This window comes from Oryzomicrobium sp. (assembly GCF_036820405.1).
Lineage (GTDB): Bacteria > Pseudomonadota > Gammaproteobacteria > Burkholderiales > Rhodocyclaceae > Oryzomicrobium.
Genome location: NZ_DAISLS010000002.1, coordinates 113,541 through 170,529 on the forward strand (window position 1 = coordinate 113,541; position 56,989 = coordinate 170,529).

The following is a 56,989-nucleotide window of genomic DNA, read 5'->3' on the forward strand; positions in this document are numbered from 1 at the left end:
GCGGTGCTCGCCGCTCTTGGGGTCCACGAAGGTCCCTTCCAGGCCGAAGCGGCAGGCCTGGAAGCGGTTGAAGGTGTAGACCAAATAGTCGTCCTCGGCGGGGCGGAAGGGCTTTTCGATCATCAGGTAGCGCGCCACGCACTGAATGTAGGCGGCCAACATGGCGGCCCGCTCGATGGACAGGGGCGTGTCCATCACCCGGACTTCGATGGTGCCGTACTCGGGCTTGGGGCGGATGTCCCAGTAGAAGTCCTTCATGCTCGTCACCACCCTGGTCCGGGCCATCTTGGCGAAGAAGGCCGAGAACTCTTCCCAGGTCAGCACGAAGGGCGCCCGGCCGCTCAAGGGGAAGGCGAACACCGAGTTGAGCCGTGCCGACTGGAAGCCCGTGTCGTGCCCCTGGACGAAGGGGGACGAGGCCGACAGGGCGATGAAGTGGGGAATGTAGCGGGACAGTCCGTGGAGCAACACCAGGGCTTCGTCCGGCCCCGGACAGCCGATATGGACGTGCTGGCCGAAGACGGTGAACTGCTTGGCCAGGTAGCCATACAGCTCGGAAATCTGGTGGAAACGCGGCGTGTCGAAGATGCGCCGCTCGCTCCAGTGCTGGTAGGCATGGGTGCCGCCGCCGCACAGGCCCACGTTGAGCTTGCGCGCCGCCGCCTGGAGGGCGTCGCGCAGCCCCCCCAACTCGGCCAGGACCTGGCCGTGGCCGGTGCAGATGCCGGTGGCGATCTCGATCATGCTGGCGGTGATCTCGGGCTTGATGTCGCCCTCAACCCCCTGCTGCTTGAGCACCCGCAACAGGTCGCCGGCGCAGGGCGCCAGGTCGTAGTCGTGGGTGTTCACAATCTGCAATTCCAGCTCCACCCCCAAGGTCAGGGGACGGGACTGGGCGAAGTCGCCCAGGGCGGGTACGGCTTCCGGAATGACGGTCATGGGATTCTCCTTGGCGGCCGCGGCCTAGCGCCGCTCTTCGCCGGCCAGGCGCAGGGACCACTGGGTGGCGATGGGGCCCACCAGCTCCATCACCGCCATGGCGGTGAGCAGGATGGGCGCCAGGTGTGCCCCCAGGTCGGGGTGGCTGACGCGAAAATCCAGGGCCAGGGCCAGGGCCACCGCCGAGAAGGGACTCAGCGCCACTCCCAAGGCCAGGCACTGGCGCAGCCCCAGGCCGCTCGGCCGGGCGAACAGGGCCACACCGATCAGCTTGGCCGCCAGCCGCACCAGGACCACCCCCAGAGCGGCCAGGCCGCCGGCGAAAAAGTCCTGCCAGCGCAGGCTGGCGCCCCCCAGGACGAACAGCAGCAGCACCAGCACGCCCCCGGCGGTGCCGAAGTGGCGGGGCCACAGGCGCGGCCGGGGATCGGCGTTCTTGAGCAGGATGCCGGCCAGCAGCGGCGCCAGCACCGCCGGCAGGCCGAACAGGTGGAGCATGGCGAAGACCAGCAGCAAGAGGCCGAAGAGGATGGCAGCGCCGGGCTCCTCGCTCAGGTCCAGGGCCCGGGTCAGGCGGTGCACGGCCCAGGCCAGCAAGGCGGCCATCAGCACCGAGCCGGAAATCAGGTAGAGGGTGGTGAGCAGGGCCCGCGTGCTTTCCTGGGGCGTGTCCAGGGCCCACCAGCCGGACAGGAACTGCATCGCCAGCACCGCGTAGATGGCGTTCAGCGCCGTCAGCACGTAGAGGCGCTCGGTCACCTGGCCCTGGGAGCGGATCTCGGCGGTGACCTGCATCACCACCGCCGGCGAGGTGGACATGGCGATCAGCCCGGCGGCCACCGCCGCCTGGGGCGGCACCCCGAGCCAGACCAGGCCGGCCTGCACCGCCAGGGCGGTCAGCCCGGCCTCGGCCAGGCTGGTGGCGAGCAGCCAAGGGTTGGCCCACAGCCAGCCCAGGCGCACCCGGTTGCCCAGTTCGAAGAGCAGGATGCCCAGAGCGATGTCGGTGACGATGCGCTGGGCGGAGCTGTCCAGGGGATTGTCCTCGGCCAGTCCGGAGGTGCCCATCAGGATGCCCACCAGGGCATAGCCGGTGATGCGCGGCAGGCGCAGCCAACGAAAGACGAATTCTCCGGCCAGGCCGGCGAAGACCAGGGTCAGGGCGAACAGGATGACCGGGTCGGGCACTTCGGTCCAGGCCAAGGCATCGGCCAGCAGTGGGGGCAGGAACGCGCCGTTCATGGATTCTCCTCCGTGAGCGGTTGCGGAAGCGAACGCTTCCGGCCCCGGGCGGGGCGGTGTTCAGGCGGAAGCCGGCGGGCAGCAGGGTGCTGCGAAGGTACGGGGATTCGCCCCGCGAAGGAACCCGCCGGCAGGCCGGTGGCGGACGGACGGGCCGCCCGCGCCGGCGGCGGGAAAGGCGGTGGCAGCATGACCACCGTAACTACAGAATACACGCCCGGAGGCGCTTTGCCCGCCGCGGCACACGGGCCGGGAAGGCAGCCAGCAACCGGCCGGGGCCGGGTGGGGATCAGGATCCGCGCCGGGACAGGCCGTTAGCCGGCCCCGGCGCGAGGGTGTTGCGGATCAGCGCCGCAGCAGGCGCCAGGCGGCCAGGACGTAACCCGACAGGGCGTAGACCACGAACAGGCCGAACAGCACCCCCGGCGGATAGCTGGAGACCAGGACAAAACCCAGGGCGATGGCGGCGATGACGATGAACGGCACGCTCTTGCGCAGGTTGATGTCCTTGAAGCTGTAGTAGCGGAAGTTGGAAATCATCGTCAGGCCGGCAAAGGCGGTGACCACCAAGGCCACCCAGCGCAGGTCGGCCGCGTCCACGCCGATGTCGATCATCAGCCAGACGAAGCCCGCCACCAGGGCCGCCGCCGCCGGCGAGGGCAGGCCCTGGAAGTAGCGCTTGTCGATCACTTCCAGGGTGGTGTTGAAGCGGGCCAGGCGCAGGGCGGCGCCGACGCAGTAGACGAAGGCGGCGATCCAGCCCCACTTGCCCAGGGGCCGCAGCGCCCACTCGTAGGCCACCAGGGCCGGGGCGACGCCGAACGAGACCATGTCCGAGAGGGAGTCGTACTCGGCGCCGAAGGCGCTCTGGGTACGGGTCAGGCGTGCCACCCGGCCATCCAGGCCGTCGAGCACCATGGCGATGAAGATGGCCATGGACGCCTGCTCGAACTGGCCGTTCATGGCCTGGACGATGGCGTAGAAGCCGGCGAACAGCGCGGCAGTGGTGAAGAGGTTGGGAAGGACGTAAATGCCGCGGCGCTTCAGTTCGGGGTTGAACAGCGTCTTGCGCGGTTTGATTTCAGGCATGGATCTTATTCGGCGGCGGCGACCGGACGGTCAGGCCAGCTCTGCAAGAACGGTGGTGGAAGCATACACTTTTTCGCCGATGACCGCCTTCACCCGGGCATCCAGGGGCAGGTACACGTCCACCCGGGAGCCGAAGCGGATGAAGCCGTAGCGCTCGCCGCGGACCAGGGCCTTGCCGCTGTCCACGTAGTTGAGGATGCGCCGGGCCACCAGGCCGGCCACCTGCACGCAGGTCACGTCCTGGCCGGTCTTGGTGCGGATGTGCAGGGCGCAGCGTTCGTTTTCCACCGAGGCCTTGTCCAGAGCGGCATTGACGAAGGCGCCCGGGTTGTACCACTTGCGCTGCACGTCGCCATCCACCGGGCTGCGGTTGGAATGGACGTTGAAGACGTTCATGAACACGGAAACCTTGAGGGCCTCCCGGTTCAGGTAGGGGTCCTGGACCCGTTCCACCGCCACGATGCGGCCGTCGGCCGGCGCCACCACGGTCTTGCTGTTGTCGCCGCCGGCGATGACGCGGGCGGGATCGCGGAAGAACTGGAGGACGAAGAGCGACAGGATCCACAGCGGGATCGCCCAGGCAAACCCGGCGTAGGCCGTGGCCACCGCGGAGATGACGACGATGCCGGCAAGGAAGGGCCAGCCTTCGCGGGCGATGATGGGGTGGGGGTAGTTGTTCATTGCAATATCCACAAAAACGAATTGGGCGGGTCGCTGCCGACGCCGCCCAAGGCAAGGGCGCCGCCGGGGATGTCCCTGGCGGCGCGATGCCCATCGATCAGTTCTTGGACTGGTCGACGAGCTTGTTCTTCTTGATCCAGGGCATCATGTCGCGCAGCTTTTCGCCGACCTGCTCGATGGGATGCTCGGCGGTCAGGCGGCGGCGGGCGGTCATGCTCGGGTAGCCGGTCTTGCCTTCCAGGATGAACATCTTGGCATATTCGCCAGTCTGGATGCGCTTGAGGGCTTCGCGCATGGCGTAGCGGGACTCTTCGTTGATGACCTCGGGGCCGGTCACGTACTCGCCATACTCCGCGTTGTTGGAGATGGAGTAGTTCATGTTGGCGATGCCGCCTTCGTACATCAGGTCCACGATCAGCTTCAGCTCGTGCAGGCACTCGAAGTAGGCCATTTCGGGAGCGTAGCCGGCTTCGGTCAGGGTCTCGAAGCCCATCTTGACCAGTTCCACGGCGCCGCCACAGAGCACGGCCTGCTCACCGAACAGGTCGGTTTCGGTTTCTTCGCGGAAGTTGGTCTCGATCACGCCACCCTTGGTGCCGCCGTTGGCAGCGGCGTAGGACAGGGCGATGTCCTTGGCCTTCTTGGAGACGTCCTGGTAGACGGCGATCAGGGACGGCACGCCGCCGCCCTTGAGGTACTCGGAGCGCACGGTATGGCCCGGGCCCTTGGGGGCGATCATGATCACGTCCAGGTCGGCGCGGGGCACGACCTGGTTGTAGTGCACGTTGAAGCCGTGGGCGAAGGCCAGGGCGGCGCCCTTCTTGATGTTCGGCTCGACTTCGCCGTAATACACGGCGGGGATGTTCTCGTCCGGCAGGAGGATCATGACCACGTCGGCGCCCTTGACGGCCTTGGCGATCTCTTCGACCTTGAGGCCAGCCTTCTCGGCCTTGGCCCAGGAGGCGCCGCCCTTGCGCAGGCCGACGGTGACCTTGACGCCAGAATCCTTCAGGTTCTGGGCGTGGGCGTGGCCCTGGGAACCGTAACCCACGATGGTGACCTTCTTGCCCTTGATCAGGGAAAGGTCGGCGTCCTTGTCGTAATAGACTTTCATATCAACCCCTTGGCGAGATGAAGGCCAGCCTTGCGGCTGGCGGGAGATTAGCTGGAAAAAACAGAAACAGCGAAATCAGACCTTCAGAATCCGGTCGCCGCGGCCGATGCCGCAGACGCCGGTGCGTACCGTCTCGAGAATGAGGCCGTGGTCGAGGGCCTCGATGAAGGCGTCGAGCTTGGAGCTCGCCCCCGTCAGTTCGATGACGTAGGTGGATTCGGTGACGTCGATGATACGGCCGCGGAAAATGTCCGCCATCCGCTTCATTTCCTCGCGGTCCTTGCCGGTGGCCCGGACCTTGATGAGCATCAGCTCGCGCTCGATATGCGCGGCCTCGGACAGATCCACCACTTTCACCACGTCCACCAGCTTGTTGAGCTGCTTGGTGATCTGTTCGAGCACGTCGTCCGAACCGGACGTGACGATGGTCATGCGCGACAGGGACGGATCTTCCGTCGGCGCCACCGTCAGGGATTCGATGTTGTAGGCCCGGGCAGAGAACAGCCCGGCCACCCGGGACAGGGCCCCGGCTTCGTTTTCCAGCAGAATGGAAATGATGTGTCGCATGGGGTTCCCCTTACAGGTCCTCGGCCAGGATCATTTCCGACAGGCCCTTGCCCGCGGCGATCATGGGGAACACGTTGGCGGTCTGGTCGGTAAGCACGTCGAGGAAGACGAAGTCGTTCTTGTGCTTGTCGGAGAAAGCCAGCTCCATGGCCGGCATCAGGTCTTCCGGCCGCTCGACACGCAGGCCGACGTGGCCATAGGCCTCAGCCAGCTTGACGAAGTCGGGCAGAGAATCCATGTAGGACTCAGAGTAGCGGCTGCCGTGGAACATCTCCTGCCACTGGCGGACCATGCCCAGGTAGCGGTTGTTGAGGTTCACCACCTTGATCGGCAGGCGGAACTGCTTGCAGGTGGACAGCTCCTGGATATTCATCTGGATCGAGGCTTCGCCGGTGACGCAGGCAACCGTGGCGCCTGGGTGGGCGAAGGAGACGCCCATGGCGTAGGGCAGGCCCACACCCATGGTGCCCAGGCCGCCGGAGTTGATCCAGCGCCGCGGCTTGTCGAATTTGTAGTACTGGGCCGCCCACATCTGGTGCTGGCCCACGTCGGAGGTGACAAAGGCGTCGCCGCCGGTGACCTGGTGCAGGGCCTGGATCACCGACTGGGGCATGATCGCCGGGCCGTTGGCCTTGTAGCTCATGCAATCCCGGGCGCGCCACTCGGCGATGGTCTTCCACCACTCGGCCACGGCGGGATCGGCCTTGGCCCCGGCCTTGTCCTGCTCGTCGAGGATCTTGACCAGTTCGTCGAGCACGTCCGGCACGTTGCCGACGATGGGCACGTCCACCTTGACCCGCTTGGAGATCGACGAGGGGTCGATGTCGATGTGCACGATCTTGCGCGGCACCTGGGAGAAATGGCCCGGATTGCCGATCACCCGGTCGTCGAAGCGGGCGCCCACGGCGAGCAGCACGTCGCAGTGCTGCATGGCCATGTTGGCCTCGTAGGTGCCGTGCATGCCGAGCATGCCCAGGTTCTGGGCGTCGGAGGCCGGGAAGGAGCCCAGCCCCATCAGGGTCTGGGTCACCGGGAAACCGAGGCGCTTGGCCAGGGCGGTGAGCTTGGTCGCGGCGTCGGACAGGATCACCCCGCCGCCCACGTAGATCATCGGCCGCTTGGCTTCGAGCAGCAGCTGGGCGGCCTTGCGAATCTGGCCCAGGTGCCCCTTGACGATGGGGTTGTAGGAGCGCATCTGCACCGTCTTCGGGTATTCGAAGTCGGCGCTCTGGGCGGAGATGTCCTTGGGAATGTCCACCAGCACCGGGCCGGGTCGGCCGGTGCGGGCCAGATAGAAGGCCTTCTTGATGGTGTCGGCGATGTCGCGCACGTCCTTCACCAGGAAGTTGTGCTTGACGCAGGGCCGGGTGATACCGACGGTGTCCACTTCCTGGAAGGCGTCCAGGCCGATGGCGGCGGTAGGCACCTGGCCGGAAATGATCACCAGGGGAATCGAATCCATGTAGGCGGTGGCGATGCCGGTCACCGCGTTGGTCGCGCCGGGGCCCGAAGTCACCAGGGCCACGCCGACCTTCTGGGAACAGCGGGAATAGGCATCGGCGGCATGGACCGCCGCCTGTTCGTGACGCACCAGGATGTGCTTGACCTGATCCTGCTGAAAGAGTGCGTCGTAGAGGTGGAGCACCGCGCCGCCAGGGTAGCCGAACACATGCTCGACCTTTTCTTCCTGGAGGCACCTGATTACAATTTCCGCGCCGGTGATGTGCATTGCAGTGGCCCTGAGTGCCTGTTGCCTGTGTTTTGTTCGCCGCGCGCCGCCGGGAGCGTCATCCGCACCCACGCCGCGCACGGCCTGGCCTGAAGCCGGAAAGCGCCTAGGGGCGCAGGTTTCCCGGCCGCCGCCCGGATCGCCGCCGCGCCAATGCGCGACGCGTTCCGAAGCGTCAGGAACGGGCCTCCGGCGCACGGCTGGCAAGCCCGGTCCGCGCAGATTCCCGCTTCGCCCGCATCCGGCGCAAATGCGCTCGGCAAGGGCGGAAAAGTCCGCTAAATTACTGACTCCCCCGCGATTGGTCAAGGCTTACGGGGGGCCGAAAAACACTGCCCGGCAGCCGCCGGATGCCCCCTTCGCCGCCCCCGCCCCACCCCCACCGCCCGCAATCCCGAGGTACATTCTGGCCACCCCACAGGAACTGTCCGACTTTCTCGCATCGGTGGAGCGGCGCGCCTTCAAGCAGGCCATCTTCACCACGCAGAACGAGGAGACCTCCCTCGACCTCGTCCAGGACGCCATGCTCAAGCTGGCCGAAAGCTATGGCGACCGCCCCGCCGAAGAGCTGCCCATGCTCTTCCAGCGCATCCTGCAGAACGCCATCCGCGACTATTTCCGCCGCAGCAAGGTGCGCAGCACCTGGACCACCCTACTCTCCTCCCTTGCCCCGGACGACGACGAAACCGCCGACCCCCTGGAAATCATCGGCGGCAACGACGGCGCCAGCAACCTGGAGACCCCGGAAACCCGCTTCACGCAAGGACAGATCATCGCCATCATCGAAAGCGAACTCGCCAAGCTGCCGCCACGTCAACGGGAAGCCTTCCTCATGCGTTACTGGGAGGAGTTGGATGTTGCCGAAACCGCTGCCGCCATGGGCTGCTCCGAAGGAAGCGTGAAAACCCACTGTTCCCGTGCCACCCACACCCTGGCGGCGGCACTCAAGGCCAAAGGAATTTCCCTATGAACGAAACGCAATTCGCCCGCAGCGTCGCCCTGACGCTGGACGCCGGGCTGCGTCAGCTCGATTCGAGCACCTCGGCCCGCCTGAGCGCTGCCCGCCACCAGGCCCTGGCCCGCCAGAAGCGGGTCACCGTCCGCGTGGGCCGCTTTGCCGGCCTGGCCGGCGTGTTCCACGACAGCCGGGCCCACCTCACCCCCTGGCTGGCGGCGGTGGTGCTTCTGCTCGTCCTGGCCACCGGCTTCTACTGGCAGGCGCAGAATTCCCTGAGCGACCTGGAAGACGTGGATAGCGCCCTGCTGTCCGCCGACCTGCCCGTGAACGCCTACCTCGACAAAGGCTTCGACGCATGGCTCCACGGCAGCAGCGCAAGCGAGCAGTAATCGTCGGCGCCTGTATCGCCGCCGGCGTGGCCGGCCTGGCGGTATGGGGCAGCCGCCACCGGGAAGCACCGGCCCCGATGCCGGCTTCCGGCGTGCCCACTGTGGTCAACGCCTCCCCGGCGGCGCGCGTCGTCACGCCCAGCCAGCCCGACTGGGCCCACCTGAGCGCCGCGCAGCACCGCATCCTGGCCCCCCTCGCCAACGAGTGGGACAAGATGGACAACGTGCGGCGCAAGAAATGGCTGGGCATCGCCGAGCGCTACAGCCGCCTGCCGGCCGAAGAACAGGAGCGCATCCAGGCCCGCATGCGCGCCTGGGTTGAACTGACGCCCCAGGAGCGGCGCGACGCCCGCAGCAAGTTCGCCACCCTGAGCCGCCTGCCGCCGGAAAAGCGGGAAGCGATGCTGCAAAAATGGCAGGAATACGAAAACCTGCCCGAAGAGGAACGGGAGCGCCTGACCCAGGCCGCCAAGGCCAAGCAGGCCAACGCCGCCAAGAGCAATTCCGCCCTGCCGCGGCGCCCCGGCAGCCCGGGGGCAACCACGCCGCCGCGCATTGCCGTCCCCGCCCCCGCGGCCGGGACCAGCACGGCAGCGGCAACGCCCCCCACCGTCCCCGCCAATCCCGAAGCGCCGGCACAACAGCAACCCGCCTCCAACTCCCCCGCGGCCCAGGAAGGTTCGATAAAATCCTTGTGGAACCAACTTTCCCCGCCCACCCCTTGACCACCCCCGACCGCCCCGCCCCCACCTCTGCACCCCGTCATCCAGCAGCCCCCCTCTCCCGCCGGCTGCTGGCCATGGTCTACGAAAGCCTGCTGCTGGCAGGCGTCATCGCCGTCGGCTTCCTCACCCCCCACCTGCTGATCGGCGCCCTGCTGCACCGGCTGGCCAGCCCAGGCATCCTCTGGACCCATCTGTTCCTGCTACTGGCCCTCTACTTCCTGTGGTTCTGGCTGCACGGCGGCCAGACCCTGGCCATGAAGACCTGGCGCTTGCGCCTGGAGGACGCCCGGGGCCGCCCGGTGACCCCGTTCCAGGGCATGATCCGCTACCTGGTCGCCTGGCCCAGCACCCTGCTTGGCGTCGGCCTGCTCTGGAGCCTGTTCGACCGGGACCGGCAATTCCTCCACGATCGCCTGGCCGGCACCCGGATCGTTGCCCTGCCGCGCTAAATCCAAGACACCGCAAGACACTGCCCATGAAAAAAGCGCCCATCAGGGCGCTTTTTTCATGGATTCGACCCTAGCGAAGCGCAGCTAGCGCCGCTCCACCCACCACAACATGGCGCCGGCAGCGAACATGAACAGGATCGTCGGCGCGAAGGCGCTGGCCAGGGGCGGCCAGCTGTTGATCACTCCCAGGCTGGAGAACAGGCCGTTGAGCATGTGGAAGAACACGCCGAGCATGACGCCGCCGAAGAGCTTGAGTGCCACACCGCTGACCCGGCTGTGGGTGTAGCCGAAGGGCAGCGCCAGGGCGACCATCACCAGCGAGGCGAAAGGGTAGGCCAGCTTCTTCCACAGCGCGATCTCGTAGGCGTCGGTGCGCAGCTTGTTTTCTGCCTGGTGGCGGATGTAGGTCACCAGGCTGAGCACCGACATGCGGTCCGGGTCCACCAGCAGGACGGTGAGGATTTCCGGCGAGAGGGCCGAACGCCAGAAAAGCTCGGGACGCTTGTCCACCGTTGCTCGCTCGCCCTCGAAGCGGGTGCTGACGACCTGGTCGAGGCGCCAGTTGCCGTCCGGATTGCCACCGTCCAGGTAGGTACCGGTCTCGGCATCGCTCACCGCCACCAGGCGCAATTCGGGGTCGAACTGATAGATGCGCACGCCGCGCAGCTCGCCATCCGGCATCACCTGCTTGACGTTCACGAAATTGGGACCGTCCTTGACCCACAGGCCGGAACGGAAATCCTGGGCCACCACGCCGCTGATCGCCTTGACCCGCAGGGTCTTGGCCGCCTGTTCCGAGGCGGGAGCGACGACTTCGCCGATGAGGAAGGCCGCCAGGGCGAACCAGGCCGCCGCACGGAACAGCACCACCAGCAGGCGCCAGGTGGACAGGCCCGAGGCCCGCAGCACGGTGATCTCGGAATGGCGCGCCAGGGTGGACAGGGCGTAGAGGGTGCCGATCAGCACCGCCACCGGCATCAGTTCATAGATGCGCCCCGGCAGGATCAGCAGGGTGTAGAACACCGCCTGGGTCAGCCGGTAGCTGCCCTTGCCCACGTCGCGCAGCTCGCCGAGCAGGTCGAAGAAGCCGAACAGGGCGATGAACCCGGCCAGGATCAGGAGGCTGGCCGCGACCACCTCGCGCTGGATGTGACGACGGTGGATCATGACCGGAAGCGCAGCAAGGGTTTGACCGCGATGCGGCGGTAGAACAGAACCGGAATGAACAGGGCCATGCCGCCGTGGAGCGCCAGCAGCGCCGGGAACAGACCGATCTTGCCCTGCCCCACCCAGGCCTGAACGATGGAGTTCAGGTTGAGATAGATGGCGAAGGTGAGCAGCGCCAGGAGCATGTTGGCCGAGCGCCCGGCCCGGGGATTGACGTAGCCCAGAGGCACGGCCAGGAACGCCAGCACCAGCATCGACAGGGGCTGGGACAGGCGCCAGAACAGCTCGGCATCGTTGTCCTTGCCGCGCTGGCGCACCAGATCGGTGATGAAGGCCCGCGACGGGGTCTGCTCCACCCCCCGGGACTCGCGAGTCTCGATGCGCACCGCGTAGCGCTGGAAGTCCAGCACCCGGGCGTCGGCGGCGCCGGGCTCCACGTCGTAGCGCCGGCCGTTCTCCAGGACCACGAAGCGGTCGCCGTTGGGGGCGTATTCCTGATGCCCCTGGCGAGCCACCATCACCCCCTGGCGGCCGTGCTGCAAGGAGGCGACGAATACCTGGCCGATGTTCGCCTCGTTCTCGCCCAGGGATTCGACGAAGACCACCGTGCTGCCGGAACGGATTTCATGGAAGGCGCCGGGCGAGACCTGCTCCGCCTCCTGACGGTCGGACACCTTCTGCCGGTAGTCGGCGCTCTGGGTCAAGGACCAGGGGGTGAGGAAGAGGGCGGTGATCGCCACCAGCACCACCAGGGGAAAGATGAACAAGGCCACCGGCCGAATCCAGCCGGCCAAGGAATGACCGGAGGAAAACCACACCACCATCTCGGAATCGCGATAACTACGCGAAACCGCCATCAAGATGGCGATGAAGACCGTCAGCGACAGGAGGACATGCAGATAGGACAGGGCGCCGAAGCCCATCAGCGCCGCCACTGCGGAAGGCGCAATCTTGCCTCCCGCCGCCTGGCCGAGCAGGCGGATCAACTGGGTGGTGATGAGAATCGCGAACAGCGCCACGAAAATGGCTGCCGCGTTCTGACCGAACTCACGCCGGGCGGCGCGCGCGAACACCATGCTTTGACTTTTGCGGAAAAAGGTGGCGATAATGAAATTTTCGCCGAATTTGTGAAAATTCGCCCCGTAAGGAGCAGGTCATGGAATTTAGCATAAAAAGCGGCAGCCCGGAAAAACAGCGCAGCGCCTGTGTGGTGGTCGGTGTTTTTGAACCCCGCAAGCTGACGCTTCCTGCCGAACTCATTGACAATGCGGCCCGCGGCTACCTGTCGGACATCATCCGGCGGGGCGACATGGAAGGAAAGCTCGGCTCCACCCTGCTGCTGCACAACGTTCCCGGCACCCTGTGCGACCGGGTCCTGCTGGTCGGCCTGGGCAAGGAAAAGGAATTCCGCGAGAAGGAATACTGCTCGGCCCTGCGCGCCGCCGTCAAAACCCTCAACGAGACGGGTTCCTTCGACGGGGTGGTGTTCCTCACCGAAACCGGCGTCAAGCGCCGCGACGTGGGCTGGCGCATCCGCCAGGCCGCCCTGGTGGCCCAGGAAACCGTCTACCGCTTCGACCGCTTCAAGAGCAAGAAGGACGAGGTCCGCCGCCCCCTGCGCAAGCTCACCTTCGCCGTGGAGCGGCGCAACGAACTGGCCCCCGCCGAGGAAGCCCTGGCCCAGGGCCTGGCCATCGCCGACGGCGTGTCCTTCGCCAAGAACCTGGGCAACCTGCCCGGCAACGTGTGCACCCCCACCTACCTGGCCGAACAGGCCCTGGAAATGAGCAAGGACCTGGGCCTGGAATGTCAGGTGCTGGAACGGGCCGACCTGGAGACCCTGGGCATGGGCGCCCTCCTCTCCGTGGCCCGGGGCAGCCACCAGCCGCCCAAGTTCATCGTCCTGCAGCACAAGGGCGCCGACGCCAGCCAGAAACCCGTGGTGCTGGTCGGCAAGGGCATCACCTTCGACACCGGGGGCATCTCGCTCAAGCCTGCCCCCGAGATGGACGAGATGAAGTACGACATGTGCGGCGCCGCCAGCGTGCTCGGCACCATCCGCGCCGCCGCCATGATGAAGCTGCCCATCAATCTGGTGACCCTGGTGCCGGCCAGCGAGAACATGCCCGGCGGCGCCGCCAGCAAGCCTGGCGACATCGTCACTTCCCTGTCCGGCCAGACCGTCGAAATCCTCAACACCGACGCCGAGGGGCGCCTGGTGCTGTGCGACGCCCTGACCTACGCCGAGCGCTTCGAGCCCGAGGTGGTGGTGGACGTGGCCACCCTCACCGGCGCCTGCGTGATCGCCCTGGGCCACGTCGCCAGCGGCCTGTTCGCCAACAACGAGACCCTGGCCCGGGAACTGCTCACCTCCGGCGAGGAAGCCTTCGACCGGGCCTGGCACATGCCCCTGTGGGACGACTACCAGGAACAACTGAAGAGCCCCTTCGCCGACATGGCCAACATCGGCGGCCGCGCCGCCGGCTCGATCACCGCCGCCTGCTTCCTGTCCCGCTTCACCAAGAAGTACGACTGGGCCCACCTGGACATCGCCGGCACCGCCTGGAAATCCGGCGCCGACAAGGGCGCCACCGGCCGCCCGGTGCCCCTGCTCGCCCACTTCCTGCTCAAGCGGGCCGGCAAGATCGACTGAGCCCGCCATGGTCACGCCCCGGGTGGATTTCTACCACAACGTCCCGGACCGCCTACTGGTGGCGGTGAAGCTCGCCCACAAGAGCTTCGCCAGCCGCCAGCCGCTGGTGGTGGTGGCCCCGGACGAGCGGATCGCCCAGGCCTTCGACCGGCAGCTATGGTCCCTGCCGGCCCTGTCCTTCACCCCCCACTGCCGGGCCGACTCCCCCCTGGCCGGCGAAACCCCGGTCCTGATCGCCCGCCACCTGGACGAGCTGCCTCCCGGCCTCGGCACGCCGCTGCTGCTCAACCTGGGCGCCGCGGTACCCGAGGGCTACGAGCGCTTCGAGCGCATCCTCGAGATCATCGGCCAGGACGAGGCCGAACGGCTGCCCGGCCGGGAACGGGTCGGCCACTACAAGCAGGCCGGCTGCTCGGTAAGCTTCCACGACCTGGGGCAACGGGCCCACTGACGGCCGGCACGCCCTTCCCCCGCACCCGAGCCCTGACCGTGACCTCCTTCCCTTCCCCGCCCGGCGGCGGCGACGACAACGCCCCCAAGCGGCGCCGCTTCGTCGCCATCGCTCCCGTGGCCCCGCCCGTGGAAGCCGCCAACGAGCCCCAGGCGGCCGCCAACGACGACGAAGACTTCCCCCTGCTGACCGAGGTGGTGAACGTCGCCGCGGCCGAACCTGCGCCCGAATCCGACACGACGGCAGCGACGGAACCGCCCGCACCTCTCCTAGCTCTGCCGGCCGAAGATTCCACGCTGCCTGCCCAGCCCACACCCGAGGTTCGCGCTTCCCTCCTGGAAACGCTGCCACCTTTCGTGGCCGCGGGCGCCCCGCCCCGTCCTACCGGCAGCGAGGAAGGCCCGCCTGTCTCCCTGGTCACCCCCCTGTCCGCCGACCTGGCCCGGGCCCTGGAAGCCCGCCTCACCGCCGCCCTGCCCGACATCGTCGCCGAGGCCCAGGAGGCCGCCCAGGCCGTGCTGCGCCAGCGCATCGAAGCCGCCACCCAGGCGGCCATCGAAGGCGCCCTGGCCGACCTGCTCCACGCCACCCCGCCCCTGCCCGACGGGGACCATCCGGCCTGAATCGTGGCCTGAGCCACCGCCTCCTTCACGGCGCGACACCCAGCCTGAATCGCGGCAAGCCGCCCCCACGGCACACCGCCGGGAGGGCCGGCTCCGGTCGGGTATAATTTCCGGTTTTCCGCCAGCGCCCGGCCTGCCTTTCCGCACTCCGCCGCCGGGCCGGCCTTCTATCGATCCATCGATCCGGATGCGCCCGCATCCGCCTTCGCCTCCATCCAGTCTCGCCACCGTTCGCCATGGAACTCGCCAAGAGCTTTGAACCCGCCGCCATCGAAGGCCGCTGGTACCCCGCCTGGGAAGAAAGCGGCTATTTCGCCGCCGGCCTGGACACCTCCAAGCCCGCCGACCAGTCCTTCTGCATCCTGCTGCCGCCGCCCAATGTCACCGGCACCCTGCACATGGGCCACGGCTTCAACCAGACCATCATGGATGCCCTCACCCGCTACTACCGGATGAAGGGTCGCAACACCCTGTGGCAGCCGGGCACCGACCACGCCGGCATCGCCACCCAGATCGTGGTGGAGCGCCAGCTGGACGCCCAGGGCATTTCCCGCCACGACCTGGGCCGGGAGAAGTTTCTGGAGAAGGTGTGGGAGTGGAAGGAATACTCCGGCGGCACCATCACCCGCCAGATGCGCCGCCTGGGCACCAGCCCGGACTGGAAGCGGGAACGCTTCACCATGGACGCCGGCCTCAACAAGATCGTCACCGAATCCTTCGTCCGCCTCTACAAGGAAGGCCTGATTTACCGCGGCAAGCGCCTGGTGAACTGGGACCCGAAGCTGCACACCGCCGTCTCCGACCTGGAAGTGGTGCAAGAAGAGGAAGACGGTTTCATGTGGCACATCCGCTACCCCCTGGCGGACGGCAGTGCCACCCTGACCGTGGCCACCACCCGGCCCGAGACCATGGTGGGCGATACTGCCGTCATGGTCCACCCCGAGGATGAGCGCTACAAGCACCTCATCGGCAAGATGGTGAAGCTGCCCCTCACCGACCGGGAAATTCCGGTCATCGCCGACGCCTACGTAGACATGGAATTCGGCACCGGCGTGGTCAAGGTCACCCCGGCTCACGACTTCAACGACTACGCCGTGGGCCAGCGCCACAACCTGCCCCTCATCTCTATCCTCACCCTGGACGGCAAGATCAACGACCACGCCCCCGAGAAGTACCGGGGCCTGGACCGTTTCGACGCGCGCAAGGTGGTGGTGGAAGACCTGGAAGCCCTGGGCATCCTGGAAAAGACCGACAAGCACAAGCTCAAGGTGCCCCGCGGCGACCGTACCGGCGTAGTCATCGAGCCCATGCTCACCGACCAGTGGTTCGTCGCCATGAGCAAGCCGGGCGAGGACGGCAAGTCCATCACCGAGAAGGCCCTGGACGTGGTCCAGTCCGGCGAGATCAAGTTCTACCCGGAAAACTGGGTGAACACCTATAACCAGTGGCTCAACAACATCCAGGACTGGTGCATCTCCCGCCAGCTGTGGTGGGGCCACCAGATTCCCGCCTGGTACGGCGTGAACGGCGAAGTCTTCGTCGCCCACAATGAAGAGGAAGCCCGGGCCCAGGCCGATGCCGCCGGTTACGCCGGCCAGCTGACCCGGGATGCGGACGTGCTCGACACCTGGTACTCCTCCGCCCTGTGGCCCTTCTCCACCCTGGACTGGACGCCCGAGTACCCGGCCAAGTCCAACCCGGCCCTGGATCTGTACCTGCCCTCCTCCGTGCTGGTCACGGGCTTCGACATCATCTTCTTCTGGGTGGCGCGCATGGTCATGATGACCAAGCACATCACCGGCAAGATCCCCTTCAAGCACGTCTATGTGCACGGCCTGATCCGGGACGGCGAAGGGCAGAAGATGTCCAAGTCCAAGGGCAACGTGCTCGACCCCATCGACCTGATCGACGGCATCGGCATCGAAGACCTGGTCAAGAAGCGCACCTTCGGCCTGATGAACCCCAAGCAGGCCGCCCAGATCGAGAAGAAGACCCGCAAGGAATTCCCCGACGGCATCCCCGCCTTCGGCACCGACGCCCTGCGCTTCACCTTCGCCAGCCTGGCCAGCCCGGGCCGCGACATCAAGTTCGACCTGAACCGCTGCGAGGGCTACCGCAACTTCTGCAACAAGCTGTGGAACGCTACCCGCTTCGTGCTGATGAACGTGGAAGGCCACGACCTGGCCCTCGAACACAGCCAGGCCGCCGACGGCTCCTGCCCGGCCACCCCGGGCGCCGCACCGCTCCAGTTCAGCTTCGCCGACCGCTGGATCGTCAGCCAGCTGCAACGCCTGGAAGCGGAAGTCGCCCAGTATTTCACCGACTACCGTTTTGACCTGCTTGCCCAGGCCATCTACCGCTTCGTCTGGGACGAGTTCTGCGACTGGTACGTGGAACTGGCCAAGGTGCAGATCAACGGCAGCGACGACGCCCTGGCCCGGGGCGCCCGGCGCACCCTGGTGCGGGTGCTGGAAACCATCCTGCGCCTGGCCCACCCGCTGCTGCCCTTCATCACCGAAGAGCTGTGGCAGACCGTGGCCCCCATCGCCGGGCGCAAGACCCACCCGTCGATCATGCTCGCCCCCTATCCGGAGGCCAACCCGGCCCGCATCGACCCGGAATCCGAGGCCAAGGTGGAGCGCCTCAAGGCCCTGGTGTCGGCCTGCCGCAACCTGCGCGGCGAGATGACCATCTCCCCGTCGGTGAAGGCGCCCCTGGTGGTGGCCGGCGATGCTGCCGAGCTGGCGCCGCACCTGCCCTACCTGGCTGCCCTGGCACGCCTCTCCGAGATCAGCGTGGTGGACGACCTGCCCGCCGACAGCCTGGCCCCGGTGGCCGTGGCCGGCGAAACCCGTCTGATGCTTCAGGTGGAGATCGACGTGACCGCCGAGAAGGAACGCCTGTCCAAGGAAATCGCCCGCCTCGAAGGCGAGATTTCCCGGGCCTCGGCCAAGCTCGGTAACGAGAGCTTCGTCGCCCGGGCCCCGGCGGCGGTGGTGGATCAGGAGAAGAAGCGCCTGGCCGATTTCTCTGCCACCCTGGAGCAGCTCAAGCCGCAACTGGCCAAGCTGGGCGGCTGATCCGGAGCCCCGGTGCCGGTACTGCCGGCAACGCCAATGAAAAAGCCGCCTTCGGGCGGCTTTTTCATTCCGTGTCACAGGCACCCGGCGGGCAGTGCGCGCCCCGGGCGCCGCATCAATCCCGCAGGTGCACCGGTACCAGCCCGCGCAGGGCGTTGCCGCAATAGAGGGCCTCGGCGCGTTGCAGGTCGGCGGGGGTCAGTATGGCTTCCTCGGCCGCGCCCCGGGCCAGCAACTCGGCGCGCAGCACCCCGGGCAACACCCCGCAGGCCAGGGGCGGGGTCAGCAGGCAGCCATCGATGCGGGCGAACAGGGTGCTGCGCGCCCCTTCGGCCACTTCGCCGCGCTCGTTGCAGTAGAGCACGTCGAAGACTTCCGGCGTGGCGGCCAGGCCGGTCAGGGCCCGGTCGTAGCGGCCGCGCACGGTGGTCTTGTGGGCCAGCCAGCCGTCCCGGGAATCCAGTGGCTCGGCCGCCGGCAGCAAGGCCAGGGGGCCGGCGGGCAAGGGGTCGAGGGGCGCCCGGGCGATTTCCACATCGCCGCTCCGGCCCAGGGTCAGGCGCACCCGCCAGGCGGTAGGGGGGCCGCCGGCCTGGCCGGCTTGCGCCCATTCGCGGCGAGCATCCGCCCCGGCCTGTTCCAGTGCCCGCGCTACGGCCAGCCAGTCGCAGGCGAAACCGAGAGCTGCCGCCGAGCGGGTCAGCCGGGCCCGGTGGCCGTCCAGCCGGGGGTAGCGGGCACCGCCGGCATCCACCTCCAGGCGCAGGGTTTCGATCAGACGCGGCGCCTGGGCCACATCCCCTGCGACGGCGACATCGGTGAGAAAGCGGGCCTTGAGCAGGCACTCCCGGTATTCCGCCGCCGGATCGGAGCCATAGGTGATGCCGCTGCCCACCCCCAGGCGCAGGGTGCCGTCCCGGGCCAGCTCGACGGTGCGGATGGCCACGTTGAAGCGGAAGTCGCCCCCCGGCGCGATCCAGCCCAGGCTGCCGGTGTACAGCCCCCGGGGCTCCCCCTCCAGTTCGGTGACGATCTGCATGGCCCGCACCTTGGGGGCGCCAGTGATCGAGCCGCAGGGAAAGAGGGCCGCCAGGATCTCCGCCAGCCCGGCGTCGGGGCGCAGGGTCGCCGCCACGGTGGAGGTCATCTGCAACACTGTCGGGTAGAGCTCGACGTCGAACAGGCGCTCCACCGTCACCGATCCCGTTTCCGCCACCCGGGCCAGGTCGTTGCGGATCAGGTCCACGATCATCACGTTCTCGGCCCGGTCCTTGGCGGAGGCGGCCAGGGCCGCCCGGGCCGCCGCGTCCTCGGCCGGCGTGGCGCCCCGCGGGGCGGTGCCCTTCATCGGCCGGGAGACGAGCCGGGCGCCCTGGCGTTCGAGGAACAGCTCCGGCGACAGCGACAGGATGGCGCCCTCGTCGTGCATCACCACGCCGCCGCAGCCCACCGGCTGGCGGGCGCACAGGTCGGCGTAGAGACGCAGGGGATGGCCGATGCAGCGGCCGGTGACGGGGAAGGTGAAATTGACCTGGTAGCAATCGCCGGCGGCGATGTAATCGCGGATGCGCTGAACCCCGCGCCGATAGGGCATCTCCGCCATGGCAGGCTGGAGATCGCCTATCCACGCGGGGTTTGACGACTGCCACGCGGAAAGCCAAGCCTGGCGCGCCGTTCCGTCCAGGTGGTCGCGGCTCTCGAAGCACCAGAAGCGGGCCAGGGGGCCGGACGGCGGCACCACGCCCACGGCCGGTTCCAGGGCCAGTCCCAGCTCATAGCCCAGGGCGGCGACCACCGTATGGCCGGCGTCATTCCAGGCGGCAACCCGGTCCAGGGTCGCCTCCCAGGCGGCGGGGCCGTCCACGGTACAAGCGGCTACCAGGCCATGGCAGTACCAGGCGCCACCGGCCCCGTCGTCGAGCAGGGCGAACGCCCCAGGAAGCGGGGCGTCGGGCAGGGGAAGAAAAGGGAAAGCGTCTGCGGCCACGGCGATGGAACGGCCCTGGGGCCGCAGGCCCCAAGCGGGGCTTGAGGCTAAAGGCTTACTTGCGCTTGAGGAAGAAGGAGAAGACCTGGCTGTCTTCGTCGCTGCCGAGCAACTCGTTGCCGGTCTGCCGGGCGAAGGCCTGGAAGTCCTTGACCGACCCCGGGTCGGTGGCGAGCACCTTGAGCACTTGGCCCGAACTCATCTCCGCCAGGGTTTTCTTGGTGCGGAGGATGGGCAGGGGGCAGTTGAGGCCCTTTACGTCGAGCTCGCGGTCGAAGGCAGGAGTGGTCATGGCGTCGTGCAGGAAAGAGGCGGGATCGGGCAGAAGCGGCATCGGAGCGAGCCGCCGGCACGGCCTGCGAATCCCCCGCTCCCCAGCGATCAAGCAACCAAGCGGCCCGGGGCGGGGCACCGCAGCGCCGACCATTCTACTCCATCCATGGCCGGCGTCAGGGGCGGGTCAGCGCCGTTTTTCCTCCGCCAACCGGGCCTTCAGCTCCTTGAGCCGGGCTTCCACCACCGACTGGTCGTAGAAGTTGCCGTCGCCGGCGCGCTGGGCCAGGGTGAGCTGCTCCACCGCCTGGGCGGTCTGCCCCTGCAAGGCGTAGGCCTCGGCCAGGGCCCGGTGCTGGGCGAGCTGGCGGCCCAGGGCGGCCTGGCTCTTGGCCAGCAGGAAGTAGAAGGATGGGTCCTGGGGATAGGTCTGGATCTGGTTCTCGGCAAAGGCCGCCGCATCGGTGAAACGGTTGGTGGCGTAGAGGGTGTCGCCCAGCCCGTAGATCAGCCCCCGGGCGAAGGGGAAGCGCTTCAGGCCGTCCCGGTAGGCGGCCTCGGCGCCGGCCTTGTCGCCGGCGGCCATGCGGATTTCCGCCGCCAGGCTCTCGACCATGGCCGAATTGAGCTTGGCCCGGCGCAGGACCTGCAACTCCCGCTCGGCCAGGGCCGTGTCGTTGGCGCGCAGGGCGGCCCGGGCCAGACCCAGGTGGGCGGCGGATTCGCTGACGTACTTGTGTTCGCGCAGCAACTGCTCGAAATAGGCCACCGCCTCCTTGGGGGTGCCGTCCATGGAGCGCACCTTGGCCCGCACCAACTGGAAGTCGGGGCTGTCGGTGACCTGCCGGTAGGGCAGGTTCTGCACCCGGTTCTGCATGTCGGCGATCCGCTCCACCGTCAGGGGGTGGGTGCGCAGGTAGGCCGGGGCGTTGTTTTCGTAGAGCCGGGTGGCCTGTTGCAGGCGGGCGAAGAAGTCGGCCATGCCGTGAGGGTCGAAGCCGGCCTTCTGCATGGTCTGGAAGCCGATCCGGTCCGCCTCCCGCTCGAACTCCCGGGAAAAGGCCAGGGACGACTGGATGGCGCCGGCCTGGGCGGACACCATGGCGGCGCCAGCCACCTGGGTGTTGGAACGGGCTGCCAGGATGCCCAGGGCCAGGGCCACCATGGAGGCGATCGAGGTCTGCTTGTCCTTGGCGATGCCCCGGGCTAGGTGGTGCTGGGTGACGTGGGAAATTTCGTGGGCCAGCACCCCGGCCAGTTCGGACTCGGTCTGGGCGGCGGTGAGCAGCCCGGTATTGACGCCCACGTAGCCGCCGAAGGTGGCGAAGGCGTTGATCGTGGGGTCCTTGAGGGCGAAGAAGGTATAGCCGAAGGCCGGGTCCGGGCTGGCCGCCGTCAGCCGCCCGCCGATCCGGTTCAGGTAGTCGGTGATCTCCGGATCGTTGAGGTAATCCGGGTCGCGGCGGATGTCGTTGAAGATCTGTTCACCGACCTTCTTTTCCATCTGGGGCGAAACGTCGGCCTGGGCGGCATCGCCCAGGTCGGGCAGCCCTTCGGCACGCAGCGGGCCGCTCGGCCCGAAGGCCAGCAGCAGGGCAAAAGCCAGCGCCAGGGGGCGCCGTAGGGAGGGAGCGCAAACCATGGGCGCTATAATATCAGCGCTCTCCCGGCACGACTTGCCCTACGACTGACGGTGGCTTGTGGGGAGACCGCTTTTACCCCCGCTTACACTCCTTTTCGACGATTCCGCCATGGCCGATCAGCCCGCCCCCCCCCTCACCCACTTCGACGCCGCCGGCCAGGCCCACATGGTGGACGTGGGCGGCAAGACGGAAACGGCGCGCCGGGCCGTGGCCGTGGGCACGATCCGGATGCGCCCGGAAACCCTGGCCCTGATCCGGGAAGGCAACGCCAAGAAGGGCGACGTGCTGGGCATCGCCCGCATTGCCGCCATCCAGGGCGCCAAGCGCACCGCCGACCTGATCCCCCTGTGCCACCCCATCGCCCTGACCCGGGTGGCGGTGGAGTTCGCCCTGGACGACGCCGCCAGCACCGTCACCTGCACCGCCACCGCCGAATGCACCGGCCGTACCGGGGTGGAAATGGAGGCACTCACCGCCGCCAGCGTCGGCCTGCTCACCATCTACGACATGTGCAAGGCGGCGGATCGGGGCATGGCCATCGAGTCCCTGCGCCTGCTGGAAAAAGCCGGCGGAAAATCCGGCCACTGGCAGGCGGAAAGCGCCTAATTCCACGCCCCGCGCCCCCATACGCAGCCCGACAACGACAAAGGCCCGCCAGTCTTGCGACTGACGGGCCTTTGTCTTCCTGCTCGCCTAAGGGATTAGGCGCGCTGGATGTTGGAAGCTTGCTTGCCCTTCGGACCCTGGGTCACATCGAAGGACACCTTCTCCCCCTCCTTCAGCGTCTTGAAACCATTCATGGTGATCGCCGAGAAGTGAGCAAACAGATCCTCGCCGCCGTCGTCCGGAGTGATGAACCCGAAGCCCTTAGCATCGTTGAACCACTTAACGGTACCAGTTGCCATTTTTACAACTTCCTTTCTACTCAATACTCAAAAGCCCCGGGTTTATTTATTAATCCCCGTGTGCCCACTTAATGTCTGATTCCCGTCAGCGGTGGGCGCTGCCGGTGCGAAACGGGATAGCCAAAACCCCCCGGGACCCGCATAGAATCGAACACCAGCGCTTTTGTACGATGGTTTCTCGCTATCCGTCAAGCATTTTTTGCACCCTATTTCCGGGCCTCTCGAGCGACGTTGCAGAATCGTTGCGAACGCTTAGAATCCATTGCATGGCAACACGCACACGCTCCTCCGGCGGCGAATCCCTCGAAGCGGTCAAAACCCGCCTTTCGCCCCCCCCCCTCTACAAAGTGGTCATTCTCAACGACGACTTCACCCCCATGGACTTCGTGGTCGAAGTTCTCGAGCGTTTTTTTTCGCTCAACCGAGAACAAGCGACCCGAATCATGCTCCAAGTTCATAACGACGGACGAGGCGTCTGCGGGGTCTACCCCCGGGACATCGCGGCGACCAAAGTGGAACAGGTCACGTCTTTCGCCCGTCAGCACCAGCACCCGCTGGCGTGCATCATGGAGGAAAATTAAATGATCGCTCAGGAACTCGAAGTCAGCCTTCACATGGCGTTCGTGGAGGCCCGGCAGAAGCGTCACGAGTTCATCACCGTGGAGCACCTGCTGCTGGCCCTGCTCGACAACCCCTCGGCGGCGGAAGCCCTGCGGGCCTGCGGCGCCAACCTGGAACAACTGCGGCGCGATCTGACCGATTTCGTCACCGAACACACGCCCACCGTCTCGGGCGACGCCGACATCGACACCCAGCCGACCCTGGGTTTTCAGCGCGTCATCCAGCGGGCGATCCTGCACGTGCAGTCCTCGGGCAAGAAGGAGGTCAACGGCGCCAACGTGCTGGTGGCCATCTTCGGCGAGAAGGACTCCCACGCGGTGTACTTCCTGCAGAAGCAGAACATCTCGCGCCTCGACGTGGTGAACTTCATTTCCCACGGCGTGGCCAAGGTGCCCCAGTCGCCGTCCTCGCCCAAGAGCGAGGCCGAGCACGAGGGTGAGGGCGAGGAGCGCGGCGGTTCCGGCCCCCTGGAGAACTACACCATCAACCTCAACGCCCAGGCGTTGCAGGGCAAGATCGACCCCCTGATCGGCCGTGACAAGGAGTTGGAGCGGGTCATCCAGACCCTGTGCCGGCGGCGCAAGAACAACCCGCTGCTGGTGGGCGAGGCCGGCGTGGGCAAGACCGCCATCGCCGAAGGCCTGGCGCGGCGCATCGTCGAGGGCGAGGTGCCCGAGGTACTGGCCGACGCCCACGTCTACGCCCTGGACATGGGCGCCCTGCTCGCCGGCACCAAGTACCGCGGTGACTTCGAGCAGCGCCTCAAGGGCGTGCTCAAGCAGTTGCAGGACACGCCCCATTCGATCCTCTTCATCGACGAGATTCACACCCTGATCGGGGCCGGCTCGGCCTCGGGCGGCACCCTGGACGCTTCCAACCTGCTCAAGCCGGCCCTGGCCAACGGGCAGCTGAAGTGCATCGGCGCCACCACCTATACCGAGTACCGGGGCATCTTCGAGAAGGATCACGCCCTGTCGCGGCGCTTCCAGAAGGTGGACGTGCCCGAGCCGTCCGTGGCCGAGACCATCGAGATCCTCAAGGGCCTCAAGTCCCGTTTCGAGACCCACCACGGCATCAAGTACTCGAACGCCGCCCTGACCTCGGCGGTGGAGTTGTCGGCCAAGTTCATCAACGACCGGCACCTGCCGGACAAGGCCATCGACGTGATCGACGAGGCCGGCGCTGCCCAGCGCATCCTGCCCAAGTCGCGGCAGAAGAAGCTGATCGGCAAGGCCGAGATCGAGGACATCGTCGCCAAGATCGCCCGCATCCCGCCCGCCCACGTGTCCAACGACGACCGGGCCGCGCTGAAGAACCTGGACCGGGATCTGCGCGCCGTGGTGTTCGGCCAGGACCCGGCCATCGACGCCCTGGCCAAGGCGATCAAGATGGCCCGTTCCGGCCTGGGCAGCCCGGGCAAGCCGATCGGTGCCTTCCTCTTCTCCGGCCCCACCGGCGTCGGCAAGACCGAAGTGGCCCGCCAGTTGGCCTACAGCCTGGGCATCGAACTGGTGCGCTTCGACATGTCGGAGTACATGGAGCGCCACGCCGTGTCGCGCCTGATCGGCGCGCCTCCGGGCTACGTAGGTTTCGACCAGGGCGGCCAGCTCACCGAGGCCATCAACAAGAAGCCCCACGCGGTCCTGCTGCTCGACGAGATCGAGAAGGCCCACCCGGACATCTACAACATCCTGTTGCAGGTGATGGACCACGGCACCCTGACCGACAACAACGGGCGCAAGACCGACTTCCGCAACGTGATCGTGATCATGACCACCAACGCGGGAGCGGCCGACCTGCAAAAGCCGGCGATGGGCTTCACCTCCAACAAGGAGGTGGGCGACGAGATGGTCGAGATCAAGCGGCTGTTCACCCCGGAGTTCCGCAACCGGCTCGACGCGGTGATCTCGTTCAAGCCCCTAGACCACGACATCATCCTGCGGGTGGTGGACAAGTTCCTCATGCAGCTGGAAGAGCAGCTCCACGAGAAGAAGGTGGAAGCCATCTTCACCGACGCCCTCAAGGAGTTCCTGGCCGAGAAGGGCTTCGATCCCCTCATGGGCGCCCGCCCCATGGCCCGGCTCATCCAGGACACGATCCGCTCGGCCCTGGCCGACGAGTTGCTGTTCGGCCGCCTGGCCAGCGGCGGACGGGTCACGGTGGACCTGGACAGATCCGGCGCCGAACCCAAGGTCAAACTGGCCTTCGCCGAGGAGGCCGAAGCGGTGGTTTGATCCTCCCCCGCCCGGCAACCTCCCAGGCCGCCCCGCTCTCCGGGGCGGCCTTTTTATTTCGCGCCGCCGCCCCTACACTACCGCCCCGATGCAGAAGTCATTCCCCACCCAGCCTTGCGAGGAGACATCGTGAGTTTCAAGACCCCCGATCTGTGTGACGAGTTCGAAAACGACGCCGAGGCCAACCTGCGCGTCGTCGATCCCCTATTCCGCGCCTACGGCGGCCGCCCCGCCTTTTCCGGCCGGATCGAAACCCTCAAGCTGTTCGAGGACAATTCCCTGGTGCGCGAAGCCCTGGGTGAGGACGGCCAAGGCAAGGTGCTGGTGGTGGATGGCGGCGGCAGCCTGCGCTGCGCCCTGGTGGGCGACCAGTTGGCCGCCCTGGCGGTGAAGAACGGCTGGGCCGGCATCGTCGTCTATGGCTGCATCCGCGACACCCCGGACATGGCGGCCATGGACCTGGGGCTGCGCGCCCTCAACACCCACCCCAAGAAGAGCGTCAAGAAGGGCGCCGGCGACCGTAATCTGCCGGTGACCTTCGGCGGCGTCACCTTCGTGCCCGGCCAATGGCTTTACGCCGACCAGGACGGCATCGTGGTGGCTGCCCGGGCCCTGGCCTGAGGCTGCAAAAAGCGAAGGGCCGGGACGTTTCACCGTCCCGGCCCTTCGCTTTCCAATACTCCGGCGCGTAGCCCCGGTCAGGCGTCGAGCAGGACGCGACTGTCACAGCCGACCCGCACGTTGCCCCAGTGGCGGCCGTCCACCATCACCGGCATGGCGATGTCGCAGAGCAGTTCGCCCGTGTCGCGGATGTAGGTCTGCAACAGCATCGGGTTGGTGTTGCGCGCCGCCCGCAGCTCGGTCGGCGACTCGAACTTGCGCCGGGTGCGGTTGCCCACCAGGTCGGCCTGGTAGTCCCCGGTGAGGGGCCTGGAAAACTTGGCGTTGTGAGCGGTCAGGTAGCCGTTCGTATCCACCGCCACGGCGAAAGCGCCGCCCTTGATGTCGGCCAGGGATGAATCGAGAATTTCCTGGCAATCCCGGATGAAGTCCTCGTCGTAGGCCACCTTGTATTTCTGCGGATTGGTGCCGGCGACCGGCCGGTAGTTGCGGTCGAAAACATCCACCCCGCGCTGGCGCATGGTTTCCAGGGCGACCTGGACGCGATCGCGGAACGCCCGCACCTTCTCTACGTTGTAGTCGAAGGTGCCCCGGCCAATCTTGAAACGGGACACCAGCTCCTGCACCCCTTCGGTGGCCTGCATCAATTCGACGGCGGATCGCTCCGAATCGGCCATGTGCTGCGATACGTTGCCGGATAGGTCGTGAATCTGGGTGACGTAGCCATGCACCTGTCCGTTGGTGGCGGTCAGCGCCTCCATGGCCGTGGCGATCTGGTTGAGCTGCTCGCTGGTCCGCTCGAAATCCCCCACCATGCCGCGAAACTGGTCGGAGGAGCGCTCCACCACCGCCCGGGTCTGGCCGATGTCGGCATTGATCACCTCGTTCTCGACCTGGGTATCCTTGACCAGACCGATCATGTCGTTGATGTTCTGGGTGATCTCCTGGGTCGCCACGTTGACCCGCTCGGCCAGCTTTCTCACCTCGTCGGCCACCACGGCAAAGCCCCGGCCCGCTTCGCCGGCCCGGGCCGCCTCGATGGCGGCATTCAAGGCCAGCAGGTTGGTCTGGTCGGCGATCTCCTTGATCAGCGCGGCGATCTGACGAATGCTGTCGGAACGCTCGCTCAGATTGCCCACGGTGTCGTTGAAGCGCATCAGCTTGTCGCTCACACCCTGCACTTTGCCGACGATTTCCAGCATCTCCCCCAGGGACTCCCGGGCATTGCCCAGATTGACGCTGGTGGAGCGGGAAATCTGTTCCGCTGAAGCCGACACGTCATGGATCGCCTGGATGGCCTCGCCGCTGGCGCCGAACACCTCCTCGGTGATCTCGCCCTGGCGCTTTGCCCCCAGGGCGGTCTCGCCCACGCTCTTGCGCACCACCACCGCCTCCCGGGCGATGTTGACACTCATCTTGCGTACTTCGCTGATGATCTGCCGCATCTTGTCGGCGAAGCGGTTGTAGCTTTCCGACAGCTCCCGTAATTCGTCGTGGGTGGTCACCGGCAGATCCCGGGAAAAATCCCCCTCACCCCGGCCGATCTCGTCGAAGATCTGGGTGGTGGTACGGATCGGCCGCACGATCAGGTAGCGCAAGTAGGCGATCTGCAGGACGTTCCACGCGAAACCCACCGCCGTCACCCCAAGCATCAGCCACCAGCCCCGGTCCAGGGAAGCACTCACCTGCTCGAGAACGCCCGGCGCCGCACCGGCCTGGATCAGCCCCTCCACCACGCTGCGCTGGTAAAGGTAGATGCCCAGGTAGATCAGGTTGAGCAGGAACAGCAGGAAGAAGCTGCACAGCTTCTTGGTCAGGGTGTTCCAGAATGTTCGCTCGACCCAGTCATACAGTTGCCAGAACGTTTTCATCTCTCCTCCGGTATGTGTAGTCGGCGGGTTCTAGGCCCACTCTCGGCCGGACGCACAGGGGGCACCGGCATTGATGATGCCGGATGATTCTAACAACCGGCCTTAACAAATGTGAAATCCATTGCAAACCCGCTCCCCGCCTGGGATGACGGGCACATATGGTGCGTCGCAACACAAAAAAATACGTTAAATATCATATGTCTTATAGAAGAGTGTTGTGCAAGGCAACAAAACAGCCCATTTCGCCTCAGTGAAATGCATTTCGCAATCCGGATTTAATGCCGTTAAACATTGTTTATAAAAGATTTTATTTTTATCGTCGCTTGCCAAAAAACCATTGTTGCTTCGCAAAACGCGGCCTATACTCCCCTTCCATGTCGCAACGGTTTTATGTCAGACCCAAAACCGAAGGCGCTGCGCCGGTTTCCCCCAGGGGCAGCCAGCACTTTCCGATACAACGTTTACACCTGAGAGGAGTCTCCATGTCGTCTCGCGAACAGCAAATCGCCGCCCTGGAAAAAGAATGGGCCCAGAACCCCCGTTGGAAGGGCGTCAAGCGTGGTTACAGCGCCGCTGACGTGGTGCGCCTGCGCGGCTCCCTGCAGATCGAGTACACCCTGGCCCAGCGCGGTGCCGAAAAGCTGTGGGAAAAGGTCAACGGCGGCGCCAAGAAGGGCTACGTGAACGCTTTCGGCGCCATCACCGCCGGTCAAGCCATGCAGCAGGCCAAAGCCGGCCTGGAAGCCGTGTATCTGTCCGGCTGGCAGGTCGCTGCCGACGGCAACACCTCCGAAACCATGTACCCGGACCAGTCCCTGTATGCCTACGACTCCGTCCCCACCATGGTTCGCCGCATCAACAACACCTTCAAGCGCGCCGACGAAATCCAGTGGTCCCGCGGCATCAACCCCGGCGACAAGGAATTCATCGACTACTTCCTGCCCATCGTGGCCGACGCTGAGGCCGGTTTCGGCGGCGTGCTGAACGCCTTCGAACTGATGAAGAACATGATCGCTGCCGGCGCCGCCGGTGTGCACTTCGAAGACCAACTGGCTGCCGCCAAGAAGTGTGGCCACATGGGTGGCAAGGTGCTGGTTCCGACCCGCGAAGCCGTCGAGAAGCTGATCTCCGCCCGTTTCGCCGCCGACGTGATGGGTGTGCCCACCCTGATCCTCGCCCGTACCGATGCCGAAGCTGCCAACCTGATCACCTCCGACTACGACGAGAACGACAAGCCCTTCCTCACCGGCGAACGTACTCAGGAAGGCTTCTTCCGCGTCAAGAACGGTCTGGAACAGTCCATCTCCCGCGGTGTCGCCTACGCTCCCTACGCCGACCTGGTGTGGTGCGAAACCGGCGTGCCCGACATCGGCTTCGCCCGTGAATTCGCCCAGGCCGTTCTGGCCGCCTGCCCCGGCAAGCTGCTGTCCTACAACTGCTCCCCGTCCTTCAACTGGAAGAAGAATCTCAACGACTCCCAGATCGCTTCCTTCCAAGAAGAACTGTCCGCCCTGGGCTACAAGTACCAGTTCATCACCCTGGCCGGCATCCACGTCAATTGGTACAACACCTTCAAGTTCGCCAAGGCCTATGCCGGCGGCGAAGGCATGAAGCACTACGTGGAAATGGTGCAGGAACCCGAATTCGCCGCCCGCGAAGACGGCTACACCTTCGTCTCCCACCAGCAGGAAGTGGGCACCGGCTACTTCGACGACGTGACCACCGTGATCCAGGGCGGCTCTTCCTCCGTGAAGGCCCTGACCGGTTCCACCGAAGAAGAACAGTTCCACTAAGCCGCAAGGCGATTACGGGCGCCGGCCACGGCGCCCGTTGCAAAGAATCTTGCTTGAGTTTGGCCGCGCCTGGTTTCCAGTGCGCGGCCTTTTTTTCGGGGATGGGAAAGGGGCTGTCAGCGGCCGATGCTGGGCAAACCGCGGCCATGCCGGCAACGCAACGGGTCGCCAAGGTGCCGGGCCAAAGGGCGAAGCACGCCTGCGTGGTCTTTGCAGGGTGTTGCGGACGCCACGGTGGGATCGGCTTGCCGGCCGCTGGCTTCGAATATCGGGAGCCCGTAGGCGCCCCGGAAAATCCAGGGCTGCCCATGCAGCCCGCAGTGACGTCAGTCCTGCCAGGCGGCCGCCACCCGGACGGCCAGGGCCAGCAGTTCGTCGCCTTCGTCGGTAGAGAACCCCGCCGGCAGGGCCGGCGCTCCTCTGCCTTCCAGAGCGGCCCGCACCGAGCGGTCGAGCACCCGGGCGTCGGGCAGGATCGGGCCGAAGAAGCGCAACTCGCCGCCGCGCACCACCGCCAGGGTGGGAAAGGTTTCCACGTCCAGGCTGGGCAGGGCGTCCGCCGCGTCCTCGATGTCGATCCAGGCCCAGGCGGGAGCCGCGCCGGCCATCCTGGCCGACGTTTCCGCTGCCAGGGCCTCGAAGCCCCGGCAGGTGCCGCACCAGGCGGCGCACAGCACCAGCACCACGTCCCCCGGCCCGCCCCCGCCCTCCGGATGCACGGAGGGCAGATCGTCGAAACGGAGCAAAGGCAGGGCGGGCATGGCGAAACAGTCAGGGCTGCATGAAGACGCTATTCTCCCTCACCTGGAGTGTTTCCGCCCCATCCTCGGCGTGAATGGTGAACTGCACCGGGTTGGCGCCGGGACGGCCGTCGCCGGCCTCGGCCCGCACCGTCACCGGCAGGTTGGCGGTGCTGCCCGCCGCCACGTCGAGCATTTCGCCGGACACCACCTGGGCCGACGGCAGACCGCTGACCGAAACGCGGAAGCGATGCCCCTCGCCGTCCATGTTGAGGATGTGCAGGCGGTAGGCGTTTTCGACCCGGCCATCCTCCACCTCGCGGAACAAGGCGCCCCGGTCGCGCAGCACGTCCACCTGCAGCGGCACCCGGTGCATCAGCACGTAGATACCCAGGCCGGTGAAGAACGCCATCAGGGCGCCATACACCCACAGCCGCGGCCGCCAGCCTGTGGCCATTGCACCATCCGTGGTGGCGCGCGGCTGCCCGGCACTCTCGGCGGCAAAACGGATCAGCCCCCGGGGCCGGCCCAGCTTGTCCATGATCTGGTCGCAGCCGTCGATGCACAGGCCGCAGTTTATGCACGGGTACTGCAAGCCCTGGCGGATGTCGATGCCGGTGGGGCAGACCTGCACGCACACGCTGCAATCGACGCAATCACCGCTGGCGGCGCCGCTGTGCAGGGCACCGCGGGGCTCGCCCCGGGCCACGTCGTAGGCCACCACCTTGGTCCGGTCGTCGAACATCGCCGTCTGGAAGCGCGAATAGGGGCACATGTGCTGGCACACCTTCTCGCGCAGCAGGCCGGCCTGCATGTAGGTGAAGGTGGCGTAGAAGAACAGCCAGAACCACTCCCACGGTCCCAGCTGGCCCTGGAAGGCCCCCGCCACCACCTCGCGCACCGGGGTGAAGTAGCCGACGAAGGTCAGCCCGGTCCACAGCGCCAGCAGCCACCAGGCGGCGTGCTTGGCCACCCGGCGCGCCGTACCCGGCAAGGTGGCCGAGGCGCTGTCGCGGCGCATGCGCGCCACCCGGTCGCCCTCGATGCGGGCCTCGATCCACATGAACATCTCGGTGTAGACCGTCTGGGGACAGGCAAAGCCGCAGAACACCCGGCCGGCCAGGGCCGTCGCCCAGAACAAGGCCAGGGCCGCCACCACCAGCACGATGGCCATGTACAGGGCATCCTGGGGCCACAGCACCAGACCGAAGATGTGGAACTTGTAGTCCCCCAGGTCGAACAGCACTGCCTGGCGCCCGTCCCAGGGCAGCCAACACAGGCCGTAGAAGATCAGCTGGGTGAAGATCACCATGCCCCAGCGCAGGCGGTTGAAGCGCCCGGACGTCTCCCGGGCGTAGATCTTGCCCGGCTTGCCGCGCCGGCCGTTGCGCGGCGGGGCGATGGGCTGGGGACTGATAGCGGCCGCCGCGCCGTCGGCGGCGGGGGAAAGGGCGATCGATTGGGGGGCAGACATGACTCACTCCGGTAGGCGCCCCGGTGCCGGCCAGCCATGGCCGCCCACCCTTGGCGGAGCAAGGCGCAGGTCCCGGGACTACAGCCCGAAGTAGACCCGCTTGGCGCCGCCAGTAACAGATTCAGATGCTGCTAAAATCTACCGGCACAGATTTGGACCCACAACGCCCCCCCCCGCCGCCCCGACTGCCATGACCACCCTGCGCTACGAAGCCCTGGCCAACGAACTGCTGCTGCTCATCGCCAACGGCGTGCTGCGCGCCGGAGACCGGCTGCCCTCGGTGCGGGCCGCCTGCCGCAGCCACCACCTGAGCCCGGCCACGGTGCTCCAGGCCTACTACCTGCTGGAACGGCGCGGCCTGGTGGAGGCCCGGCCCAAGTCCGGCTACTACGTGCGGCCCCGCCCCGCCCGCCACCTGCCCGAGCCCCGGCCGACCCGGCCCACCTCGGAATCGACCGAAGTGGACATCAGCGACTTCGTCTTCGCCATCCTCCACGCCAGCCGGGACCAAAGCGTGGTGCCCCTCGGCTCGGGCTTTCCCAGCCCGGAGCTGTTCCCTCTGGAAAAGCTGGCCCGCCACCTGGGCGCCGCCGCTCGGCACATGGACCCCTGGGCCACGGTACGCGACCTGCCGCCGGGTAACGACGCCCTGCGCCGCCAGATCGCCCTGCGCTACCTGGCCGCCGGCGCCCCGGTCAGCCCCCAGGAGATCGTCATCACCAACGGGGCCATGGAAGCCCTCAACCTGTGCCTGCAAGCGGTGGCCAAGCCCGGCGACCTGGTGGCGGTGGAATCCCCCACCTTCTACGCCAGCCTGCAAGCCATCGAACGCCTGCAACTGAAGGCGGTGGAAATCCCCACCCACCCCCGGGAAGGGGTGAGCCTGACGGCCCTGGCCGAAATCCTCGAACAGCAGCCGGTCAAGGCCTGCCTGCTCATGCTCAACTTCCAGAACCCCCTGGGCAGCCGGGTGCCGGAGGACAAGCGGCGCGAACTGCTGGCCCTGCTCGCCCGCCACGACGTGCCGCTGATCGAGGACGACGTCTATGCCGAGCTGCACTTCGACGGCGAGCTGCTCTCCAGCAAGTCCCTGGACACGGCCGGCCGGGTGCTGCACTGCGGCTCCTTCGCCAAATGCCTGGCGCCGGGCTACCGGGTCGGCTGGGTGGCCGCCGGGCGCTATACCCGCAGCGTCGAGCGGCTGAAGTTCATGACCTCCCTCGCCAGCAACATCCCGACCCAGATCGCCCTGGCCGACTACCTGCAACAGGGCGGCTTCGAGCCCCACCTGCGCCGCCTGCGCCGCGCCCTGGCCGACCAGCAGGCCCAGCTGATGGACGCGGTGGCGCGCCACTTCCCCGCCGAAACCCGGGTCAGCCGCCCCGAGGGCGGCTACTTCCTATGGCTGGAACTGCCCGAGGGCACCGACACCCTGGCCCTGCACCGCCGCGCCCTGGCCCAGGGCATCAGCATCGCCCCGGGGCCGATCTTCTCGGCCAAGCGCGAGTACCGCCACTGCCTGCGCCTCAACTCCGGCCACCCCTGGGATGGGCGCGTCGAAGCCGCCGTTGCCGCCCTGGGCCGGCTGGTGGCGGAAGCGGCGTAGCCCGGGCCACCGTTCGCCGGCATGGCGTTCCGGGGCTACGCACACCGCACGACGGCGGGTTGCCTCGCCCCGCCATCCCCCGGATAATTCGCCACCTCCGCAGGAGAGAGGGGCTGGCGCAACGTCCGCCCCCGCCGAAGGCGCAAGCTCCCATAATCGCTCAGGCACCGGGAACTGCGGAGCACATTCAGCCGACTGGAGAGCGGTCGCCGCCATGCCGAAAGGCCGCGGGGGACCCACCGAAGGGGCAGGCCGGACGCCACGGGCGCCGGGCCGAAACTCTCAGGTAAAAGGACAGGGGGAGAGGCGCAGCGTCGGGCATCGCCGCCGGGACCGAGCATCGGCCCGGGCGAAACCCCGCGCCCCTATTGGATCTCCAGCCATGCCTCTCGCACGTCCAGCATCCGCGCCAATCTCCAGGCACCACCTTCGGAATACCGCGCCCCGCCTTGCTTTGCGCGAGGTGGCCCCGTGCTGATCACCATCTACCTGATCGCCATCACCGCCGAAGCCATGTCCGGGGCCCTGGCCGCCGGGCGGCGCAACATGGACATCTTCGGCGTGGCCGTGATCGCCTTCGTCACCGCCCTGGGCGGCGGCACCATCCGCGACATGGTGCTCGGCCACTTCCCCATCGGCTGGACCCAGCACCCGGGCTACATCTACCTGGTGATCTCCGCCGGCCTGTTCACCACCATCATCGCCCGCTTCATGCACCACCTGAAGCGCCTCTTCCTGGTGCTCGACGCCCTGGGGCTGATCGCCTTTTCCCTGATCGGCTGCGAGGTGGCCCTGGGCATGGGCTACGCCACGGTGGTGGTGATCATGGCCGGGATGATGACCGGCATCTTCGGCGGCGTGCTGCGCGACGTACTGTGCAACCAGGTGCCGGTGGTGTTCCGCCACGAGCTGTACGCCAGCGTCTCCCTGGCGGTGTGCATCCTCTACCTAGTGCTGCGCCACCTGGGCATGCCTATGGAGGTGAACACCCTGGTCAGCTTCGCCGCCGGCCTCACCTTCCGCCTGCTGGCCATCTGGCGCGGCTGGCGGCTGCCCACCTTCTCCTACCAGAAGCGCTGGGAATAGCCGTCTGGGCGGAACCAAGCGGCGGCGGTGCAGTCGATGCGGTTGACATACAGGTTGACATACACTGACCGACACCCGGCCGCCGCCGCGGCCCTTTGAGGAGACCGCCATGCCCCACCGCACCATCCGCGACGTGATCCGCGAGCAGCACATCCTCACCGCCGGCGAGGACAGTACAGTGCGCGAAGCCGCCCGGCGCATGGCCGACGCCAAGGTCGGCGCCATCCTGGTGGTGCGCGGCGGCCTGCTGATCGGCATCTTCACCGAGCGCGACGCCCTCAACCGGGTGCTGGCCGCCGGCCTGGACCCGGACGCCACCCACCTCGCCGAGGTGATGACCCTGGAACCCCGCACCGTATCCGCCTCCCGCAGCCTGGGCTACGCCCTGCACACCATGCACAGCGGTGGCTTCCGCCACCTGCCGGTGGTGGACAACGACCGGCCCGTGGGCATGGTGTCGGTGCGGGACGCCCTGGGCAGCGAGCTCATGCAGTTCGAGCGGGAACTGGACGATTTCGAGCACATCGCCACCTCCCTCTAGCCCCGCGCCGCACCACGCGTCAGGGCCGCGGCACCGCGGCCCTGCAACGTAGACTTAGTAGACCTAGCGCCCTCAGCGCCCACGCCGCCAGTAGGCCAGATTGCCGTAGGTGTTCTTCAGATAGTCGATGAACAGCCGCACCCGCAGCGGCAGGTGGCGGCGCTGGGGGAATACCGCGTAGATGCCCAGGGGCGGGGCCGCGTAGTCGTCGAGCACGGTGCGCAGCCGCCCCGCCAGCAGATCCCCCTCCACTTCCCACACCGAGCGCCAGGCCAGGCCGTAGCCGGCCAGGGCCCATTCGTGCAGCACGGCCCCGTCGTTGCATTCGAAGCGCCCGCCGACCTTGACCGAGAAGGTGGCGTCGGGCCGCTCGGCACTGCGCTCCCGGTTGGTGAACAGCCAGCCCCGCTGGGGCCCCAGGGACAGGCAGTTGTGGCCGGCCAGATCGTCCGGAGTAGCCGGGGCGCCCCGGGATTCCAGATAGGCCGGACTGGCCACCACCACCCGGCGCATTTCCCCGAGCTTGACGCTGACCAGGCTGGAATCGGTCAGCTCGCCGATGCGCACGGCGCAGTCGATGCCTTCGTTGACCACGTCCACCACCCGGTCCGCCAGGTTCAGGCTGGCGGTCACCTCCCCGTGCAGGGCGAGGAACTCGGCCACCAGGGGCGCCACGTGCTTGCGCCCGAAGCCGGCCGGGGCCGACAGGCGCAGGTGGCCGCTGGCCTTGACCCCGCCCAGGGACACCGAGGCCTCGGCGTTGGACAGATCGTTGAGGATGCGCTGGCAGTCTTCCAGGAAGGCCTGCCCCTCGAAGGTGAGCGACAGGCGCCGGGTGGTGCGCACCAGCAGCTTGACCCCCAGCCGCCCTTCCAGGGCGTCGATGCGGCGGCCGATGATGGCCGGGGTGACCCCTTCCGCAGCGGCGGCGGCGGACAGGCTGCCCCGGGTGGCGGAGGCGACGAAGGCACTGATCTGCTTGAAAGTATCCATGGCGTGTATGCGGGTATTGCCGAAGCCGCGCAGGGCAGTGGTCAGTTTTGCGGATACCGGCGGGCCGGCGGGGCGACTAGGATTGCCCGTGTCGGACGCCCCGACCCGTTTGCCTGGGGTGTCCGTACAGGTCCGGCATGGCCGCCCTGCCCCTGGGCGGCATGATCACCCCCCGTGCGCGTCGCGCATTTACCCCGCCCCCGTGGCGGGGTTTTCTTTTGGCGGCGCGGCGGCGTGGCGGTGCCGCTCCCCGGGGGCAGGGGCTTGAGCGGATTACATACCAGAAGTAAAAAATATAACAGACGAAATGGCCGTTATCACGATTCGGAATGTTGAATAAAATCCCGTCATCCTCTTCGGGAATCTTTCATCGGCCATGTTCCGCGCCATCCTGTTCGACGCCTACGGCACCCTGTTCGACGTCCATTCGGTGACGTCCCTGGCCGAGCAGCTCTACCCGGGCCAGGGCACCGCCCTGTCCCAGCTGTGGCGCGAGAAGCAGATCGACTATTCGCGCATCCGCAGCATGAGCGGCCAGTACCGGCCCTTCTACGAGATCACCGAGGACGCCCTGGCCTTTGCCTGCGCCCGGCTTGGCCTCACCCTGGGCGAGGAGCAGCGCCGCCGCCTGATGGCCCAGTACGCCTGCCTGTCGCCCTTCCCCGAGAACCTGCCGGCCCTGAAGACGCTCAAGGCCCTGGGCCTGCCCCTGGCGATCCTGTCCAACGGCACCCCGGCCATGCTCGACATCGCGGTCAAGAGCGCCGGCATGACCGGCCTGTTCGACCACCTGCTGTCCACCCACGCCGTGCAGCGCTACAAGACCGCCCCGGAGGCCTACCAGCTCGGACCGGACGCCTTCGCCGCCCCGGCCCGGGAGCTGCTGTTCGTCTCATCCAACGGCTGGGACGCCTGCGGTGCCACCTGGTTCGGCTACACCACCTTCTGGGTCAACCGCACCGGCCAGCCGCCGGAGGAGTTGGGCGTGGCCCCCACCGCCAGCGGCGCCAGCCTCGACGACCTGGTGGCCTTCGTGCGCCGCCGCCAGGCCGGCAATACCAAGGGATGATGCGCTCATGGACCTGATCCACGCCCTGCTCATCGGCATTGCCGCTTTCGCCGCCGGCACGGTCAACTCGGTGGCCGGCGGCGGCACCTTCTTCTCCTTCCCGGCCCTGCTCGCCGTGGGCGTGCCGCCGGTGGTGGCCAACGCCAGCAACTCGGTGGCCCTGTGGCCGGGCAGCCTGGCCGGTGCCTGGGCCTTCCGCCGCGAACTGGCCCGCTTCAAGCGCGCCCTGCCCCTGCTCTCGGTGGTGGCCTTCTTCGGCGGCATCGGCGGCGGCTTGCTGCTGCTCGCCACCAGCAACGCCGCCTTCGCCAAGCTGATTCCCTGGCTCCTGCTGGTGGCCACCGTGCTGTTCGCCTTCAGCGCCCAGCTTTCCCGGCTGGTGGCCCGTTTCAAGCCCGCCGCCCCCGGCGACGAGCGCCACGTGGGCCCCGGGGGCTATCTCTTTCAACTGGCCGTCTCCATCTACGGCGGCTTCTTCGGGGCGGGCATGGGCATCCTCATGCTGGCGGCCCTGGCCATTCAGGGCTTCAAGGATGTCCACGAGATCAACGCCCTGAAAAACTGGCTGTCGGCGGTCATTTACAGCGTGGCCGTCGGCACCTTCGTCATCGCCAACGCGGTTTCGTGGCCGCACACGGCGGTGATGCTGATCACCGGTACCGTGGGCGGCTATGCCGGCGCCGCCGTGGCCCGGCGCATTCCCGCCCTCTGGCTGAAGCGGGTGATCATTGCCGTGGGCACTCTGCTCACCGCGTACTACTTTTACAAGACGGCCTAGCCTTCTTCCGCCCGTTCTCTATTCTCAAACTTTCGGATTCGCAGCATCCCGATTCCGCCCGCCACTTTCTCCCAAGGAGCTTCCATGAGCCTCAACCTGCCCCAAGGCGTCGCCATCAACGCCCCGCTGCACCCCCGCTTCGAAGAAATCCTGACCCACGATGCCCTGGCCTTCGTCGCCAAGCTGCACCGCGCCTTCGAACCGCGCCGCCAGGAACTGCTCAAGGCCCGCGTCACCCGCCAGGCCCGCATCGACGCCGGCGAAATGCCCGACTTCCTGCCGGAGACCAAGCACATCCGCGAAGGCGACTGGAAGGTCGCCCCGGTGCCCGCCGCCCTGCAGTGCCGCCGCGTCGAAATCACCGGCCCGGTGGAAGCCAAGATGATCATCAACGCCTTCAACTCCGGCGCTGATTCCTACATGACCGACTTCGAGGATTCCAACAGCCCCAACTGGTTCAACCAGATCCAGGGCCAGGTGAACCTCTACGACGCCATCCGCCGCAAGCTGACCTTCAAGAACGAGGCCGGCAAGGAATACAAGCTCAACGACAAGATCGCCACCCTGCAAATCCGTCCCCGCGGCTGGCACCTGGACGAGAAGCACGTGACCGTGGACGGCCAGCGCGTTTCCGGCGGCCTGTTCGACTTCGCCCTGGTGTTCTTCCACAACGCCAAGGAGCAGGTGGCCCGCGGTGCCGGCCCCTTCTACTACCTGCCCAAGATGGAGTCCCACCTGGAAGCCCGCCTGTGGAACGACGCCTTCGTCATGGCCCAGGACCACATCGGCCTGCCGCAAGGCACCATCAAGGCCACCGTGCTGGTGGAAACCATCCTCGCCACCTTCGAGATGGAAGAGATTCTCTATGAGCTGCGCGAGCACTCCGCCGGCCTGAACGCCGGCCGCTGGGACTACATCTTCTCCTGCATCAAGAAGTTCAAGAAGAACAAGGACTTCTGCCTGGCCAACCGGGGCGCCATCACCATGGAAGTGCCCTTCATGCGCTCCTACGCCCTGGCCCTGGTGCAGGCCTGCCACAAGCGCGGCGCCCCCGCCATGGGCGGCATGAGCGCCCTGATCCCGATCAAGGGCGATCCGGAAGCCAACGAAAAGGCCCTGGCCGGCATCCGCCACGACAAGCGCCGCGACGCCAACGACGGCTACGACGGCGGCTGGGTGGCCCACCCGGGCCTGGTGCCCATCGCCATGGAAGAGTTCGTCAAGGTCCTGGGCGACAAGCCCAACCAGTTCGGCAAGCAGGTCGAAGGCTCCTTCGGCCCCAAGGACTGGCTCAACTTCCAGCCCGAGCAGCCCATCACCGAAGCTGGCCTGCGCAACAACATCAACGTCGGCATCCACTACCTGGGTTCCTGGCTGGCCGGCAACGGCTGCGTGCCCATCCACAACCTGATGGAAGACGCCGCCACCGCCGAAATCTCCCGCTCCCAGGTGTGGCAGTGGGTGGTCAGCCCCAAGGGCAAGCTCGACGACGGCCGCAAGGTCACCGTGGAAATGGTCCGTCCGATGATCGCCGAGGAGCTGGCCAAGGTGAAGGCCACCGTCACCGCCCAGGGCGAAAAGACCGAGACCTACGACCAGGCCGCGGTGATCTTCGACAAGATGTCCCTCACCCCGGAATACCCGGAATTCCTGACCCTGCCGCTGTACGAGGCGATGGAATAAGCGCCGGAACCCGGTAGCAGCTGCAACAAGTACAACGCCCCGCACTGCGCGGGGCGTTGTCTTTTTTCGGGAGCATCCACCCGTTATGCGGGTCTGCTTCCCCGGCACGAGGGAAAGCGTGAGCATCCCCAGAAGCGCTGCCCCACCGTCGCCCCCCGGCGTGCCTGGCGCTGCACCATGGGACTGCCGCAGTCCGGACAGGCCGGCACCTGCTCGGGTGTCGGGCGCGACCGCACATCTGCCGGCCCATCGACGGCAATGCCGTTCAGAAAGCGCTGGGCATCGACCAACTCTATCGCACGGCCTTCGGCAAAGCGCCGTGCTTCATCGGTAAAGCTGCCGGAAGACACGACGAATCCACCCACAGCTCCCTCGGCCACCATCACGCCGAACAATTCGCGCACCACGGCCACCCCGACGCTGCGTGATTTCCATTGTTTGCACTGGACCAGATAGCGGTCCCGCCCTAGCCGCAGCACCAGATCGACCCCGCCATCAGGCCTGGCCCCGCCCCGCTCTTCGACCTCAAATCCCTTGCGCCGAAAATACTCGCCCACCACCAATTCGAATTCCCGCCACGACAGACGATCCAGCGAAGAGCGGGTCGGCGCATCGGCAAGTTGCGCGTGGAGCGCACGACGTCGACGGCGCTTGATTGCCGAAATCAGCGCACCCAGCAAGCAGGCACCGGAAACGATGTATTGGAGGTAATAAGCCAGCGTGCCCCCCAGCATGCTCCCGACACTGCCGGGTCGCTGGAGATCAATCGCAGGGACGCCCCCCGGGACCAGCGCAAAATGATGCAGCACCAGGTAACTGACGACGGCAAGCACCACACCGACTTGCCAGGGCAAGGCCGCACAGATTTCGACGATATCCTCGAACGACGATGATTTTCGGCCCATGGCACCTCCCTAAAACGCAGGATTATGCCAAACAGATCGCCAGCCCCTGAAATCACCAACCCTTAGGCACTAGCCTCCACCGGCGCCAGCAGCCGGCCCAGCTCGTCCCCGGACATGGGCCGGGCCATCAGGAAGCCCTGCATCAGGGTGCAGCCCTGGGCGGCGAGGAAGGCGCGCTGGGCTTCGGTTTCGACGCCCTCGGCGACGGTGGTCAGGCCGAGCAGGCGGGCGATGCCGATGATGGCGCTGGTCAGCGCCGCGTCCTCGCTGTCGTCGGGCAGGGCCTGGACGAAGGAGCGGTCGATCTTCAGGGTGTCCAGGTCGAAGCGCTTCAGGTACGACAGGCTGGAATAGCCGGTGCCGAAGTCGTCCAGGGCCAGGCGCACCCCCAGGGCCTTCAGTTCGGCCAGGGTGGTGGTGTGGCGGGGGCCGTCTTCCATCAGCATGGATTCGGTCAGTTCCAATTCCAACCAGCGGGGTTCCAGCCCCGTCTCGGCCAGGACGTCGGCCACCAGCCCCGTCAGGCGCACCTGGCGGAACTGGACGGCGGACAGGTTCACCGCCACCGGGATCGGTTTCAGCCCCTGGTCCTGCCAGGCCTTGGCCTGGCGGCAGGCTTCGCGCAGCACCCACAGGCCCAGGGGCAGGATCAGGCCCGTGTCCTCGGCCACCGGGATGAAACGGGCCGGCGGGACCAGGCCCTGCTCCGGGTGCTGCCAGCGCACCAGGGCCTCGCAGCCGGTCAGTTCGCCGCTTTGCAGGTCGTACTGGGGTTGGTAGTGGAGGAACAGTTCGTTGCGCGTCAGGGCCTGGCGCAGACTGTTTTCCAGGGCTAGGCGTTCGGACACCCGGGCGTTCATTTCCGGGGTGAAGAACTGGTAGTTGTTGCGCCCATTTTCCTTGGCGCTGTACATGGCGGCGTCGGCGTTCTTGAGCAGGGTCGGGCCGTCGTCGCCGTCCTCCGGATAGACAGCGATGCCGATACTGGGGGTAACGGCCAGTTCGTGGGCGCCCACCGCCAGGGGCTGGCTGAGGGCCACCAGCAGTTTTTCCGCCACGCTGGCGGCCCGGTCCGGCACGTCCAGGTTGGGCAGCAGGACGACGAACTCGTCACCCCCCAGGCGGCTCACCGTGTCGCTGGCACGCACGGTGGCGGACAGGCGCTCGCCCACCAGGCACAGCACCTGGTCGCCTACGGCGTGGCCCAGGGAATCGTTGATGTTCTTGAAACGGTCCAGGTCGATGAACAACAGGGCCATGCCCGTGCCGGCGCGCTGGGCGGCGGCGATGGACTGGCCGAGCCGGTCCAGCAGCAGCACCCGGTTGGGCAGGTTGGTCAGGGCGTCGTATTCGGCCATGTGCCGCACCTGGGCCTCGGCGGCCTTGCGCTCGGTGATGTCGGAGAAGGCGGCGATGTAGTGGGTCACCGTCCCGGCGTCGTCCCGCACCGCGCTGATGTTGAGCCACTCGGGAAAGAGCGAGCCGTCCTTGCGGCGGTTCCAGATTTCCCCGGACCAGGTGCCGGTCTCGTTCAGCTCCCGCCACAGGGTGTTGTAGAACTCGGGGGGATGGCGGCCCGACGAGAACATGCTCGGGTTGCGCCCCACCACCTCGTCCACCCGGTAGCCGGTGATGGCGGTGAAGGCCCGGTTCACCGTCAGGATGCGGTTCCGGGCGTCGGTGATGACGATGCCCTCGTTGCCGCTTTCGAACACCTGGGCCGCCAGGCGCAGCTGCTGGGCGTTCTCGGTGAGCTGGGCGTTGCGCGTCTCGATGTCATCCCGGTAGGCATGGAGGATGCGGCCCAGCCAGCCGGAGAAGAACAGAGAGAAGGCCAGGGTGGCGGACGCCGCCAGGGCCAGCACCAGCAGGGTGGTGGTGACGTGCTCGCGCACGCTCGCCGCCAGTTCGGTCTGGCCGCGTTGCACCGTGTCCGCCAGGTCGTCCAGGTACACCCCGGCCACCAGCACCCAGCCCCAGGAATCCACGGGACGGACCACCGAAAGCTTGGGCGTGAGCCGGCCGCTGTCGGGGCGCAGCCAGTCGTAGCGCGCCACGCCGCCGCCGGTCTTGGCCAGGTCGAGCAGCTGGCCCACCACCCGGCGCTCGGCATCGCTGCCCAGCCGGCTCACGGCGACGCCTTCCGACTGGGGATGGGAGGGGGACACCAGCACCCGGCCGTCCCGGTGCAGCACCGCCAGGTAGCCGTTCTTGCCGAAGCGCACCGAGCGCAGACGCACCAGGGCCTCCTGGCTCAGCTGCTGCTCCATGTTGGACAGGTAGTCGCCGGCGCCGATGATCCAGCCGAAGGGCTCGAAGCGGCGCACGTAGGTGATCTTGTCGGCCATTTCCCGGGGGTTGCCCGGGGCGTACCAGCGGTAGCGTGAGAAGCCGGCCCCGGAGGCGGAGGCGTCGATCAGCCCACGCATGATGTAGGTGCCGGCGTCGTCCCGGTTGTCGAGCAGGGAGGAGCCCTCCCGATCCGGGGAAATGGGCAGCAGCACGCAGTTGCCCTTGAGATCGTCGATGAAGAAGTAGCCCCGGCCGTCGAAGAAGCGCATCGGGCGCAGGGCCTCGGCGGCCAGGCGGCGGATCTCGGCCTCGGGACGCCGCCCCTTCTCCTGGCGGTAGAGGGCCTCCACCACCTGGAAGGCCTGGTCCACTTCGGCCTTCAGGCTCTCCTTGAGGACTTCCTCGGTGCGGGAGCGGACGAACTCCAGGTAATTGCGGTTCGAATCAAGCTCGGCCTCCAGCAAGGACTGCTGCTGGGCCAGGGTTTCCCGCTCCAGCCCGGCCATGCCGGCCTGGAAGTCGCGCACGTGCTGCCAGGTGAAATAGAGCCCCATCCCCAGGGTGAAGACCAGGACGAGGGCGAGCATGCCGAACAGTTGGAGCCGGGGAAGGGACTTCTCGTTGATTCCGGAGAGCACGAAGTATTTATTTTAGATATAGCTAAGGTCATATTTTATAATTACTTTACCCCCCCTCCGGTAGGAAATACGTTACTGCTCCGGCGATTTTCTTGCGCCGCCCCATTTCATGCTGCTTTCCCCCGGCTCAGGAATGGAACCCGGCGGCCCGCATCACCAGCCGCAGCAGCCACGCGCAAGTGCCCAGGGCGGCCACGCTGGCCGTCCAGATCAGGGCCAACCAGCCGATCCGTCGGGCCCAGACCGCGAGCCCCGGACGGGCCCGGTCGCCAGGGCTCATCGCCACTCCCCACCGTGCATCAGTGGTACCCCTCGCCGTGCCGGACCTTGCCGCGAAAGACGTAGTAGGACCAGACGGTGTACATCAGGATGAAGGGAATGATGAACAAGGCCCCCACCAGGGCGAAGCCCTGGCTCTGGGGCGGCGCCGCCGCCTGCCAGATGCTGATGCCGGGCAGGATGTTCGGCCAGACGCTGATGGCCAGGCCGCTGTAGCCGAGGAACACCAGCCCCAGGGCGTAGAGGAAGGGCGCCGCCGCCGGCTCGCGCGGGAGGGAGCGCACCAGCCCGACCATGGCCAGGACCACCAGCAGCGGCACCGGCGCGAACCAGGCCAGGTTGGGCCAGCTGAACCAGCGCTCGGCGATATGGGGCTGGGCCAGAGGCGTCCACACGCTGATCGCCACGATGGCCGCCAGCAGCAGCCCCACCAGGGGGCGGGTCAGGGCCAGCATGCGCCGGTACAGATCGCCCTCGGTCTTCATGATCAGCCAGGTGCTGCCGAGCAGGGCATAGGCCACCACCACCCCGACGCCGCAGAACAGCGGGAAGGGCGCCAGCCAGTCCAGGGGGCCGCCGGCGAAGGCGCGACCGTCCATCCTGATGCCGTCGATGTAGGCCCCCAGCACCACGCCCTGGAAGAACGAGGCCGCCAGGGAACCGCCGATGAAGGCCTTGTCCCAGACGTGGCGCTCCCGGTCGTTGGCCTTGAAGCGGAACTCGAAGGCCACGCCGCGGAAGATCAGCCCGAGCAGCATGAACACCAGGGGCAGGTAGAGAGCGCTGAGGACCACCGCGTAGGCCAGGGGAAAGGCCGCCAGCAGGCCGGCGCCGCCCATCACCAGCCAGGTCTCGTTGCCGTCCCAGACCGGCGCCACGGTGTTCATCATCACGTCCCGGTCGTGCCGGTCGGGGACGAAGGGGTAGAGCAGGCCGATGCCCAGGTCGAAGCCGTCCATGACCACGTACATCATCACGCCGAACAGGATGATGCCGGCCCACAGCAGGGAAAGATCGATGCCCATGGTCAACTCCTCCCCGCCGTCGCCGCGGTGCCAACAGGCAGGGGCGCCCGCGCCTCGTCGTCGCCCACCGCCGACAGGGGCCGGGCCGGGGTGCGCTCCAGGCCGGGTCCGCTCTCCGGGTGCGGGTCGCCCTCGTGGGGCTGGGGGCCCTTGCGCACCAGACGGAACATGTAGGCGATACCCACGCCGAAGACGAAGAAATAGGTGATCACGAACAGGCCCAGGGACAGGGTCAGTTCCGGCACGCCGTGGGGCGTCACCGCGTCGGCGGTGCGCAGCACCCCATACACCACCCAGGGCTGGCGGCCCGCCTCGGTGGTGATCCAACCGGCGAGCAGGGCCACCAGCCCGCTCGGCCCCATCCACAGCACGGCGCGCAAAAAGGCCCGGGAGCGGTACAGGCCGCCGCCCCGGCGCAACACCAGCCCCCACAGTCCAAGCAAGATCATCAGCAGGCCCAGGCCGACCATGACGCGGAACGACCAGAACAGCAGGGTGGCGTTGGGCCGGTCCTCCGGCGGGAATTCCTTGAGCCCCTTGATCTGGCCGCCCCAGGTGTGGGTCAGGATCAGGCTGCCCAGACGGGGGATCTCGACGGCGTAACGGGTCTCCTCCCGGGCCATGTCCGGCCAGCCGAAGGCGATCAGGGGCAGGGCCTCGTCGCCCCGGTTCTCCCAGTGCCCTTCCAGGGCGGCGATCTTGGCCGGCTGGTGCTCCAGGGTGTTGAGCCCGTGCATGTCGCCGATCACCGCCTGGATCGGCGCCACCACTACCAGCAGCCCGAGCGCCATCGACAGCATCTTGCGCAGGGCCGGGTTGTCGTGGCCGCGCCGCAGGTGCCAAGCCGCCGAGGCGGCGACGAACAGGGCAGTGGCAAGAAAGGCGGCCACGCTCATGTGCAGCAGCCGGTAGGGGAAGGAGGGGTTGAAGATCACCGCCAGCCAGTCCGTGGGCACCACCCGGCCATCCAGGATGGCGTAGCCCTGGGGCGTCTGCATCCAGCTGTTGGAGGCCAGAATCCAGGTGGTGGACACCAGGGTGCCCAGGGCCACCATGGCGGTGGAGAGGAAGTGCAGCCCCGGCCCGACCTTGTTCCAGCCGAACAGCATGACGCCGAGAAAGCCGGCTTCGAGGAAGAAGGCGGTCATCACCTCGTAGGCCAGCAGAGGACCGGTGATGCCCCCGGCGAACTGGGAGAAACCGCTCCAATTGGTGCCGAACTGGTAGGCCATGACCAGCCCCGACACCACCCCCATGCCGAAATTGACGGCGAAGATCTTCGACCAGAAGTGGTACAGGTCCCGGTACACCGGCTGCTTGGTACGCAGCCAGCAGGCCTCCAGCACCACCAGGTAGCTGGCCATGCCGATGGTGATGGCGGGAAAGAGGATGTGGAACGAAACGGTGAAGGCGAACTGGAGCCGGGCCAGATCCAGGGCGGAAACATCAGGCATGGCCGTTCCTCCCGAACATCCGGCCGGACAGCCCCGGCCCCTGCCTACTTCCTTGCCCGCAACCTGCGCGGCATCCCAGCCCTCGCCTCTGCCCCGCTCCGGGGGAAACCACCTGCCTGCCCATGAAAGCCTCGCGTGGATGATGACCGACGACCGCCGCCGCTCCGCCCTTCCCCCTGCTGCCGCCCGACCGGCAATGGCAGCGGGGAGGGAAACGCGGGACGCGTCGGCCGCTTGATTGACCCTGGCCCCATCTTTCCGGTTCTGGCTTTTTTGTCACAGTTGGTATCAGCGGCGCCCGGTCCGGCGCATCCGGCCTTCCCTACGGCTGGCGCCCCCCAATAGCCGGCCGGGCCGGCGACTTGGCATAATTACGGCCGACCCGGCGTTGCCGCCGCCCTCCCCTTTTCCGCTCCCCGCCATGGAACTGCTCATCGACGCCATCCTCAAGGCTGGCCGCTCCGCCGTCGAACTGTCCCTCTTCATCCTGCTGCCGGTGATGGTGGTGATGCTCTCCCTGATGCGCCTGCTCGAAGCCAAGGGCGTACTCGACTGGGCCGTGGCGCGCATCGCCCCGCTGCTCAAACCCGTGGGCCTGACCGGCCTCGGCGTGTTCGCCGCCCTGCAGATCAACTTCGTCAGCTTCGCCGCCCCGGTGGCCACCCTGGCCATGATGGACCAGCGCGGCGCCTCGCCGCGCCACCTGGCCGCCACCCTGGCCATGGTGATGGCCATGGCCCAGGCCAACACCACCTTCCCCCTGGCCGCCCTGGGCCTGAGTTACGCGCCGACCCTGCTGCTCTCGGTGCTGGGCGGGCTGGCGGCGGCGGCCGTCACCTACTACGGCTTCGGTCGCCACCTGAGCGGCGCCGAGGCGCCCCTGGACGAGACCCTGCACCACCGCACCGCCGAGGACGCCAAGGGGGTGCTGGACGTGATCAACCACGCCGGGGCCGAAGCCTTCAAGATCGCCGTGGGCTCGATCCCGATGCTGGTGCTGTCCCTCACCGTGGTGATGCTGCTGCGCGCCTTCGGCGCCATCGACCTGCTCACCGCCCTGCTCGGCCCGGCCATGGCCGCCCTGCACCTGGACCCGGCCCTGATCCTGCTCACCCTGACCAAGGTGCTGGCCGGCGGCACCGCCATGATGGGGGTGATGGACGAGATGCTGCGCCAGGGCCACGCCAGCGTGCTGCTGCTCAACCAGGGCGCCGGCTTTCTCATCAACCCCCTGGACGTGGCCGGGGTGGCCATCCTCATCTCCGCCGGCAAGCGCGTCGCCGCAGTGTGGAAGCCCGCCGTGCTGGGCGGCTGCATCGGTATCCTGCTGCGCACCGCCGGCCACATCCTGCTCGCCTGAGCCCAGCCCCCATCCCCGTTCTGCTGGGGAGAGTAGAATGGCCGCGCCGCCGCAAGTTGGGGAGTTTTCTCCAACGCCCGGCGGCGCAATCGTCTTCAGGGCGGGGTGGAAGTCCCCACCGGCGGTAAGGTCCCGAATCCTCGGGGCCGAGCCCGCGAGCGCCCGCCATCCGGCGGGGTCAGCAGATCCGGTGCGAAGCCGGAGCCGACGGTCATAGTCCGGATGAAAGAAGACGCAGCCCGGTGGCGGCCTCGGCCGTTGCCGGCGGTATGCCATTGCACCTGCCGGCCCGGCGATCGCCATCGCTTGCCGGTAGAGCCGTGGCGTCGCCGCGCGTCCCCCTGAAACGCCTCCCTTTCATTTCCAGGAGCGTTTCATGTCCGCAGTAGCCAAGCAGTTCCCCCGGGCCGACGAAGCCCAATCCCTCCCCTCCTCCCCTTCGGATGCCGCCGTTGCCGACGCCATCGCTGCCCTGCGCGACGGCCGCGCCGTGGTGCTGCTCGACGACTTCGACCGGGAGAACGAGGGCGACCTGATCGTCGCCGCCGAAGCCATGGACGAGGCCATGATGGCCCTGTTCATCCGCGAATGCAGCGGCATCGTCTGCCTGTGCCTGGACGACGCCCGCATCCGCCGGCTCGACCTGCCGCCCATGGTGGTGCGCAACGAGAGCCGCCACGGCACCGCCTTCACCGTCAGCATCGAGGCCAAGGTGGGCGTCACCACCGGCGTCTCGGCCGCCGACCGGCTCACCACCATCCGCGCCGCCATCGCCCCGGACGCCACCCCCGCCGACCTGGCCCGCCCCGGCCACGTCTTTCCCCTGCGCGCCCATTCCAAGGGCGTGCTCGGGCGGCGCGGCCACACCGAGGGCTCGGTGGATCTGGCGCGACTGGCCGGGTTCGCCCCGGCGGCGGTGCTGTGCGAGCTGATGAACCCGGACGGCACCATGATGCGCGGCGTCGCCCTGGAGGCCTTCGCCGCCGCCCACGGTTTTCCCCTCCTGACCATCGCCCAGCTGGCGGAGTACCGCCAGGTCCACGGCTAGGAACCACGCAAGCCGCCCGGCGGGGAACCAGCCGCGAAGCTGGCGCAAAACCGTCATCCCGGCCGGGCAAACTATGGCAAAGTGCACGGCATGATCCGCACTCACCTCACCGGACTGCCGCTGCCCGCCGAACGACGCCGCCGCCCCCATGGCGGCCGCCGCCCGCCGCTCGTCCCCCGTTGAGGGTTTGCCCGCTTTCCCCCCAGGCCACGGCATTCCCGTGGCCTTTTTCATTGATGGAGACTTCCATGGATTTTTCCCCCGCCGACGCCCAGCCCCTGATGTGGATCACCGCCCGCCCCGACCTGGTGTTCGTCGAGGGGCGAGGCTCCTGGCTCACCGACCACCGGGGCAAGCGTTACCTGGACTTCGTCCAGGGCTGGGCGGTGAACTGCCTGGGCCACGGCCACCCGGCCATTGTCGACGCCCTGACCACCCAGGCCGGCAAGCTGATCAACCCCAGCCCGGCCTTCTACAACGAACCGTCCCTCAAGCTCGCCCGGGGGCTCACCGAGCACTCCTGCTTCGACCGGGTGTTCTTCGCCAGCACCGGGGCCGAGGCCAACGAGGGGGCCATCAAGCTGGCGCGCAAATGGGGCAAGGTGCACAAGGGCGGCGCCTTCGAGATCGTCACCTTCAACGGCAGCTTCCACGGCCGCACCCTCGCCACCATGTCCGCCTCCGGCAAGCCCGGCTGGGACACCCTGTTCGCCCCCCAGGTGCCCGGCTTCCCCAAGGCCACCCTCAACGACCTGGCCTCGGTCGAGGCCCTGATCGGCCCCGACACCGTGGCGGTGATGCTGGAACCGGTGCAAGGCGAAGGCGGCGTGGTGCCCGCCAGCGCCGAATTCCTCCAGGCCCTGCGCCGCCTCACCCTTGAGCGCGGCCTGCTGCTGATCGTGGACGAGGTGCAAACCGGCATGGGCCGCATCGGCACCCTGTTCGCCCACCAGCACGCCGGTATCGAACCGGACATCATGACCCTGGGCAAGGGCATCGGCGGCGGCGTGCCCCTATCGGCCCTGCTCGCCAAGGAAGCGGTGTGCTGCTTCGAGGCCGGCGACCAGGGCGGCACCTACAACGGCAACCCGCTGATGGCCGCTGTCGGCGTGGCGGTGCTCGACACCCTCACCGCCCCGGGCTTCCTCGCCGAAGTCGCCGCCCTGGGGGACTACCTGGGCGCCAAGCTGCGCGAGCTATCCGATGAACTGGGCCTGAACGGCGAGCGCGGCCAGGGCCTGCTGCGCGCCCTGCTGCTCGCCGACGAGCGCGGCCCGGCGGTGGTGGAGGCCGCCCGCAACCTGGCCCCCGAAGGCCTGCTGCTCAACGCCCCCCGCCCCCACCTGCTACGCTTCATGCCGGCCCTCAACGTCACCCGTAACGAGATCGACCGGATGATCGAACAACTGCGGCCGCTGCTGGCGAAGTAAGGCGCAAGGAAGGGACCGTGCCGTTGCCGGTGCGGCCCCTTCCTGTATCTGTATCGCTGGTCGTTATGGGTGACGGCTAAAGTGCCGCGGCATCAGGTGGCGGTGCGTGCCGTGCCCTGCCATGCCGCAAGCCCCCTTGTTTGGCTGGGAAAGTGCCGACATTCAGAACTTTTGAATACGCCCCCTGCCCCCTACCCCGCCAACGCCCGCTCCACATCCACCGCGTCGATCTGTTCCGGGCGCAGGTAGCGCTCGGCGTAGCGGCGGTAAACGCCCGAGGTGAGGAACAGGGCGAACAGGTCCGGGTCCACATGCCGGTCCCGGGCCATGCGGGCCATGATCGCCACCGACTCGGACAGGGTCTTGCCCTTCTTGTAGGGGCGGTCCACCGCGGTGAGGGCCTCGAAGATGTCGGCAATGGCCATCATGCGCGCCTCCAGGCTCATCTCGTCCCGGGTCAGGCGTTTCGGGTAGCCCCGGCCGTCCATCGTCTCGTGGTGGCCGCCGGCGATTTCCGGCACCCGTTTCAGGTGGGCGGGGAACGGCAGGCGCGACAGCATGACGATGGTCTGGACGATGTGATCGTTGATCTTGTAGCGCTCCTCGTCGGTGAGGGTGCCGCGCCCCACAGCCAGATTGGTCAGTTCGCCCCGGTTGTACTTGTAGGGCGGCACGTCGAGCTTGAAACCCCAGGGGTTGTCCGCCGGCATGCGGTCGGCTTCGCCGCGCTCGATCAGGTGCTCAGGCTTATCGGCGAGCAGGGGCTCCAGCACCGGCAGCCTGGGCTCCGGGATGCGTGACTTGCGCTGCCGCTCCTCCCAGGAGATGCCGAGGCGGTCCGACAGGGTGCGCCGCCAGGTGCGTGCTGCGATGCCGCGCAGCCGCTCGATGCGTTCGGGGGCCATGAATTCGCCGCCCTCGTTGCATTCGGCGACGAAGGCGAAATCCGCGTCCAACCGGGCCTGCTCGGCATCCCGCTCGCGCCGGGCGAAGCCTTCGTCGTCGCCCCGGGCCAGGGCCTGCCAGTAGGCCAGCTCGGCGTCGCGCTTGAGCACCTCGAAGCGCATGCGCACCTCGTGGATGCGGTCGTACAGGGTTTCCAGCTTGGTGGCCTTGTCCACCACGTATTCCGGGGTGGTGACCTTGCCGCAATCGTGCAACCAGGCGGCGATGTGCAGGGCCTCCCACTGGTCGTCGTCCAGGGCGTAATCGGCGAAGGGCCCGGCATTGGCCTCGCAGGCTGCCCGGGCCAGCATCTTGGTCAGTTCCGGCACCCGCTGGCAATGGCCGCCGGTGTAGGGGCTCTTGGCGTCGATGGCGCCGGCCAGCAGCTTGATCAGAGCTTCGAGCAGGGCCTTCTGGCCGAGCAACAGGCGCTGGTTCTCGATGGCCACCGCGGCGGCCCCTGACAGCTGCTCGATGAACGACACCAGATCCTGCCCCGGGGCCTCTTGGTCCTGTTCCCGGTACAGGCAGAGCACGCCGATCACCTGGCCGCCCCGGTTCTTGAGCGGCACCGCCACCAATTGCAGGGGAGCGTCCCCCAGGGCCGCGCGCAAGGGGCCGGCGGGTACAGCCGCCGGCAGCAGGTTGGACAGGGAGGTGGCGCCGTTGCGGGCTACCCCGGCCACCGAGTCGAGGCGCGGGTCGGTGCCGTCCAGCGTAATGGCGTCGAGGCTGGCGAGCAGTTCGGCCTGGGCTTCGTCCTCCCCTTCGGGCACGGCCTCTACGCCCGCCGCTGCGCCGCGGCGCACCGCCTCGGGCACCAGGCAGCCCTCGTCGTCGCTGACCAGGTAGAGAACGCCAGCCCGGGCATCCACCGCGTCCACCGTTTCCTTGAGCACCCGCTGCACCAGCCGGCCGAAGTTGCGCTCGGCGGCCAATGCGGCGCTGATGTCGAGGAAACGGCGGATGGTACGCCGGGTGCGCCCCAGGGTATCCGACAGTTCCTGGACCTCCCGCACCATGGACTGGACCTGGGCCGTCTCGGAGAAGCGGAAGCGGCGGATGTCCCGGGTCTGGGCAGTCAGAGTGCGCAGGTCCTTGGACACCCGGCGCGACACGTACAGGGTGAGGGGCACGGTCAGCACCAGGATGAGCAGGGTGATCAGGCCCTGGTGGGCCAGGTGGCGGCGGGCATCCACCAGCAGTTCGTCCTCCGGCGCCGCCACCGCCAGGTAGGTGGCCTTCTCGCCCTGGCCGTCGATGCGGCGGATCAGCACGTTCCAGTCCTGGCGCTCGGTGGACAGGGTCAGAGGCTGGTCGAGGCGGCCTTCATGGAAGGCCTTTTCCACTTCGCCCATCACCGGACTGCCGACTTCGGCCAGGGACTTGCGCAGGAGCTGCCCGCCCAGGTCGCCGCGCACCAGCCGCACCGGGCTGGAAAAAGCCACCAGATTGGCGTCGGCGTCGAACAGGGCCAGTTCCGAAGATGGAGTGGTGCGCGAGGCGGTGAGCAGCAGGGACAGGTCTGCCAGGGTCAGGTCGGCGCCGACCACCATCCCCGGGCGCCCGCCACGCCGGGCGATGCTCTGGCCCACGTCCTGGGTGGTGAAGAATACGTAGGGGGCGGTCTGGATGTCGTCGTTGGCGGCCAGGGCCTCCCGGTACCAGAGGCGCCCCCGGGGGTCGTAGAGGTAGTCGCTCCGCTCCCGGTTTTCCAGCACGGTCTGGTCCGCGTCGTGGAAGATGAAGCGGCCGCGCACCTGGCCGCCGGGGCGCTCAACGCTCTGCACCACGTAGCGGGCGTCCCGGGGGGCGCTGAAGGCCTGGCGCTGCTCGGCATTGTCCAGGGGGCGGACCAGGATGAACGCCCCGTCAGCGTAACCGGCATAGACGGCGGAGAGGGCCGGGTTGAGGCGCAGGGTCTCCACCAGCAGGGGCACGGCCAGCATGCGCTCGTCCAGGGTGGTAGCCTCGGCCAGCCGGGAGCGGGAAAGCAGGGAAACGGCGCTGGCAATGGGGCGGCGCAGGCGCTCCAGGCGCTCGCCGGCCTCGACGCCGATCCGCCCGAACACGTCCTGGGCGGCGGTGAGCAGGGTTTCCCGGGCCTTGACGTAGTTGAAGACGCCGATCACCGTCCCCGACAGGAAGATCAGCAGGGTGAACAGCAGGGTGAGGTGGACGTGCAGCGGGAAGAGCCGCCGCGCCCGGGGCTTGCCGGGGGCGGGGGAAACGACGGCCGACGACGAGGATGCATCCATGCCAGCTCCGGAGCGGCGCGCCCCGGGCCGATCCCGGGGTTGCAGCCGTCATTGTAAGGGCAGGATGACAACCGTATAGCCGGTCGCTCCCGCCTTTTTCAGAGCACGACCTGGGTGCCGAGTTCCACGACCCGGTTGGAGGGAATCTTGAAGAAGGAGGTGGCGCTGCCGGCGTTGCGGAACATGGCGATGAACAGCTTTTCCCGCCAGAAGGCCATTTCCGAGCCCAGGCGGGGGATCAGGGTCTCGCGGCCGAGGAAGAACGAGGTCTCCAGCATCTCGAAGGTCAGCCCGGCGTCGGCGCACATGGCCAGGGCGGCGGGGATGTCCGGCTCGTCCTTGAAGCCGTACTGGACCACCACCCGCCAGAAGTTCTCCTTGAGCGGCTTCACCTCGACCCGGTCGATCTCGGGCACGTAGGGCACGTCGAAGACCTTGACGGTGACGATGACGATGCGCTCGTGCAGCACCTTGTTGTGCATCAGGTTGTGCAGCAGGGCGTGGGGCACCGACTGGGGATCGGCGTTCATGAACACCGCCGTGCCCGGCACCCGGGTGGGGGCCCCGGCGGAAATGCTGTCGATGAACATCTCCAGGTTGAGGTTCTCGCCTTTGAGGCGGTCGGACAGCAACTGGCGGCCGCGCTTCCAGGTGGTCATCAGGAAGAACACGCCGGCGCCGGCCACCAGGGGGAACCAGCCGCCGTCGGGAATCTTCAGGATGTTGGCGGCCAGGAAGATCATCTCCACCACCAGGAAGCAGGAGAACAGGGCGATGGCGCGGAACCAGCCCCAGTGCCACACCTGGGCGGCGACGATGATCGCCAGGATCGAGGTGGTGACCATGTTGCCGGTCACGGCGATGCCGTAAGCGGCGGCCAGGTTGTTGGACGACTTGAAGCCCAGCACCAGGATGGCCACGGCCAGGAACAGGCCCCAGTTGATGGCCGGCAGGTAGATCTGGCCTTGTTCCTTCTCCGAGGTGTGCTGCACTTCCATGCGCGGCACGAAGCCCAGCTGCATGGCCTGGCGGGTGATCGAGAAGGCGCCGGAGATGACGGCCTGGGAGGCGATCACCGTAGCCAGGGTGGACAGCCCCACCAGCGGGTAGAGGGCCCAGCCCGGCGCGGCCTTGAAGAAGGGGTTGGAGACGGTGGCCGGGTCCACCAGCAGCAGGGCGCCCTGACCGGCATAGTTGAGCGCCAGGGACGGCAGCACCAGGCCGTACCAGGCCAGGCGGATGGGGCGGCGGCCGAAGTGGCCCATGTCGGCGTAGAGGGCTTCGGCGCCGGTCACCGCCAGCACGATGTTGCCCATGGCGATCAGCGCCATGGCCTTGTTGGCCCACAGGAATTCCAGCCCGTACCAGGGGTTGACGGCCAGCAGCACCGAGGGGTTGCGTACGATGTTGTAGAGGCCGATGGCCGCCAGGGCGAGGAACCACACCATCATCACCGGCCCGAAGGCGATGCCCACGGTGGCGGTACCGCGCCGCTGGACGAAGAACAGCAGGGCCAGCACCACCAGGGTGATGGGCAGGATGTAGGGGGAGAAGGCCGGGGTCGCCACCTCCAGGCCCTCCACGGCGGACAGCACCGAGATGGCCGGGGTGATCACCCCGTCGCCGTAGAACATGGCGGCGCCGAAGATGCCGATGATCAGGATGCTCTTGCGCCCCACGTGGTGCTGGTTGCCTTCACGGCGCGAAGCCAGGGCGATCAGGGCCATGATGCCGCCTTCTCCCCGGTTGTCGGCGCGCATGATGAAGGCCACGTACTTGAACGAGACGATGATGATCAGCGCCCACAGGAAGAGGGACAGGCTGCCCAGCACGTTGGCTTCGTTGAGCGGGATGGCGTGGTTGCCGGCAAAGACTTCCTTCACCGAATACAGGGGGCTGGTGCCGATGTCGCCGTACACCACCCCCAGGGCGGCCAGGGACAAGGCGGCCAGGGGCGAGGATGTGCCGTGGCCGGCGGAAGGATTGGGTGTAGCGTTGGCGGACGACCCGACGGCAGACATGACAGCTCCCTGGAGTTTCTTGCGGCGGCGCAACAAAGTCCGCGGATTCTATTACTTTTCTCTGACGCTTCCTGACGGTTTGTAACGCAGTCAGCGTGAAAAAAGTCACAAAGGCCGTGCTGTGTGGCGTAAAGCCAACATCCTGCCCCAACGCCGGGGAAAGCGGGTGAAAAAGGAACCGGCCTCAGGCCGGGGAACGGGCGCCCGAATGGCCGTCCAAATGCCCATCCACATGGCCGTCCATCAGGCCCGTCACGCCCCCCACCAGGCGCGCCAGGGCGACATCGAGCCTGGCCGGCGGGCAGCCGAAATTGAGGCGCACGAAACCAGGCAGGCCAAAGTCCGCGCCATTGCTCAATCCCAGGCCATGGGCCTCGAAGAAGGCCGCCGGGTCTTGGCCTTGGGGCAGGCGGGCCTGGAGGCCGCGACAGTCGAGCCAGCCCAGGTAGGTGGCCTCGGGCCGGGCCATGGCGACGCCGGGCAGCCCGGCCACCGCCGCCACCAGCCGGTCGGCGTTGCCGCGCAGGGTGGCGAGCAGGGCCGCCAGCCAGTCGTCGCAATCCCGGTAGGCGACTTCGGTGGCCGCCAGGCCGAGCAGGTTAGGCTCGGGCACGAAGCCCCGGGCGGCGGCGCGAAAGCGCTGGCGCAGGCCGGCGTCGGGGATCACGGCGAAGGCGCAGTACAGGCCGGGGATGTTGAAGGTCTTGGACGGCGCGAACAGGGTGACGGTACGGCTGGCCAGTTCCGGCACGGCCCGCACCAGGGGCAGGTGACGGGCGCCGGACACCAGTTGCAGGTCGGCGTGGATGTCGTCGGACACCACCACCAGGTCGTGGCGCAGCACCCGCTCGGCCAGGGCCTCCAGCTCGTCGCGGCGCCAGGCCCGGCCCACCGGGTTGTGGGGATGGCAGAGCAACAGGCCGGCGGCGCGCTGCTGTGGATCGGCAAGCAGGGTGTCCAGGGCCGGCCAGTCCCAGCCCCACTCCAGGCCGGCAGGAGTGGCCCGCTCGACCAGGTCGGTGCGCAGCAGGTGCCGGCCGCCATGGCCGGGGGCGGCGAAAAAGGGCGGATAGACCGGGGCGGGCACCACCACGCCGTCGCCCTCTTCCCCCATCAGGCGGCAGCCGACGTTGAAGCCGGACACCACCCCGGGCAGCCACACCAGCCAGTCCGGGGCCACCTCCCAGCCGTAGTGGCGGGCGAGAAAGCCGGTGACCGCGGCGGTGAGGCCGTGCCCCGGGTGGCCGTAGCCGAACACCGGGTGTTCCAGGCGGAGGCGGATGGCCTCGACCACCGGTTCCGGAGCGGCGAAGTCCATGTCCGCCACCCACAGGGGCAGCACGTTGCCTTCGAATTCGCCACCCTTGGCTCGGGGCCAGGGGCGGTTCCACTTGACCGAATCGCTGCCGCGCCGGTCGGGAGCGGTGGAGAAATCGAAGGCGGTGCTCACGACAGCCCCCCTCAGACTTCCAGGTCGGCGAACAGGGCGGTGGAAAGGTAGCGCTCGCCGAAGGACGGCACCACGGCCACGATCAGCTTGCCGGCGTTCTCGGGCTTCTT

General features: G+C 67.5%; 49 protein-coding genes and 2 riboswitches (2 of these 51 only partly in view). Of the genes, 23 read left to right on the forward strand and 26 right to left on the reverse strand.

Going from position 1 to position 56,989, the window contains the following annotated elements; all coding sequences use genetic code 11:
- The 7 genes from V7Z98_RS02045 to ilvB all read right to left on the reverse strand — a co-directional run.
- Nucleotides 1–939 carry the 5' portion of a YbdK family carboxylate-amine ligase gene (locus V7Z98_RS02045; protein ID WP_334156809.1) on the reverse strand. 198 nt of this gene lie to the left of the window's left edge, so the window shows 939 of its 1,137 coding nt (coding positions 1–939); its start codon is at nt 937–939; its stop codon lies off the left edge, out of view.
- A gap of 24 nt (nt 940–963) precedes the next feature.
- On the reverse strand, nt 964–2,181 hold the full coding sequence (locus tag V7Z98_RS02050; RefSeq protein WP_334156810.1) for a cation:proton antiporter: 1,218 nt from the start codon (nt 2,179–2,181) through the stop codon (nt 964–966).
- 345 nt (nt 2,182–2,526) lie between these two features.
- A complete protein-coding gene (pssA, locus tag V7Z98_RS02055) occupies nt 2,527–3,270 on the reverse strand; it encodes a CDP-diacylglycerol--serine O-phosphatidyltransferase (RefSeq protein ID WP_293259628.1) in 744 nt (247 codons plus the stop codon).
- Nucleotides 3,271–3,300: 30 nt separating this feature from the next.
- Entirely contained in the window at nt 3,301–3,951 is a 651-nt protein-coding gene (locus V7Z98_RS02060) for a phosphatidylserine decarboxylase (RefSeq protein WP_293259625.1), read from the reverse strand.
- Between the two features lie 97 nt (nt 3,952–4,048).
- Entirely contained in the window at nt 4,049–5,065 is a 1,017-nt protein-coding gene (gene ilvC / locus V7Z98_RS02065) for a ketol-acid reductoisomerase (protein WP_293259622.1), read from the reverse strand.
- A gap of 75 nt (nt 5,066–5,140) precedes the next feature.
- Nucleotides 5,141–5,632 (reverse strand): acetolactate synthase small subunit, encoded by a 492-nt coding sequence (ilvN, locus tag V7Z98_RS02070; protein ID WP_054621967.1) that lies wholly within the window; start codon nt 5,630–5,632, stop codon nt 5,141–5,143.
- Nucleotides 5,633–5,642: 10 nt separating this feature from the next.
- Complete coding sequence (gene ilvB, locus V7Z98_RS02075; protein ID WP_293259613.1) at nt 5,643–7,361, reverse strand: biosynthetic-type acetolactate synthase large subunit; 1,719 nt, start codon at nt 7,359–7,361, stop codon at nt 5,643–5,645.
- On the opposite strand from ilvB, the gene V7Z98_RS02080 reads away from it, so the two are divergent.
- The 5 genes from V7Z98_RS02080 to V7Z98_RS02100 all read left to right on the forward strand — a co-directional run bounded on the left by V7Z98_RS02080 (nt 7,302) and on the right by V7Z98_RS02100 (nt 9,882).
- Nucleotides 7,302–7,454, forward strand: coding sequence for a hypothetical protein (locus tag V7Z98_RS02080; RefSeq protein ID WP_293260332.1), 153 nt, complete (start codon nt 7,302–7,304; stop codon nt 7,452–7,454). The two genes, ilvB and V7Z98_RS02080, sit on opposite strands and share 60 nt — an antisense overlap.
- A 352-nt stretch (nt 7,455–7,806) precedes the next feature.
- Nucleotides 7,807–8,331, forward strand: a complete 525-nt coding sequence (locus tag V7Z98_RS02085; protein WP_442951798.1) for an RNA polymerase sigma factor — start codon at nt 7,807–7,809, stop codon at nt 8,329–8,331.
- The gene (locus V7Z98_RS02090; protein WP_293259610.1) at nt 8,328–8,708 is read left to right on the forward strand and encodes a DUF3619 family protein; all 381 of its coding nucleotides are present in this window, start codon (nt 8,328–8,330) and stop codon (nt 8,706–8,708) included. Before V7Z98_RS02085 ends, V7Z98_RS02090 begins: the two co-directional genes overlap by 4 nt.
- The gene (locus V7Z98_RS02095) at nt 8,675–9,433 is read left to right on the forward strand and encodes a DUF3106 domain-containing protein (protein ID WP_334156811.1); all 759 of its coding nucleotides are present in this window, start codon (nt 8,675–8,677) and stop codon (nt 9,431–9,433) included. The genes V7Z98_RS02090 and V7Z98_RS02095 overlap by 34 nt, the downstream gene beginning before the upstream one ends.
- The gene (locus tag V7Z98_RS02100) at nt 9,430–9,882 is read left to right on the forward strand and encodes an RDD family protein (RefSeq protein ID WP_334156812.1); all 453 of its coding nucleotides are present in this window, start codon (nt 9,430–9,432) and stop codon (nt 9,880–9,882) included. The genes V7Z98_RS02095 and V7Z98_RS02100 overlap by 4 nt, the downstream gene beginning before the upstream one ends.
- A gap of 84 nt (nt 9,883–9,966) precedes the next feature.
- On the opposite strand, the gene lptG is transcribed toward V7Z98_RS02100, so the two are convergent.
- Together lptG and lptF are read right to left on the reverse strand one after the other, a co-directional pair.
- Entirely contained in the window at nt 9,967–11,049 is a 1,083-nt protein-coding gene (gene lptG / locus V7Z98_RS02105) for an LPS export ABC transporter permease LptG (protein WP_334156813.1), read from the reverse strand.
- Entirely contained in the window at nt 11,046–12,125 is a 1,080-nt protein-coding gene (lptF, locus tag V7Z98_RS02110; protein WP_293259599.1) for an LPS export ABC transporter permease LptF, read from the reverse strand. The genes lptG and lptF overlap by 4 nt, the downstream gene beginning before the upstream one ends.
- 80 nt (nt 12,126–12,205) lie before the next feature.
- Between lptF and V7Z98_RS02115 the strand changes: the two genes are divergently transcribed.
- The 4 genes from V7Z98_RS02115 (at nt 12,206) to V7Z98_RS02130 (ending at nt 17,856) form a co-directional block, all read left to right on the forward strand.
- Entirely contained in the window at nt 12,206–13,702 is a 1,497-nt protein-coding gene (locus tag V7Z98_RS02115) for a leucyl aminopeptidase (RefSeq protein WP_334156814.1), read from the forward strand.
- A gap of 7 nt (nt 13,703–13,709) precedes the next feature.
- Nucleotides 13,710–14,153, forward strand: a complete 444-nt coding sequence (locus tag V7Z98_RS02120; RefSeq protein ID WP_334156815.1) for a DNA polymerase III subunit chi — start codon at nt 13,710–13,712, stop codon at nt 14,151–14,153.
- Between the two features lie 38 nt (nt 14,154–14,191).
- Nucleotides 14,192–14,776 (forward strand): hypothetical protein, encoded by a 585-nt coding sequence (locus V7Z98_RS02125; RefSeq protein ID WP_334156816.1) that lies wholly within the window; start codon nt 14,192–14,194, stop codon nt 14,774–14,776.
- Nucleotides 14,777–15,012: 236 nt separating this feature from the next.
- Entirely contained in the window at nt 15,013–17,856 is a 2,844-nt protein-coding gene (locus tag V7Z98_RS02130; protein WP_334156817.1) for a valine--tRNA ligase, read from the forward strand.
- Between the two features lie 115 nt (nt 17,857–17,971).
- Here the strand turns inward: V7Z98_RS02130 and pabB are convergent, their stop codons facing one another.
- The 3 genes from pabB to V7Z98_RS02145 all read right to left on the reverse strand — a co-directional run bounded on the left by pabB (nt 17,972) and on the right by V7Z98_RS02145 (nt 21,758).
- A complete protein-coding gene (gene pabB / locus V7Z98_RS02135) occupies nt 17,972–19,843 on the reverse strand; it encodes an aminodeoxychorismate synthase component I (RefSeq protein WP_334156818.1) in 1,872 nt (623 codons plus the stop codon).
- 55 nt (nt 19,844–19,898) lie between these two features.
- Nucleotides 19,899–20,135, reverse strand: coding sequence for a sulfurtransferase TusA family protein (locus V7Z98_RS02140; RefSeq protein ID WP_334156819.1), 237 nt, complete (start codon nt 20,133–20,135; stop codon nt 19,899–19,901).
- 168 nt (nt 20,136–20,303) lie between these two features.
- Nucleotides 20,304–21,758 (reverse strand): M48 family metalloprotease, encoded by a 1,455-nt coding sequence (locus tag V7Z98_RS02145; RefSeq protein WP_334156820.1) that lies wholly within the window; start codon nt 21,756–21,758, stop codon nt 20,304–20,306.
- A gap of 109 nt (nt 21,759–21,867) precedes the next feature.
- Between V7Z98_RS02145 and moaC the strand changes: the two genes are divergently transcribed.
- Nucleotides 21,868–22,365 (forward strand): cyclic pyranopterin monophosphate synthase MoaC, encoded by a 498-nt coding sequence (gene moaC, locus V7Z98_RS02150; protein WP_334156821.1) that lies wholly within the window; start codon nt 21,868–21,870, stop codon nt 22,363–22,365.
- A 95-nt stretch (nt 22,366–22,460) separates the two neighbouring features.
- On the opposite strand, the gene V7Z98_RS02155 is transcribed toward moaC, so the two are convergent.
- Entirely contained in the window at nt 22,461–22,664 is a 204-nt protein-coding gene (locus V7Z98_RS02155) for a cold-shock protein (protein WP_054621563.1), read from the reverse strand.
- Nucleotides 22,665–22,930: 266 nt separating this feature from the next.
- Here V7Z98_RS02155 and clpS point away from each other — a divergent pair, with 266 nt between their 5' ends.
- The 3 genes from clpS to rraA all read left to right on the forward strand — a co-directional run bounded on the left by clpS (nt 22,931) and on the right by rraA (nt 26,140).
- Nucleotides 22,931–23,245, forward strand: coding sequence for an ATP-dependent Clp protease adapter ClpS (clpS, locus tag V7Z98_RS02160; protein ID WP_293259565.1), 315 nt, complete (start codon nt 22,931–22,933; stop codon nt 23,243–23,245).
- Nucleotides 23,246–25,519 (forward strand): ATP-dependent Clp protease ATP-binding subunit ClpA, encoded by a 2,274-nt coding sequence (gene clpA / locus V7Z98_RS02165; RefSeq protein WP_293259562.1) that lies wholly within the window; start codon nt 23,246–23,248, stop codon nt 25,517–25,519. It begins immediately after the preceding gene.
- Nucleotides 25,520–25,648: 129 nt separating this feature from the next.
- Complete coding sequence (rraA, locus tag V7Z98_RS02170; RefSeq protein ID WP_293259559.1) at nt 25,649–26,140, forward strand: ribonuclease E activity regulator RraA; 492 nt, start codon at nt 25,649–25,651, stop codon at nt 26,138–26,140.
- Nucleotides 26,141–26,217: 77 nt separating this feature from the next.
- On the opposite strand, the gene V7Z98_RS02175 is transcribed toward rraA, so the two are convergent.
- Nucleotides 26,218–28,011 carry a methyl-accepting chemotaxis protein gene (locus tag V7Z98_RS02175; protein WP_334156822.1) on the reverse strand — a complete coding sequence of 598 codons (1,794 nt, stop codon included), beginning with the start codon at nt 28,009–28,011 and terminating at the stop codon, nt 26,218–26,220.
- A gap of 482 nt (nt 28,012–28,493) precedes the next feature.
- Here V7Z98_RS02175 and aceA point away from each other — a divergent pair, with 482 nt between their 5' ends.
- Nucleotides 28,494–29,804 (forward strand): isocitrate lyase, encoded by a 1,311-nt coding sequence (gene aceA / locus V7Z98_RS02180; protein WP_293259553.1) that lies wholly within the window; start codon nt 28,494–28,496, stop codon nt 29,802–29,804.
- Between the two features lie 326 nt (nt 29,805–30,130).
- Here the strand turns inward: aceA and V7Z98_RS02185 are convergent, their stop codons facing one another.
- Both V7Z98_RS02185 and ccoG read right to left on the reverse strand, forming a co-directional pair.
- Nucleotides 30,131–30,565 carry a thioredoxin family protein gene (locus V7Z98_RS02185; RefSeq protein ID WP_334156823.1) on the reverse strand — a complete coding sequence of 145 codons (435 nt, stop codon included), beginning with the start codon at nt 30,563–30,565 and terminating at the stop codon, nt 30,131–30,133.
- A gap of 10 nt (nt 30,566–30,575) precedes the next feature.
- Nucleotides 30,576–32,018 carry a cytochrome c oxidase accessory protein CcoG gene (gene ccoG, locus V7Z98_RS02190; RefSeq protein ID WP_334156824.1) on the reverse strand — a complete coding sequence of 481 codons (1,443 nt, stop codon included), beginning with the start codon at nt 32,016–32,018 and terminating at the stop codon, nt 30,576–30,578.
- Nucleotides 32,019–32,208: 190 nt separating this feature from the next.
- On the opposite strand from ccoG, the gene V7Z98_RS02195 reads away from it, so the two are divergent.
- The 3 genes from V7Z98_RS02195 (at nt 32,209) to V7Z98_RS02205 (ending at nt 35,251) form a co-directional block, all read left to right on the forward strand.
- Complete coding sequence (locus V7Z98_RS02195) at nt 32,209–33,624, forward strand: aminotransferase-like domain-containing protein (RefSeq protein WP_293259544.1); 1,416 nt, start codon at nt 32,209–32,211, stop codon at nt 33,622–33,624.
- Nucleotides 33,625–33,714: 90 nt separating this feature from the next.
- Nucleotides 33,715–33,811: riboswitch (glycine riboswitch) on the forward strand.
- Nucleotides 33,812–34,095: 284 nt separating this feature from the next.
- The gene (locus V7Z98_RS02200) at nt 34,096–34,710 is read left to right on the forward strand and encodes a trimeric intracellular cation channel family protein (RefSeq protein WP_293259541.1); all 615 of its coding nucleotides are present in this window, start codon (nt 34,096–34,098) and stop codon (nt 34,708–34,710) included.
- 109 nt (nt 34,711–34,819) lie between these two features.
- Nucleotides 34,820–35,251, forward strand: a complete 432-nt coding sequence (locus V7Z98_RS02205; RefSeq protein WP_293259538.1) for a CBS domain-containing protein — start codon at nt 34,820–34,822, stop codon at nt 35,249–35,251.
- Between the two features lie 72 nt (nt 35,252–35,323).
- Here V7Z98_RS02205 and V7Z98_RS02210 read toward each other — a convergent pair whose 3' ends face one another.
- On the reverse strand, nt 35,324–36,244 hold the full coding sequence (locus tag V7Z98_RS02210; RefSeq protein ID WP_293259535.1) for a LysR family transcriptional regulator: 921 nt from the start codon (nt 36,242–36,244) through the stop codon (nt 35,324–35,326).
- 376 nt (nt 36,245–36,620) lie between these two features.
- Between V7Z98_RS02210 and V7Z98_RS02215 the strand changes: the two genes are divergently transcribed.
- From V7Z98_RS02215 to aceB, 3 genes are all read left to right on the forward strand, one after another.
- The gene (locus V7Z98_RS02215; RefSeq protein WP_293259532.1) at nt 36,621–37,313 is read left to right on the forward strand and encodes a haloacid dehalogenase type II; all 693 of its coding nucleotides are present in this window, start codon (nt 36,621–36,623) and stop codon (nt 37,311–37,313) included.
- A 7-nt stretch (nt 37,314–37,320) separates the two neighbouring features.
- Complete coding sequence (locus tag V7Z98_RS02220) at nt 37,321–38,091, forward strand: sulfite exporter TauE/SafE family protein (RefSeq protein WP_334156825.1); 771 nt, start codon at nt 37,321–37,323, stop codon at nt 38,089–38,091.
- A gap of 84 nt (nt 38,092–38,175) precedes the next feature.
- Complete coding sequence (aceB, locus tag V7Z98_RS02225; protein WP_334156826.1) at nt 38,176–39,774, forward strand: malate synthase A; 1,599 nt, start codon at nt 38,176–38,178, stop codon at nt 39,772–39,774.
- Nucleotides 39,775–39,857: 83 nt separating this feature from the next.
- On the opposite strand, the gene V7Z98_RS02230 is transcribed toward aceB, so the two are convergent.
- From V7Z98_RS02230 to V7Z98_RS02250, 5 genes are all read right to left on the reverse strand, one after another.
- Nucleotides 39,858–40,679, reverse strand: a complete 822-nt coding sequence (locus V7Z98_RS02230; RefSeq protein ID WP_334156827.1) for a restriction endonuclease — start codon at nt 40,677–40,679, stop codon at nt 39,858–39,860.
- A 62-nt stretch (nt 40,680–40,741) separates the two neighbouring features.
- Nucleotides 40,742–43,609: a bifunctional diguanylate cyclase/phosphodiesterase gene (locus V7Z98_RS02235; RefSeq protein WP_334156828.1), complete on the reverse strand. Its 2,868-nt coding sequence runs from the start codon at nt 43,607–43,609 to the stop codon at nt 40,742–40,744.
- Nucleotides 43,610–43,736: 127 nt separating this feature from the next.
- Complete coding sequence (locus tag V7Z98_RS02240) at nt 43,737–43,889, reverse strand: DUF2474 domain-containing protein (RefSeq protein WP_334156829.1); 153 nt, start codon at nt 43,887–43,889, stop codon at nt 43,737–43,739.
- 19 nt (nt 43,890–43,908) lie between these two features.
- Nucleotides 43,909–44,913, reverse strand: coding sequence for a cytochrome d ubiquinol oxidase subunit II (cydB, locus tag V7Z98_RS02245; RefSeq protein ID WP_293259499.1), 1,005 nt, complete (start codon nt 44,911–44,913; stop codon nt 43,909–43,911).
- A gap of 2 nt (nt 44,914–44,915) precedes the next feature.
- Nucleotides 44,916–46,367, reverse strand: a complete 1,452-nt coding sequence (locus V7Z98_RS02250) for a cytochrome ubiquinol oxidase subunit I (protein ID WP_334156830.1) — start codon at nt 46,365–46,367, stop codon at nt 44,916–44,918.
- 421 nt (nt 46,368–46,788) lie between these two features.
- Here V7Z98_RS02250 and V7Z98_RS02255 point away from each other — a divergent pair, with 421 nt between their 5' ends.
- From V7Z98_RS02255 to V7Z98_RS02265, 3 genes are all read left to right on the forward strand, one after another.
- Complete coding sequence (locus tag V7Z98_RS02255) at nt 46,789–47,727, forward strand: nucleoside recognition domain-containing protein (RefSeq protein WP_334156831.1); 939 nt, start codon at nt 46,789–46,791, stop codon at nt 47,725–47,727.
- A gap of 87 nt (nt 47,728–47,814) precedes the next feature.
- Nucleotides 47,815–47,965: riboswitch (FMN riboswitch) on the forward strand.
- A 138-nt stretch (nt 47,966–48,103) separates the two neighbouring features.
- The gene (gene ribB, locus V7Z98_RS02260) at nt 48,104–48,775 is read left to right on the forward strand and encodes a 3,4-dihydroxy-2-butanone-4-phosphate synthase (protein WP_334156832.1); all 672 of its coding nucleotides are present in this window, start codon (nt 48,104–48,106) and stop codon (nt 48,773–48,775) included.
- Between the two features lie 248 nt (nt 48,776–49,023).
- The gene (locus V7Z98_RS02265; protein ID WP_334156833.1) at nt 49,024–50,205 is read left to right on the forward strand and encodes an acetylornithine transaminase; all 1,182 of its coding nucleotides are present in this window, start codon (nt 49,024–49,026) and stop codon (nt 50,203–50,205) included.
- 191 nt (nt 50,206–50,396) lie between these two features.
- Here V7Z98_RS02265 and V7Z98_RS02270 read toward each other — a convergent pair whose 3' ends face one another.
- The 4 genes from V7Z98_RS02270 to cysK all read right to left on the reverse strand — a co-directional run.
- Entirely contained in the window at nt 50,397–53,408 is a 3,012-nt protein-coding gene (locus V7Z98_RS02270) for an HD domain-containing phosphohydrolase (protein WP_334156834.1), read from the reverse strand.
- Between the two features lie 98 nt (nt 53,409–53,506).
- Nucleotides 53,507–55,429 carry a potassium transporter Kup gene (locus tag V7Z98_RS02275; RefSeq protein ID WP_293259481.1) on the reverse strand — a complete coding sequence of 641 codons (1,923 nt, stop codon included), beginning with the start codon at nt 55,427–55,429 and terminating at the stop codon, nt 53,507–53,509.
- Nucleotides 55,430–55,613: 184 nt separating this feature from the next.
- Nucleotides 55,614–56,879 carry a MalY/PatB family protein gene (locus V7Z98_RS02280; RefSeq protein ID WP_334156835.1) on the reverse strand — a complete coding sequence of 422 codons (1,266 nt, stop codon included), beginning with the start codon at nt 56,877–56,879 and terminating at the stop codon, nt 55,614–55,616.
- Nucleotides 56,880–56,890: 11 nt separating this feature from the next.
- Nucleotides 56,891–56,989, reverse strand: partial view of a cysteine synthase A gene (gene cysK / locus V7Z98_RS02285; RefSeq protein ID WP_293259476.1) — the 3' end only. Its footprint extends 837 nt past the window's final position; the window shows 99 of its 936 coding nt (coding positions 838–936); its start codon lies off the right edge, out of view; its stop codon occupies nt 56,891–56,893.

Bases quoted from the DNA above. Each gene is read 5' to 3' on its own strand.
- V7Z98_RS02050 (WP_334156810.1), bottom strand. From the start codon at position 2,181: ATGAACGGCGCGTTCCTGCCCCCACTGCTGGCCGATGCCTTGGCCTGG.
- pssA (WP_293259628.1), bottom strand. From the start codon at position 3,270: ATGCCTGAAATCAAACCGCGCAAGACGCTGTTCAACCCCGAACTGAAG.
- V7Z98_RS02060 (WP_293259625.1), bottom strand. From the start codon at position 3,951: ATGAACAACTACCCCCACCCCATCATCGCCCGCGAAGGCTGGCCCTTC.
- ilvC (WP_293259622.1), bottom strand. From the start codon at position 5,065: ATGAAAGTCTATTACGACAAGGACGCCGACCTTTCCCTGATCAAGGGC.
- ilvN (WP_054621967.1), bottom strand. From the start codon at position 5,632: ATGCGACACATCATTTCCATTCTGCTGGAAAACGAAGCCGGGGCCCTG.
- V7Z98_RS02080 (WP_293260332.1), top strand. From the start codon at position 7,302: ATGCTCGACCTTTTCTTCCTGGAGGCACCTGATTACAATTTCCGCGCC.
- ilvB (WP_293259613.1), bottom strand. From the start codon at position 7,361: ATGCACATCACCGGCGCGGAAATTGTAATCAGGTGCCTCCAGGAAGAA.
- V7Z98_RS02090 (WP_293259610.1), top strand. From the start codon at position 8,328: ATGAACGAAACGCAATTCGCCCGCAGCGTCGCCCTGACGCTGGACGCC.
- V7Z98_RS02095 (WP_334156811.1), top strand. From the start codon at position 8,675: ATGGCTCCACGGCAGCAGCGCAAGCGAGCAGTAATCGTCGGCGCCTGT.
- lptG (WP_334156813.1), bottom strand. From the start codon at position 11,049: ATGATCCACCGTCGTCACATCCAGCGCGAGGTGGTCGCGGCCAGCCTC.
- lptF (WP_293259599.1), bottom strand. From the start codon at position 12,125: ATGGTGTTCGCGCGCGCCGCCCGGCGTGAGTTCGGTCAGAACGCGGCA.
- V7Z98_RS02115 (WP_334156814.1), top strand. From the start codon at position 12,206: ATGGAATTTAGCATAAAAAGCGGCAGCCCGGAAAAACAGCGCAGCGCC.
- V7Z98_RS02120 (WP_334156815.1), top strand. From the start codon at position 13,710: ATGGTCACGCCCCGGGTGGATTTCTACCACAACGTCCCGGACCGCCTA.
- V7Z98_RS02130 (WP_334156817.1), top strand. From the start codon at position 15,013: ATGGAACTCGCCAAGAGCTTTGAACCCGCCGCCATCGAAGGCCGCTGG.
- V7Z98_RS02140 (WP_334156819.1), bottom strand. From the start codon at position 20,135: ATGACCACTCCTGCCTTCGACCGCGAGCTCGACGTAAAGGGCCTCAAC.
- V7Z98_RS02145 (WP_334156820.1), bottom strand. From the start codon at position 21,758: ATGGTTTGCGCTCCCTCCCTACGGCGCCCCCTGGCGCTGGCTTTTGCC.
- moaC (WP_334156821.1), top strand. From the start codon at position 21,868: ATGGCCGATCAGCCCGCCCCCCCCCTCACCCACTTCGACGCCGCCGGC.
- V7Z98_RS02155 (WP_054621563.1), bottom strand. From the start codon at position 22,664: ATGGCAACTGGTACCGTTAAGTGGTTCAACGATGCTAAGGGCTTCGGG.
- clpS (WP_293259565.1), top strand. From the start codon at position 22,931: ATGGCAACACGCACACGCTCCTCCGGCGGCGAATCCCTCGAAGCGGTC.
- clpA (WP_293259562.1), top strand. From the start codon at position 23,246: ATGATCGCTCAGGAACTCGAAGTCAGCCTTCACATGGCGTTCGTGGAG.
- V7Z98_RS02175 (WP_334156822.1), bottom strand. From the start codon at position 28,011: ATGAAAACGTTCTGGCAACTGTATGACTGGGTCGAGCGAACATTCTGG.
- aceA (WP_293259553.1), top strand. From the start codon at position 28,494: ATGTCGTCTCGCGAACAGCAAATCGCCGCCCTGGAAAAAGAATGGGCC.
- V7Z98_RS02185 (WP_334156823.1), bottom strand. From the start codon at position 30,565: ATGCCCGCCCTGCCTTTGCTCCGTTTCGACGATCTGCCCTCCGTGCAT.
- ccoG (WP_334156824.1), bottom strand. From the start codon at position 32,018: ATGTCTGCCCCCCAATCGATCGCCCTTTCCCCCGCCGCCGACGGCGCG.
- V7Z98_RS02195 (WP_293259544.1), top strand. From the start codon at position 32,209: ATGACCACCCTGCGCTACGAAGCCCTGGCCAACGAACTGCTGCTGCTC.
- V7Z98_RS02205 (WP_293259538.1), top strand. From the start codon at position 34,820: ATGCCCCACCGCACCATCCGCGACGTGATCCGCGAGCAGCACATCCTC.
- V7Z98_RS02210 (WP_293259535.1), bottom strand. From the start codon at position 36,244: ATGGATACTTTCAAGCAGATCAGTGCCTTCGTCGCCTCCGCCACCCGG.
- V7Z98_RS02215 (WP_293259532.1), top strand. From the start codon at position 36,621: ATGTTCCGCGCCATCCTGTTCGACGCCTACGGCACCCTGTTCGACGTC.
- V7Z98_RS02220 (WP_334156825.1), top strand. From the start codon at position 37,321: ATGGACCTGATCCACGCCCTGCTCATCGGCATTGCCGCTTTCGCCGCC.
- aceB (WP_334156826.1), top strand. From the start codon at position 38,176: ATGAGCCTCAACCTGCCCCAAGGCGTCGCCATCAACGCCCCGCTGCAC.
- V7Z98_RS02230 (WP_334156827.1), bottom strand. From the start codon at position 40,679: ATGGGCCGAAAATCATCGTCGTTCGAGGATATCGTCGAAATCTGTGCG.
- V7Z98_RS02240 (WP_334156829.1), bottom strand. From the start codon at position 43,889: ATGAGCCCTGGCGACCGGGCCCGTCCGGGGCTCGCGGTCTGGGCCCGA.
- cydB (WP_293259499.1), bottom strand. From the start codon at position 44,913: ATGGGCATCGATCTTTCCCTGCTGTGGGCCGGCATCATCCTGTTCGGC.
- V7Z98_RS02250 (WP_334156830.1), bottom strand. From the start codon at position 46,367: ATGCCTGATGTTTCCGCCCTGGATCTGGCCCGGCTCCAGTTCGCCTTC.
- V7Z98_RS02255 (WP_334156831.1), top strand. From the start codon at position 46,789: ATGGAACTGCTCATCGACGCCATCCTCAAGGCTGGCCGCTCCGCCGTC.
- ribB (WP_334156832.1), top strand. From the start codon at position 48,104: ATGTCCGCAGTAGCCAAGCAGTTCCCCCGGGCCGACGAAGCCCAATCC.
- V7Z98_RS02265 (WP_334156833.1), top strand. From the start codon at position 49,024: ATGGATTTTTCCCCCGCCGACGCCCAGCCCCTGATGTGGATCACCGCC.
- V7Z98_RS02270 (WP_334156834.1), bottom strand. From the start codon at position 53,408: ATGGATGCATCCTCGTCGTCGGCCGTCGTTTCCCCCGCCCCCGGCAAG.
- V7Z98_RS02275 (WP_293259481.1), bottom strand. From the start codon at position 55,429: ATGTCTGCCGTCGGGTCGTCCGCCAACGCTACACCCAATCCTTCCGCC.